The sequence below is a fragment of the Desulfosporosinus sp. FKB genome (genome assembly GCF_002196705.1).
GTDB lineage: Bacteria > Bacillota > Desulfitobacteriia > Desulfitobacteriales > Desulfitobacteriaceae > Desulfosporosinus.
Genome location: NZ_NADJ01000014.1, coordinates 57672 through 107105 on the forward strand (window position 1 = coordinate 57672; position 49434 = coordinate 107105).

Below are 49434 nucleotides of genomic sequence, written 5' to 3' on the forward strand. Positions count from 1 at the left end.
CGTTTTCCGAGTTTAAGAAATTCGTTAAAATTGTTCCAATTCCACCCGTATAAATATGACCGTAAACATGTCCGCCTACAAGTTGGAAGGCAGGGCAAACATTCAGACAAGATGCACAGCGAATACATTGGAAAGTCTTTTTAAACTTAGGATCGTTATACATTTTACGCCGTCCATTATCCATTAGGATAATATGAAACTCCTTATCCTTTACGGAACCATCTTCATAATAGGCAGGAGTTGGGCCGGTAACCATTGTTACATAGCTTGTTATCTGCTGGGCAGTCGCACTTCTGGGTAAGGCTTGCAAAATATGTGTAGCATCTTCAAAGTTAGGAACAAGTTTTTCGATTCCCACCAGAAAAACATGAACTCGAGGCAAAGTAGAGGTAAGTCGGGCGTTCCCTTCATTGGTAACGACCATCAAAGTGCCTGTTTCCGCAATGGCCATGTTCGCTCCCGAAATCCCCATGTCTGCTTCCAGGAATTTTTTGCGCAGTTCTGCACGAGCTGTTTTAACCAACTCTGTAATAACGGGTTGGCTCACTCTTTGCAGGTGTCCTGAAAAAATATCGGCAACTTCTTCCTTAGTCATATGGATCGCCGGCATAACCATATGCGATGGATGCTGTCCGGCGAGCTGAAGTATCCATTCACCCAAGTCTGTTTCTTGAACATCTATTCCTTCAGCCATTAAAGCTTTGTTGAGCAAAATTTCTTCTGAAGCCATTGATTTTGATTTGACAATACGCTTTACACCTTGCTGTTTTGCTAACTCACTAATATATTTTTTGGCGTCCTCTCCTGTAGCTGCCCGGAAAACTTTTGCTCCTCTGGCAGTAGCTGTTTTTTCAAATTGATCAATCATCTCATCCAAATGACTCGCTGCATAGGACTTAACTTTAACAATATTTTCACGAATCGAGGGAAAATCATAGCCTTCATAAGCCTTTTCCCGTGCTGCAATATAAGTATCTCCAAAGCGTCCTAGTGCACCACGTAATACGTCATTATCCAACGCGTCTGAAATTTTCTTTTTAAATTGTTTATCTGCCATTTAGGCCACTTCCTCTCCCTGTTAATCAACAAAGACAACAATAAGTTGTTTAGGACCATGGACTCCAATTGTTAAAACTCGTTCAATATCGGAAGTTCTGCTAGGTCCAGTGATAAAACCCACAAATCCAGGTATTCGAGGGAGTCGATGGATTGTTGACATCGTTTCTGCCAGATTCGGTAAGAGCGTTTCAGTCCTTACGACAGCAACGTGAATCGGAACGAGAGTTGAACATAACCGTTGGTCGACATTGGCATCATCATCAGCCTGGACTAAAGTACCTAATTCGGCAATAGCGTAAGAAACCTGTGTAATCCCGGCTTGAGCGTCTGGGGTAACTTTTCGAAAGTTATCACTCATCACGTCTATGTTCATGGATTTTAACTGTTGAGCAAAATTTCCTTTTTTCGCTACTTCTCCTTCTAAAAGAGCAACATTCTGAACACCTTTGTCCTTGAGAACTGTTCCTATCAATTTCCCGGCTTCCTCTTCAGTGTCCACTCGATAACATTCCCCTGATACGGCTTCCAGTTTTGCTTTAAATCTTTCATATAATTCAGCAGAACGAGCATTTGCCATAGAGGCATCCTCCTCAAAGTAATATTCTCATACGATATTCTGGCTAGCTTCCAAGATTATCAGGATATGCTGGTCAGACCATCATACCATTTAATTTTATTTTAAAATAGATTTCGCTAAAAAACAATACCTAGTTCGAAAATTTCAAATAATTATGATTAACTTCTTCAGAGTTAGGGTATGTATTTCTTCACTAAATAAATAAAGAGCGAGTATAGATTACATACTGTTGGTATTTTGCCCCTTAATGAAGAAATTCGCCTATAATGATCCTCAAATAACAAAATCTACAATAAATTACACATTGATTTTCGACAAAATATGCGTTATGTTAAGATGAGTAAGTCTAGTAGACTTCACTCTCTAGACCTTGCGCAAATGAGGGTTTCCGGACGCGGAAATCCTCTGAGCCATTTCAATTGAAGCTGACTATTTTACCTAAATTGCATCGTTAAACTACTTGCAATTTTATTTTTTTGGCATATAATTAAGTGTTGTTGGGGGTATAGCTCAGCTGGGAGAGCGCTAGATTCGCATTTTAGAGGCCAGCGGTTCGATCCCGCTTACCTCCACCATAAAATTATGCAAAAAAAAGATTCCGAGGTTATGTCCTCGGAATCTTTTTTTTTGCATAATTTTTTAAAAATCGGGGGTCTATTTGTCCACAATCCATCGTAGTATGTTATGGGGGGATGGAATGCAGGGAGTTCAAATTGATAGAGAAATACTATATGTACAAAAGATCTATTTCTTTATGTTTCTTGCAACGTTAACCTTATTTGTTTTTACTGCTGCGATAGGGATTTTCGGAGTTAACATTGGTCTAATAGTGCTGTCAAGCGGTCTGATTATATCCTACATTGCAATGGTTAAAAAAAGATACTTTTCTCCCCCTGAGAGAAAAGTCACAGCTCAACGTATGGCACATTCCATTGCCCAAGATACTAGTCCACTGTCCTTATCTCGTTTCGCCAGTCAGCTCTATTACTATTTTCATGAGCCAACTCAGGCAATCTCACTTTTAGAAAAATTTCTTAGTTCTCAGGACCCTCTATTATGTACTACTTTGTGCGATATTCTTCTTAAAGAAGGAAGACCTATTCCCGTCCTCTATATAATTCGAGATAACCCTAATGCGCTTTTCGACCCACTCTTGTTAGCTACTCAAGGCGTTGCCCTTCTCAAAATCGGCAAGATTCCCGAAGCGATTAAACTCTTTGAACGCAGTTTACACGCTGTCAGGACAAAAGGATTTCCCAATAACGGATCCCCTTGGCTGACACGAAAACTCCTATCCAAAGGCTATATCGCTGGTGTTCATCACAATTTGGGGGATTGCTATTTTATGCTAAAAAATCTTAAAAAGGCAAAATATCATTATAAAGCAGGGAATCTTTTATTATTTGATATTTCACTTTGGCGTTATTACCCGTCACAATCTGTTTATTCTACGCAAAACTGCAATATTTCTTGTTAGTTCTTCATTCTTTCTATTTTAATTCATTTACCCAACTCCCAATTACAACAGAATTTTTAATGATATTTGTTTATAATAAATTTGAATAAAAGGATTATGCAAATTGAGACAATACTACACTGTTTTCGAAATGGAGGGTGAAAAATGCTGTCAACTCACAGGGATGAGATTCTAGGATTTATACGAGAATTTGAATTATCTTCGCGCGAATATCTTCAAGCCAAAGGCTTAAGTGAATATGAAATGACTAATGCTTACCTAGATCTTCAGTGGGATTTTCTTCATACCATTCTCCAACAACGATCACGAGGTTGGTTCCAATCGTAATAATTTACGTTCTGCTATCAAGGAATAATGAGTTTACAAAAATCCATCGTTCAGTTGATACTGATGCGATGGATTTTTTACGTAATATGATAATTATAACGATTTAATTTAATATTCGTTACTTACAACTAAATTATTCGGCTTACAGCTATTTCATCACAATTTGGGAATTTTATACAATTTATGCATTCTCTCCAAACTTTTTGCGGCATCTGATCTTTACTTACCTCTTCATAACCACAAAATTTGAAGAATTCGGGTTGATATGTGAGAGCAAATAGCCTGGAACATCCCAGGTCGCGGGCTTCCTCCTCGATTGCCTTAACAATTTTTGTGCCTATTCCCTGTCTTCTGTGATTATCGTCAACTGCCAGGGCACGTATTTCGGCTAAATCACTCCATAAAATATGAAGTGAGGCAACTCCTACTAATTGCCCATCTTCTTCAGCCAACATAAATTCTCGAATATTCTCATAGAGCATATTCCTCGAGCGTGGAAGCATTAGTCCCTGCTCAGCATTATTATTAATCAATGACATCATCTCTTCCACATCGGCTATTTTCGCCTTACGCAATTTCATGGTCCTATCTCCTTTCTTATTGCATAATTATACAACATATGTTATATATTTTCACCTAAAAATTCTTTATCTCAAGCTCTCCTTTTTTTTACAATTTTCTACCTGAGCTTTGTGATACACTATTTCAGAGTTTATTGTTAATTCCGGAAGGAGTAATGTCTGTGTTTTCCCGTAAGTACCGTACACTCCATCGCCATGGTATCTTATTAATATTGTCCCTTTTTCTGATCGTTAACGTTTTAGTTATTTCTTTTACTCACCTCAACATTATCTTTGAACTAATACTTGTTCTTCTTCCCTACACAGTTATCATAATTTGGTTTGATCTTTTATCCAGTTCTTGGGGCAAAGCCTGGATCATAACCACAACTTTGCTTTTAGTTTTTTCATTAGGCTATAACAAATTTCCGTCAATTAAACTATATATTATTCATGTACTGTTTCTCATCTTATTACTGGTAACCCTGTTTTTCTTTGACCGAAGTCAGATCCGTCTCAAAACTCTCCACCAACGGCATATGAAAGCAATTCATGTTTTACTTCATCAAAAAACCTCCATCATCCCGACCATTGACTATACACGAGAAGCAATCATGATTCTTGATAATTCAGGAACAATTCTCGAATCGAATGACCTTTCCTGCCATCTTTTAATGTTACCGGAATCATCACTAATTGGCCGCAGAGTTGCCGAAATATTGGGAATTTCATCAAATATTAGGTCAATTAATTCTTCTGACTACGGGGAATTCACCTGGAAGGCCTCACAAGAAGGTATAAAATATTTGCGCTATCAAACACAACCATTGCTTGATAATCATAATAAGCCCTACGGAGTACTTCTAACACTTTACGACATCAGCGAAGAAAAGAAACGCTCGGAAGCATATGTTCAATTTGCCAAGCTTTCCGTAATCAATCAGGTATCCGCTGGATTAGCTCACGAAATCCGCAATCCACTGACAACGATCAAAGGATTTATGCAATTAATTAAACCCGAAGAATGGCCTGAATCCTTCCGCCCTTATCGAGAGCTATTCCTTGAAGAAATCCAGTCCATTGATCGGATTCTAAATAAATTTATTCTGGTTACAAACCCATCGGCTCCACAAATGAGACAAATTAATCTTACCGAAACACTCAGGGCTATATTAAAATTCATTGAACCTCGCAGCAAAGATAGAGGGATTTCAATTTTTTTTGATTTCAATGCAGACCCTGTCTATGTGTTGGGAGACCAAGAACAGCTCTCAGAAGCCTTCCTCTCGTTGTTAAACAATGCCATTGAAGCATCGTCCCAAGATGGAAGGGTGATCATTCGTCTGACTATTACCGACCAATACGTTCGAATCAGCTTTATCGATTATGGTCATGGTATTCCAGAAGATCTCCGTCAGCGCGTACTTGATCCCTTTTTCACAACTCAAATAGGCGGAACAGGCCTTGGCCTGACAATTGCTCAGAGAATAGTCCTTGCCCATCACGGTAAGCTGCACTTTAAAGATTCCTATCAACAGGCCGGAACAGAAGTAATGATTGATTTGCCTCGCTTGGAAAATTGTACGAATTCCTTAACAGCTTGACTCATTCGTTAAAAAGAGGCGCACGGTTATTTAGCTCATAAATCCCCTTTTCTTTCCAATTGTCCGGCAGCGTCCAGATAGGGAAGTCATCAATATTTTTTATCCAGCAATACCAACGTCTTAGTTCATCCTCCATTCCGGGCGTTGTTAACCAATGGATACGACCATCCCATACCAACAAATTGCCCAGTTCATCCCTGGCGTTTTCGAGTAAACTGCTGCAATCAAGTACACTGGACAAAATAACACTTTTAGAGGCTTTCATAAGCGGCTTTTCAAAAATTGGACAAACAACACTAAGCTGACCATTCCCTTGGAAGAAATACCATTGCTCTAATTCCAAGACTGAATTTTCACTGCGTTCTTTTGGCAACCAGGGCCAAGGCCAAGGACTTCCCCAGAGGGATTTCAAAACGCCGTCACCTTGGTGAAGCCAGAGTGAAAGCAGATCCTGTGATCGGAGTTTTCTCTTAGACTCAAGATTTTCCAAGTAATCCAGGATACTATAAATCGAGCCGCTGAATTCGCTGTTAAGAGTACCGGAGACGTCCACCCAGCCTTGCTTTTGCCATTTTAAGGATAGATCTTGATCTTTAAGCCATTTAACCCTACTGCTTAATTCGAATTTTTTACCGGTTCTTCGAACTTCAGCTATTTCATAATTCCCCCAGAGAAAAGCAATATGTTGCTGCTTAAATTCCGTACGGATTCTTCGACTGCTCAGCTCTGTGAAAAACTTATTGACAATCATTAATTGTTGTCGAGCTACAGGATTTAATCCCTGTCCCCATCGTTTCCAGTCCGGACGTTCTTCACCAATTGTACACCGCAACCGGATACTCTGCCGTTCTTCGGGAATCAAGTATAAACTCGGAGTGAGTTTTTCGCGCCAATAAACAGCCCGGGCGGAAATACTCCCGCCGATTTTAATAATACTCTTCAAAAAGGCCATAGAAAAATCAGGAGCAACAAAATATATAATTGTCTTCGCCCCATTACTCAATCTATTACCCCATAACACACCTGCAAGCAGAAACTCTTCTTCGCGTGAAATTGAAGAACAGGCAACAATTCCAACTCTAAGCGTCGTCTCCCCGCCCATAAAATAGGAATATTGGGCAGGAAGACGATTTGCTTTTTTTTTGTCTTCCGTACATTCCACCCAATTTTGTGCGATAAATACTTCTGGATGAGCTTCCCAAATCATATCCCAGGTGATTTTCACAATGAACCTCCCTTAGCTTTTCTCCTTTAGCATGTTTACGCACAAAAATTGAAATTCATGACAAATTTAATGCAATACTTAACTCTTAGGGAAAGGATTCCGGTTATGGTAACCACCTTTCCAAGCTTTGATAAGTTCAATCGTTTCCTCAAACGGAAGAGCTTGGCGCACATGTCCATCTCTGCCTTCCATAGTTTCCGCCAGAAATAAAGCATTCCAAATACTTTCTGCCGTTGCTTCAACAACCGCCCGAAAAAATTCATCGAGATCCCAATCCGATAGAAAATTGCGGACTTCAAAAGGAGCAGTGGAAACCATTAGACAAAAATCTCCGCTTCCTGTCATAGAAATGGACCCTGTCCGGGCCATTCCCAGACTTGCTCGGCGTGCAAGCTGCCTCAATTGCCATCTCGATAATGGGGCGTTAGTTAAACCTATAAGAATTAAAGATCCGGGTATATATCCCCTGGCTTGAATCGTCAACAGCCCTCCGATTGGTACACCTGAAATAATTAAATCTTTTAATTGCCCGAAATTCGCCAAAGCCAACATTCCAAGAGTATAAATTCTGCTTTTGCTTATGACTATACGGGATGAACTCCCTATTCCTCCTTTGAGTTGAAAGCAAGACATCCCTACGCCGGCTCCAATATTCCCCTGACCTATCGGCCCTCCCCTTGCATGCTGAAGCGCCAAAAGCCCGTCCCAGGGTCTGACATGTCGTCCGCGTATGTCATTCAAAAACGAATCGTCACATTCCATAACAACCACATTTGGAGTCCTGGCGTCGTTTCCAATCTCTGGATTTTGCTGCAGCATATATGTGATTACCCCATGAGCCACATCACTAACACTCAAGGTATTTGTCAGCATAATAGGGCAATTTAGATAGCCCATCTCTTGAATAAAGGGAACTCCCATTGATTTTCCATACCCGTTGATAACTTCAATTCCAGCCCAACAGGGATGAAGATATAGATTATCCGAACGTGGAATAATTGCTGTAACACCGGTCCTTACCGGACCCTTGCCGGATGGAAGCAGCGGGCCTTCTCCTTTGACAAGGGAAACGTTACCCACTTTTACTCCCGGAACGTCGGTAATATCATTAAACGACCCTACTGGCATCTGCCCGAGCCAGAGGCCAAGACTTCTGGGACTAAATCGTTTGCACATAAAAATCCCTCCGCTGTTACACTATGTGAAACAACGGAGGGATATGAAGAACCTCAAGCCTCTTTTTGCTCTTTTTCTAAGAGTCCATCTAAAAAAACGCTTAGGGCAGCATTGACTTCAGCATGTAAATTACCCGAACCTGAAACAAACCAACGCATGAAATGCTGAACTACCATTCCCTCAAGACTTTCTGCCAAGAAGGCCGGATCAAAATCGCGGTTTATCTCTCCATTCATTTGCCCCACATTGAGAATTGCCAGCAAAGCATAATGCAAGCTCATGTCATATTCTGCTCCGTCACGATTGCGGATCGTAACCCAAGTAATTTCGCGATCTCGCACCATAAAATCAGTCCAATCATGAAGAAGACTTTCTAAGCGTTGTCGTATATTCAGGCTAGGATTGTAACGGCCAATATCGATCAGGTTTTGGCAAGTACGCCTGGAAAATTCCAGTACAACTGCTTCTTTGGTCGGAAAATAGTTGTAGAACGTTCCTTTTCCAACATCCGCATGTTGAGTAATCTGTTCAATAGAGGTTGCTCCAAAGCCTTGTGATCGGAAAAGTTTCATGGCATTGGCATAAATCTTTTCACGCGTTTCCTTTTTCTTTCGTTCTCTGCGAGATAAATCAGCCACGATTATTCCCCCTTTCCTCCTTATATTCAGATGCGAACAGTACCTGATCGTTTATCTATTCGCCATATTCCAAATTTTTCCTTCTTCTGAAAGGCGGGATATCGGCTAAATATTTAATAATTTCCTTTTCCGGAAGCTGATTCTGCTCCAAGCTTCCAAACTGTTAAGATTCTCCAAACAGCCCTCTCTATTTGAACTTCTCCCTTGGAAAATGCTTCTTCTAAAGTCCCCGGGCCTTCTGAGACGCTGAAGCAACAATTTACTCCATAATCCCCAAGAAGATCGGGCTGACCTTCTACCGCACCTGAAACAACCAAGACAGGAACCTGATACTTAGCGGCTAAAGCTGCAACTCCGACAGGTACTTTACCATAGGCCGTCTGGAAATCAGTCATTCCTTCACCTGTTAAAACCAGATCCGCATGTCTAATTTTTTCCTCAGCCTTCGCCACATCTAGAATCATTTGTGAACCTGGGCGTAATTTGGCGCCCAAAAAGCCAACAAGCCCAGCGCCTAATCCTCCCGCGGCTCCGCCTCCCGGCAATTCCAAAAGGTTTATACCAGAGAGTTTGCTTAACTTCTCTCCAAAATTCAACAAAGCAGCATCCAAAATCCTAATGTCTTCAGGTTTTGCCCCTTTTTGAGGTCCATAAACCGCGCTTGCTCCTTCCGGCCCGCAAAGGGGATTTTGCACATCACAGGCAACCTCACATTGGACCTCAGCCAGACGTGAATCAAGTTCCGAGAGCTCTATGTCCTGAAGGTTTGCCAAAGCAGCCCCTCCCGGGGGAAGCTCTTCGCCTTGACCATTCAACAACTTAACACCCAAAGCAGCAGCTAGCCCTGCCCCGCCGTCATTTGTAGCGCTGCCGCCAATCCCCAGCAATATTTTTTTAACACCACGATCCAAGGCATCCCTAATTAATTGTCCTGTTCCTTGGGTAGAGGTAATACGGGGATTTCTTTCTTCTGCGCGCAAGAGCGGCAATCCCGAAGCTGCGGCCATTTCGATAATTGCTGTCTTATCATTTTCGATAAGACCATAAGATGCTGATATTCGACGTCCAATGGGGTCTTTAACACTGACCTCTACTTTTCTGCCTTTAACAGCACTTAAAACCGCTTCGACTGTTCCTTCTCCCCCATCCGCCATGGGAATCAGATCTATTTGTGCTTCCGGGAAAACCCTGCGTGCTCCTTTCTGCATTGCAAGGGCTGCATTTATAGCATTCAAACATCCTTTAAATGAATCGGGGGCAATAACAATTCTCATTATTCTCACTCCTCATAGTTATGATTGTGCACGTTTTCCGATAATCGCTCCAACTTTAACAACCATGATAAAACTGGCAAAATCCAGAATAACCATAGACCAATTTCCCAAAGGAATTCCATAACTATAGGCAACAACATATGATAAGGAATTAAAAATAAAGCCAGCAATATATGCCGCAGCAAGACTTTCTTGCTGCGGACGATATCCTACTAAAAAACCAAGGGGATAAAAGATGGCAAAATTTAGAGCTAATTGAGTCAGGATACCTCCTGAAACAAAAAACTCGCTCCAAAAAAGGTAGAGCAAGCCTAATAGGAGCATGTATCTCCAGAAAGCATTATTCATATATACCTCCGCTGCAACAGGAAAGGACTTTCCCCCCTCCCCCCCATTCTTAACTGTAATTTGGTGCTTCTTTTGTAATCGTAACATCGTGAGGATGACTTTCCCGTAATCCTGCGGCGGTTATTCGTACAAATTGAGTTTGGGTCCTAAGAGCTTCAATTGTCGCAGTTCCGCAATACCCCATCCCTGCGCGCAAACCTCCGATCATTTGGTAAATTGTTTCTGAAACAGGGCCTTTATAAGGAACTCGACCTTCAATCCCTTCCGGAACTAGTTTCTGATCTTTTTCTTGGAAATACCGATCGCGGCTTCCCTCTTTCATGGCTCCAATAGAGCCCATCCCTCGATATACTTTAAAGCTCCTGCCTTGATAGATTTCCATGTCTCCCGGGCTTTCTTCAGTCCCGGCGAAAAGACTTCCGATCATCACAATTCGAGCCCCAGCTGCTATGGCTTTAACGATATCGCCTGAGAACTTGATTCCGCCATCGGCGATTATTGGAATTCCATACTTGTCCGCTTCTTCTGCACAATTCATAACTGCCGTAATCTGGGGAACACCAATACCTGCCACCACACGAGTTGTACAAATTGATCCTGGTCCGATTCCAACTTTAACCGCATCGGCACCAGCCTTAATCAGCTCTCGGGTAGCCTCCGCTGTAGCAACGTTTCCGGCGATCAACTGGATTTCCGGAAAATGAACTTTCAAACGTTGGACTGTTTCAATAACCCCTTTGGAGTGTCCGTGAGCCGTATCGAGCACAAGAACATCGACTCCTGCCTTAACTAAAGCATCAGCTCGTTCTATAGTATCTGCAGTAACTCCTATCGCAGCTCCGACGCGCAAACGACCTCTTTCATCTTTTGTTGAGTTTGGATATTGTCTCGCCTTTTCGATATCTTTAATGGTTATTAGTCCTTTTAGAGTTCCTTCCGCGTCCACAAGCGGCAGTTTTTCTATCTTATGCTGAGCTAAAATTTCTTTCGCATGCTCCAGAGTTGTACCGACTGGTGCCGTCACCAAATTCATCTTTGTCATAACGTCACCTATAAGGCGATCATAATTTTTCTCAAAACGCAGGTCCCGATTCGTCAATATCCCGACTAATCTCCCGTCAACGGTAACCGGAACACCTGAGATCCGATAGCGTTCCATAAGTTTTAGAGCTTCCGCTATTTTATCATTTGGTTTCAAATGGATAGGATCTGTAATAACCCCATGCTCCGATCGTTTAACTTTATCGACTTCCAAGGCCTGCTGCTCGATGCTCATGTTTTTATGAATAATCCCAATACCACCTTCTCGAGCTATAGAAATCGCCATCCGCGAATCGGTCACCGTATCCATTCCTGCACTCATTAAGGGGATATTGAGTTTGATCTTTTTTGTAAGATAAGTACTGACATCAACGTCCCGCGGAAGGACGTCAGATTTTGCAGGAACAACTAGGACATCGTCAAAAGTTAGGGCTTCTTGAATAATACGATTGGACTGCATACTTAGTTTAGCTTCCTTTCTCCAACAGTTTCTAACTAGTATATCAGATATTCCTGGGATAACATAGTGTAACAATTATTTGAAGTCAATTGTCAATGTCATAGACCCATGCGACCCATTTTCATTCATCAAGGCTACCTCACAACGGTATGAGTGTCTAATTACTTCATAGGTTTCCCTAATTACTAGAAATTACTCTTGAATACTTGTCAGACCGGCTCCAGATCCTTATTATGAAGAAAGGAGGAAACAGGCATGTTTTATCGTATTCGTCAATTTGTTCAAGCATTTTTCCCTCTGATACATCCTGACGAGCTGCTTTGGGCGAGACAAATATTACCCCCCCAGGCAAACTCACTTTTTCTTCAGCAATCAAAGGCCGAACAACGTCACGCCCTGACAGTAGCCCAAAGTCTTTTGCCTTATCAAACTGCCCTTTCTTCTTCCGAGTTTCAGGATTTAATGACGGCAGCGCTTCTCCATGATTGTGGTAAATCTCTCGTCAAGGTCCGCTTATGGCAGCGCGTCTTCATTGTTTTAATGCAGCAAATGCCCGGATCTATCTGGAAATTTCTGAAGAAAGGGCCTTCTTTAATGGCTGCCCCTTTAAACATTGCTGACCATCACCCTCACTGGGGAAGCAGCTTAGGTCAAACCATTGGCTTAAATTCCCGAACATGTGAGCTGATCCATGAACACCATACCCCAACTACTAAGCTTGGACAATTATTATATAATGCTGACAATGAACACTAAAAAGCACGAGTAGTTATTATTTTACTCATGCTTTTTGCACCGAGGTTTCAACTTTTTCCTTCAGCTCAACAATCTCTTTGTTTTTGGAAAATATCCATTTGGCAAATCGTTTATTGTCCCTTTGCAAGCGAACATTCTCCTTCTCGAGATTATGTACGAGTGCAACCTTTTCACGCTCGACCTTTTCTAATAAGTTCATAAGAACACGCCGGCTAACTCTTAAATGTTCAACCCGCTGTTCCAACTCTCCCACGCGAGCCCGCAACAATTGTATTTCGTCCGCAGAATCCACTGGCACCCCCCCCCCGACTTGCTCTCTAACTATTCTATGCCGGAGAGTAGAATTTTAACCCTGATATTTACATGAAACGCTAATTACCTTTCGCTAAGACCAGTATTTGTTGAATTACCTCCTCTGGCGCTCCCCAATGCCCGAGCTTTACTCCAGGCTTCCGCTCCTCACCGTGAAAATCTGATCCGCCCGTCATGACCAAGTTATATTTTTCGGCTAACGAACGATATCGAAGTTCGTCTTCTTGATTATGTTCTGAATGAGATACTTCAATTCCCTGAAGGCCAGCCTCGATCCAAGGTTTGATTCCTTCTTCAAGGCGATTGATCCCTGGATGAGCAAGAACGGCAACTCCATGAGACTCTCTGATTAGTTTAATCCCCGCTTCAGGGGTTAGCTTATGAAGCGGGACATACGCCGGACCACCTTTTCCGATGTAACAGTCAAATGCTTCTTTAATACTATTGACATAACCTTGTTCTATAAGTGCCTGGGCAATATGAGGACGACCAATGGATTCACCTTTAGCAAACTTTTGAATTTCTTTAACTGCGATCGTAATCCCTAGATGTTGAAATCGATCCAGAATTTCAAGCATTCTTTTTTTCCGAGCATCTCTCAAGCTTTTTAACGTTTGATTTAAATAATTCGATGAGTCATCAAGTTCATATCCTAAAATATGAACTTCTTTCCCGTTCCAATCGGTATTTAACTCAATTCCTTTTAAAAGTTGAATTTGGCAGACGTCTGCTGCTTCTTCCGCCTCTCTCCAGCCCTGAATAGTATCATGGTCGGTAATGCCAATCCCTTTTAACCCTAATACTGCAGCAGAACGAACAAGTTCATTAGGTGTTAACAGTCCATCCGACGCCGTTGTATGGCAATGTAAATCAACCTCGCAGAGTCCCATTGCTTGGTCCAATACTTCTACTACCTCTTTTCCTAATAGTCTATAATTATTGTAGCACGTCTGATAATACTCGCAGAAAGTTCCGACCTGAGATCTGTTCGATTTCTTTTGCTGAGAAACCAGCTTTTGTTAGATCATCCAGGAGGTAAGAAAAGTCGCTTACGTTTTCCAGGCCATCTGGAGTTTCGTCAATGCCATCGAAATCTGATCCAAACCCAACCGTTTCAACTCCGGCTACTTCGGCGATATAGGATATATGCCGAACAACATCTTTGCGAGTGACAGGACCGCTCTCTTTTAAAAATCCAGGATAAAAATTCACTCCCACAATGCCTTTATTCTTTGCCAGAGCTCGTAACTGATCGTCCGTTAAATTTCGAGGATTAGGGCAAAGGGAATAGGCACAAGAGTGGGTTGCGGCTATAGGGTATTTTGATCGTTCTAAAACATGCCAAAACCCGTTTTCATTCAAATGAGAAACATCAATCAGCATTCCTAATTGATTCATTCGCTTAACAGCTTCCTGCCCCAGCTTCGTCAGCCTGCTTTTAGTTTCATGTTCCCAGACACCGTCCCCAAGAGCGTTTCGATGGTTCCAGGTTAGGCCAAGTGACCTGACCCCAAGCCGATAAATTATATCTAGCATAAATAAATTTTCACCAATTATTTCCCCGCCTTCAACACTTAACAAAACTCCTATCTTCGCTGGATCTGGAATCCGGCTCAAATCCGATTTTGTTTCAAGCAAAAACAGCTGATCGGAATTTTCTTCTACAAAATCGTGAATGGTTTCTATAAGTTCTAATCCACGTATCGTTGCCATAAACGGTTTAAACTTAGTTTCAATAAAGGCTGCCATGAACTGAAGAGAGATATCAGAGCTTTTTGCTCTTGGAATATCCCATTGTCCCCCCTCATTAGGTACAGACAACGTTCTCCCTTGGTTACTCAAGTAACCGATACTGTCGCAATGTCCGTCAACAATAAAACACTTATTCAATCTCAACACACCCCTTCAGATTAAAAATTTACATAAATAAACACCTGTTTGCTTGTACTCACAAACAGGTGCTTTCAATTAACCTAGCGTGGCTGAACAATCAACTTAATGGCTGTTCTTTCTTCCCCATCGATAACAACATCTGTAAAAGCTGGAATACAAACAAGATCGACTCCACCGGGTGCTACAAAACCACGTGCAATGGCCACAGCCTTTACCGCTTGGTTCAAAGCCCCTGCCCCAATGGCTTGCAGCTCAGCTCCGCCACTTTCGCGCAAAACCCCAGCAAGTGCCCCAGCTACGGCATTGGGACTTGATTTTGCTGAAACTTTTAATACATCCATAATTCATCCTCCTGCTCGAATTCTTTTTACAGGTATTACCACTACTTGAATATCTATTCGAGAAGGATCTGAGGAAATCCTCTTTTTTTAACTAAGTTTTCAGATTTTTATATTAAATTACTTAATGCTCATAGTATCGTTGAATAGCTTCGATTTTTAGAGCCTTTCCAGACTTCTCATCGATATCAATCACTACCGCATTAATTTGGATAGGACCTGTTGCTAATTCAAACTTGGCTGGAAGCTGAGTTAAAAATCGATTAATAATAATCTCCTTTTTAATGCCTAGTACCGAATCTCTTGGCCCCGTCATTCCAACATCCGTAATATAAGCAGTGCCTTGAGGAAGAACTCTGAAATCCGTGGTTTGAATATGAGTGTGAGTTCCAACAACCGCACTGACTTTTCCATCGAGAAACCATCCTAAGGCAACCTTTTCCGAAGTCGCCTCGGCATGAAAATCAACGAAAACAATAGGAGTCTCCTGCCTAAGCTGGTTAATCCAACGGATGGCTCCGCTAAAGGGATCGTCCAATGGTGTCATATACACCCGCCCTGACAAGTTTAAAACGCCAATTTTACAGCCATTAATTCGTATAAGGCCCGATCCCTGGCCAGGTGCACCAATAGGATAATTGGCAGGTCGGATCATCCTGGTCTCTTGATCTATAAAATTCAGAATATCCCGATTGTCCCAGACATGATTCCCCATTGTAAAAAATTGTATTCCATAATCAAAAAGTTCTTCGGCAATCTCTTTCGTTAATCCTTTTCCTGCTGCAGCATTCTCTGCATTTGCTATCGTGACATCAATAGTATATTCCTGCTGAAGCGGCTTTAAAAATCTCCTAATTGCTTCCCGCCCCGGCTTACCGACAATATCTCCGACAAAAAGTATACGCAACATTACACCTCCTGCGCTTCAATCCATAGAACTTTTCATCATATTCTTACCCTTTTTTCTTCACAATAAAACTAACACGAAAATTATTCTGTGTGAGTCATCAATCAAAATATAGCGTCTAGTTAAAAACTAAAACACGTCCCTCATCTCTCAAAGCTATAACATTTTTAGAAATATCCATATGTTTTATGGAAGAAAGCATCTGATTAATGACTTCTTCATGAATTTCCAGCTCTTCTTCAGGCAGGCTTGTCTCGTCATAGACCAGCTGTTTGGCAAACGCGCCCTTCAATAATTCAACTAACAATCCTACTTCCCCTTGACTGATGCTTTCTAAATCTCGGACTACTTTTAAGACGGAAACGTCTTCCTCACTGTGACAACTTATTTGAAAAACACGTATCGTTTGACGTTCAAGATGATGATACAGCTCCATAGCAGGCCGAAGCACAACCTGTACTGTTTCAAGCTCTAAGGGCTGTTTAAGCATAAATGTGAACTTAAGGGCATGTTCCTCACACCAATAATGAACTGCTCCTAATTCCGGATATCTTGTTAAAATTGAAGTTAGTAGATCTGCTCCCTCTGAAACCTGTTTTGAATCCTTGTGTATTTTATCTAACACCCTTGTCAATCCTCTCTATTGCTCTGATCTATCATGGAAATTATTCGTCATAAGAATCTAATCTCCTGCATTGTTCTTAATTTGCCTAGCAGATAAGAAACTTAGCTGCACTTAGCTGAAGGTAGGATTTAACGGAAGGTTATTATATATCTTAGAGATAAAAAATCAGACGACTCAACGTCGCCTGATCATAAAAAACTTGTTTATTTAGCAAAGTCAACTGCTCTCGTCTCACGGATAACAACGACTTTAATCTGCCCAGGATATTCAAGTTCTTCTTCAATACGCTTACTAATCTCACGCGCCACTCGTGGTGCGAGTACATCATCAATCTTGTCCGGCTTAACAATAATGCGTACTTCCCGACCCGCTTGAATAGCAAAGCATTTTTCAACTCCATCAAAGCTTTCAGCGATATCCTCAAGTTTTTGCAGACGCTTAATATAGGTTTCCAAAGTCTCACGTCGTGCACCCGGGCGGGCTGCCGAAACTGCATCAGCTGCCGCTACTAATACTGCGACAAGACTTTTAGGTTCTACATCGTTGTGGTGAGCTTCAATAGCATGTATAACATCAATGGACTCTTTGTATTTTCTGGCCAGATCAACACCAATTTGAACATGAGTTCCTTCTAGATCATGATCCACCGCTTTGCCAATATCATGCAAAAGTCCGGCTCGTTTTGCTAATTGAACATCCACTCCTAATTCGGCTGCCATTAATCCCGCAAGATGAGAAACTTCTGTGGAATGTTTTAACACATTCTGACCATAGCTGGTGCGGAATTTTAATCGGCCAAGCAACCGAACCAATTCCGGATGCAATCCATGAACCCCAGTCTCGAAAGTAGCTTGCTCTCCCTCTTCGCGAATCTTTTGATCCACTTCTTTTTGAGCTTTTTCAACCATCTCTTCAATGCGAGCAGGATGGATACGGCCATCAGCGATCAATTTCTCTAAAGCAATACGCGCTACCTCTCGGCGTATGGGGTCAAAACCAGATAAAATTACAGCTTCAGGTGTATCATCAATAATAAGATCGATCCCAGTTAATGTTTCCAACGTTCGAATATTGCGTCCCTCGCGGCCTATGATTCGCCCTTTCATTTCATCACTCGGCAGTGCCACTACAGATACGGTAGTCTCAGCCACATGATCCGCAGCACAGCGTTGAATGGCTAGTGAAATAACGTTTTTCGCCCGCTTTTCGGCTTCTTCTTTGGCGCGAGTCTCAATTTCTTTAATCATTATCGCTGACTCATAGCGAACCTCTTCTTCAACTCTTTTCAGAAGGAGCTGTTTTGCTTCTTCCGAGGTCATACCGGATAAACGTTCTAATTCGGCTTGTTCTTTGTCCACAAGCTGATTCAATTCTTCTTTAAGGGAATCTACTTCGCTTTCCTTACGATGTAAATTTTCCTCTTTCCGTTCAATTGACTCAATTTTACGATCTAAACTCTCTTCCTTTTGTAACAATCTCCGTTCTAAGCGTTGGAGTTCATTTCGACGTTCGCGTGTTTCCTTTTCAACCTCATTGTGAATATGCATGGCTTCTTCTTTTGCAGCAACAATTGCTTCACGTTTTTTGCTTTCTGCAGCAGAAAGTGCATTTTCAACAATCCGTTTTGCCTCTTCTTCGGCAGTACCAATAACTTTTTCGGCAGTATTTCTACGAATATGCCAGCCTACCAAGGCTCCTAGACCTAATCCAACTAAGATGGCAATTAAACCGGTTAAAAATATTCCAATCACATTTACACCTCCTTGTTTGTAAAAATTCAAAATTTAACAATCAAATAAAAAAAACTGGTTCAAAACCAGTCTCTTAAGCAACCTTTAATACGGGAGTTCTTCCACCTTCTCCCCCTTCCTACAACTCTCGTTAGTCAAAAACAATATTAAAAATGACTACCTCGAAATCTATAAGAAAACCATAAAGGTCAGATCTTAACAGAGACAGGTCTCTGTTAAGATTCTAATATCATTTGTAATTATTGTCAAGCTTGTCCTAAATGAGGCTATTCTATTCGCATTTTTGCCAGAACATTTTGTACTATATCTGACGGATATCCTCGTTGGATAAGTTTGCGGACAACCCTTTGCTGTACCCATAATTCGAGCGGCACCGACTTTTTATCTGATTCCTTTAGAGCCTTCTCTTCCCAGCGTTGTTCTTCTTGAACCCGCCACTTTTGTGCCAAAGCTAAGCAGAGATTTGCTTCTTCATCCCAAGAATATACTTCCTCCAAGACCTGCTCAATTAAATCAGCATTAATTCCGCGATTTCGCATATCCACGGTGACTCTTCGGCGTGAATATCGGTGGAGGCGACTCTTTGCATAGGTTAAAGCGAGTTCACGATCATTAAGATAGCCATAACCCAGCAATTTGTCGACAGCACTCTGAATTTCACTGCTCTCATACCCTTTATTGTTAAGACGAGTTTCAAGTTCACGCTTTGTCAGGGCTCTTCTGGATAAGCAGTCTAAAGCAGCTTCCCATGCACTTTTAGGGGATTTATTCTTCTTCAAAGGAATCATCTTCCATTGTCGTAGAAGGCGCTGAGCTCATATTTGAACGAATCAGCTGTTCAAGTTTCTGGGCCATGTCCGGGTGCAGTTTCAAGTATTCCTTGACATTCTCTCGTCCTTGTCCCAATCGTTCTCCATTGTAAGAGTACCAGGCACCTGATTTTGATATTATTTCCATCTCCGTTCCTATATCGACAATACTTCCTTCTTTAGAGATTCCTTCTCCGTACATAATATCAAAATCAGCAGATTTAAAAGGAGGAGCCACTTTATTCTTAACGACTTTCACGCGGGTTTTGTTGCCAATAATCTCTTGGCCTTGCTTAAGAGCTTCTTGGCGGCGAATATCGATGCGGATGGTGGCATAAAATTTCAAAGCCCGCCCACCGGTTGTCGTTTCCGGACTGCCAAACATAACACCAATTTTTTCACGAATTTGATTGATAAAAACAACACATGTGTTGCTTTTACTGATCGATCCCGTTAATTTACGCAGGGCTTGAGACATTAAGCGGGCATGCAGCCCGACATGATTGTCACCCATTTCTCCCTCAATCTCTGCTCTAGGTACCAAAGCGGCCACTGAATCAAGCACAATAACATCAACTGCGGCACTGCGCACTAAGGCTTCACATATTTCTAAACCTTGTTCCCCCGTATCTGGCTGAGAAACCAGCAAATCTTCAAGATTAACACCTAAAGCTTTGGCATATACCGGATCTAAGGCATGCTCAGCATCAATAAATGCCGCTACTCCTCCGAGTTTTTGCGCCTCGGCTATGATATGCAGAGCCACAGTAGTTTTGCCGGAAGACTCAGGCCCATATATTTCAATGATCCGCCCACGCGGCACTCCACCAACACCCAGAGCCAAATCTAAGGCCAAAGAACCTGTAGGAATAACATCAACTGACATCGTCGCCGATTCTCCCAGCTTCATAATGGAACCTTTGCCAAACTGCTTTTCAATCTGCGCTAAGGCTACATCCAGAGCCTTGAGCTTATTTGTTTCGGCCATCTTCCATCCTCCTCAACTCGGTTAAAAACACATTTTCGTATTAATAAAACACCTGTTCGCTTATCATTATAGGGGCGGACATCGTAACTGTCAATTGTTTATGCTTCAATGCAGCAGGACAACTATCGACACCATTATATAACAAAAACGATGATAATAATATAAAAAAGCTGAGCCCCTAAAGACTAGCTTTTTCATACCATTAGAAAGAATAACCTTCAGTTGCATGCTTTTTTCCAGCATAAGTGCAACCAACGGCTTCCCTTATGATAAGATAAGGCTCGGCGAAGCCGGGTTTTCCTTGTAGTATCGAATCTTAAGTGAAAATCAGGTGTTTTCACGTGCTTTTGCCGGTTCAACACTAACTCTTCGTCCTTTAATCATAGCCTGATGCATGCAGCTCAAAACCCTTGAGGCATATTCTTCAGGAACTTCAACAAAGGTGAATTTGTCGTAAATATTAATCATTCCAATAATATTTCCCGGGATTCCGCTTTCTTCAGCAATCCAGCGTATTATGTCCTGAGGACGAATTTGCTGGACTCTGCCTATATTCATAAAGAAACGCACCATACCCGACGCTGCTCCGGTATTTCCAAAGTGATTAACGTCCGGATCATTATCATCTAGGCGGTCTTCAGAATTAGCTCCCTCAACGGCAAACTTTAACGCCGCTGCCGCAACATCTGTTGAATCGTATTCTTCAAGCAGATCTCCGACAATGGCCCGATAATTTCCTAAGCGATCGCTTTGAATCAATTTAACCAATTGATTCTTCAGATTTTCCGCTTGTCGTTCGCTAATATCGGCTAAGGAAGGGAGTTCCCGGCGGCGTATTCTGGTTTTAATCAAATTTTCAATAAGACGAAGCTGACGATATTCCTTGGGAGAGATCAAGGTTATAGCCTGCCCGCGTCGGCCGACACGTCCTGTACGTCCAATTCTGTGCACATAGGACACAGGATCTTGAGGAATATCGAAGTTAATAACATGGGTCAAGTTGCTAATGTCAATGCCTCTGGCTGCAACATCAGTAGCAACTAACATTTCCGTTTTGCCGTCACGAAAACGCTTCATGACCCGATCCCGCTGCTGCTGGCTTAAATCTCCATGGAGAGCATCCGCAAAATATCCCCGTGCTTCAAGCGCTACGACGAGTTCATCAACTCCTCGTTTTGTTCGGCAAAAGGTAATTCCTTGTCCTATATCCTCCATATCGATAATCCGACACAAAGCATCAACTTTTTTACTTTCTCTCGTCTCATAAAAAACCTGTTCAATGAGGGGAACTGTTAATTCATCTCTGCTAACCGTCACGGATCGAGGATTCTTCATATAAGTCTGTGCTAACTTGCGAATCGCCTGAGGCATCGTTGCTGAAAAAAGCATAACTTGGCGGCCTTCTTCGGGCACTGCTTTTAAAAGTCCCTCGATATCCTCAACGAACCCCATATCGAGCATTTCATCCGCTTCATCTAAAACGACCATCTTAACATGCTGTAACCGCAGAGTACCTCGATTTAAATGGTCCAATAACCTCCCAGGGGTTCCAACAACAACTTGGTATCCCATCCGCAAAGCGCGAATTTGACGATCAATGGGCTGACCGCCATAAATCGGCAAAGGTTTAACATGTTTATACTTGCCTATTTTTGCCATCTCCTGAGCCACCTGAATAGCGAGTTCACGAGTCGGAGTCACTATAAGAGCCTGTACGGCTTGAAATTTTGCATTGATTTTTTCAGTAATCGGAATCCCAAAGGCAGCAGTTTTCCCTGTTCCTGTCTGAGCCTGCCCAATAATATCGGCATCTTCCAAAGCCACTGGAATTGCCTGTTGTTGAATTGGTGAAGGCTCTTCAAACCCCATTTCAGACAAACCTTGTAGTATTTGCTTGCTTAACTGAATATCACCAAACGATTGTAAACGTTCAACCATCACCTATGTGTAATCCCCTTTCCTTGTTCAACATCTGTTGCCTTATCTCATTGAGGGCTGCCTGGACAGTCAATTGACGCACAGACTCCCGTTCTCCATAAAACTGAAACTTTTTAGCATAAACTTTCTCCGCTGAAGCAAATCCAATATAAACCAACCCCACGGGTTTCAGGTCACTGCCTCCATCCGGGCCAGCAATACCGGTGGCTGAGATGGCAAGATCCGATCCCGATTTTCGCCGAATTCCTTCGGCCATTTCTCTGGCAGTTTCTTCGCTTACTGCCCCGAATTCCTGAAGAGTCTTTTCATTGACTCCCAATAGTTGTTGTTTTAAGGAATTCGAATAGCTCACAACCCCTCCCAAGTAGAACTCAGAACTACCTGGTTCTTGAGTTAAGGCCGCACCAAGTAAGCCCCCAGTGCAAGACTCGGCAGTAGAAATGGTCAAATGATTCTTTTTTAAAGTTTGCCCTACAATCCCTATCATGGTTTCCTGATCGCGGCCAAATACCTTGTCACCGAGACGCTTTCGAATTTCATCCTCGGCTTGATTTAAAGAGTCCAGCGCCTCCTGTGATGTTGCTTCCGTACCTCTGGTGACTAAACGAATATGCATCTCCGCCCGCTTAGCTAGTAAAGCCATCGACAGCTTAGGAAGATGCATGAGATCACTCAGCACTTCCTCTATGGCAGATTCTCCGATACCAAAAACTTTTAAAACACGTTCATTCATCCGTTCAGAATCTGGCCCGATAATTCGCTGTAATTCAGGTAAAGCATAATGTTCAAACATTGGCTGCATTTCAAAAGGAGGTCCAGGTAATATAATAACCGTCTTTCCGTCTTTTTCAATGATTGCTCCGGGTGCTGTTCCGATAGGATTGGGCAATATCTTTGAGCCTTTGGGGAAATAGGCTTGTTTCTCATTACTAGAAGGCATTGGAGCTTTTCGTCGGCCAAAGAACTCCTTGATGTTGTTAAAACTACTTTGGTCGAACTCCATTTCTAAATTCAAGACCTTAGCAACAAGCTCCTTCGTCAAATCATCCGCTGTGGGTCCCAGACCGCCGGTGGTAACAAGAAGGTCTGAGCGGTCAATTGCCTGACGCAAAACTTGCTCTAATCGCTGTGAATTATCTCCAACCGTCGTATGATAGTCTACCTCGATGCCTAATGAGGAAAGTTTTCCTGTTAAGTAGTGAGCACTTGTATTTAGAGTCTCTCCAAGTAACAACTCCGTCCCAGTAGCTACAATTTCAGCTTTCATACTATTCTATCACTCTCCTATTATCAACGCAAATATACGCGCTATCTCATGCTTGCTTAGTTATTTCTCACCTTGCATTTGCTTATCCTTCCTAAGCAAAAAAAAGGAACCTCAAGTGAGGTTCAATTAACTAGGCGACGTTTTGCAAATACGTTCTCAACGTATCCCCGCTTAGACTTTCTTCTTCCTGCAAAATATCGGAAAGCTGCATCAAAATATCCTTTTTTTGGAGAATAATCTGTTTTGTTCGATTTTCGAGTTCGGCGAGAATATCTTTGGTAACAGGTTGTCGTTGTTCGGCGCTCAATAGAGAAACGTCCGTTACTCCCAAAGGAGACATACCGGCTTGGAGCATTTTTTCCACGAGATTCAAGGCTTGTTCATAATCCCCGGCAGCTCCTGTACTCCGATTCCCCAGGCATTCCTCTTCAGCCAAAGCGCCGGCCAAAGCGACCATAATCTGTTCTTCCAGCATAGCCTGTGTATAGAGATAGAGATCATCCTTTGGATAATGACGAACATACCCCAAAGCGTTTCCTCTTGAACGTATTGATACCTGAGAAACTGAATTTGGCCGAACTGATTCAGCCAGCATAGCATGTCCGCTTTCATGAATTGCAATGCGGCGCAGTTCTTCAGCCGTTGGTTTCCGGTCGAGCTTCTCACCGAGCATGACCTTTTCAACAGCCTCATGAAAATGTCGGGCTGTAATTTCCTTTGCCTGATCCCGCAGAGCAAAAATAGCAGCTTCATTGGTGACACTTTCCAAATGTGCCCCCGAAAAGCCAAAGGTTTCATGGGCAATCGCTTCCAAATCGACATCAGGAGCCAGAGGTTTGTTCTTGGTGTGAATTTCCAGAATCGCCACTCTTCCTTCTTTGTCAGGAAGATCGACTTTTACTTGACGGTCAAAACGTCCTGGCCGAAGTATTGCCGGATCTAATGCTTCCGGGCGATTCGTTGCCGCCATCACCAAAATATTTGGTCCCTGCTCAGTCTTTAAACCATCCATTTCAATAAGCAACTGATTTAACGTTTGATCATATTCATGATGAGAAACATTACTTCCTCGCTTAGCACCTAAAATATCCATTTCGTCAATGAAAATAATAGCGCTGGACTTTTTCTCACGTTTTACCATTTCTCTGGCCCGCCGAAATAGACTTCGTACCCTTTCCGCTCCGACACCTGCGTACATTTCCACAAACTCGCTGCCAGAAACCGATAGAAATGAAGAATCTGTATATTTAGCTGCGGCTTTCGCTAATAAGGTTTTTCCTGTCCCAGTTGGCCCTGATAATAAAATTCCTTTCAAAGGACGAATTCCTAAAGCTTTCATTCGGTCGGAGTAACGAAGAAAATCCAAAGCCTCCTGGAGTTCCTTTTTGGCAATTGCTTGTCCGCCAATATCTTCAAAGTTAACCGAAGTGGAAGTAATACTCTCACCATTGCCGGTTTTCAGAACTTGACGTGAAATCACAAAGGTCCATAAAAAATAAGCCGCCAGACATAACATAGCAATGGGCAAGACGTTATAGCCCATAACCAGTAAAAAGGCAAAAATACCCAATCCCAAACCAATAAGGATATCTCGTTTCACACAGTCCCCTCCTCATGAAGATAATGCTTGCTTTAATAATTCATAAATTCACATCTAAGGCCATAAATGGGTTAACTTAACTCCTTGCTTGGCAGAAACTGCCCTTGACCATTTCGTTCAATCACTTCAATCAGTTGGGCATTTCCTTGATCTAACACGATATAAATAGCATCACTGTCCATTTGCAATTGGACTTGAACACCCGCTTTTTGAGCCAATGTTTGAATTCTTTGTTCCATCTCGGTAAAATTCCCACGGGTAATTCCTTCTTGAATTGCAAATTGCATTTGCTCAAATAACGTTGTCAAGGAAGCATTTCTATGATCAATAAAGCGAATAGGTTCTTTACCCACAATATTTTCTATAGCCAAGCTTACTTGACGCAAATCTGATATATGGTTAGTCTCAACATCTAACTCTGCTTGACCATTGACCTGGACAGTTTTAACTGACGTTATTCCGGATATTTTTTGACTTTGAGCTAAGACCGATGAATCTACCCATTGTTTTTGGTAAAGAACTTTTCCACCTAAGAGCAAGCCGAATATTATAACTCCAACAAGGCTAATCACTAATACTCGCTGTTTTGTCATACACGCATCGTCCTCCATATGCAATACTATTTGCTATATCATCATTATAGCATGCAGTATATCATATAGAAATTAAAGATTTATCCTAGCAAGGTAATTTGTGTTAAAATTCCCAATTGCTAAGGGAGAGCTTTCTGGCATTGAAAGCTCTCCCTTAGCAATTTTTAATTAAATCTTCAAAACAGGATATAATTATTTATGTAACAACTTACGAGATTTTAATAAATAATCGAGACCCGAAATCACCGTAAAAAACACAGCGATATAGAGCAATGGCTGACCGATGTGTAATCCTATGAGTGAAAATGGCCAATCATGGAGCAACATAGCGGAAATAGCAACAACTTGAGTGATCGTTTTAATTTTACCAAGTTTACTGGCACTTATTACAACTCTATCCACTGCGGCGATAGCACGGAGACCTGTAACAGCAAACTCCCTGGCTAAAACAATCCAAGCCACCCAAGCATTAACCTGACCAAGTTCAACCAAAGAAACCAAGGCAGCAGATACGAGTAGTTTATCAGCCAACGGGTCCATAAATTTCCCCAGATTCGTAACCTGGTGACGTTTACGTGCAATATGGCCATCTAAACCGTCCGTGGCAGAAGCTAAAATAAAAATAATTGCAGCCACCACTTCTTGATGAGGAAAAAGAGTCTGACCTTTAGGCACTTGGAGAAGCAGAAAGGCCATGAACACCGGTATTAAAATAATGCGTGCTAATGTTAATCGATTGGGTAAATTCATGAAGCAACCTCTCCTATTAAATCATAACTATCTGCCTCAAGAATGCGAACTTTAATCATGTCCCCTACCTGAAGTGAAGTTTCCTTAGTCGTTCTGTTAATATAGACCTGGCCGTCAATTTCCGGAGCATCGCCTTCCGTTCTGCCCAGCCAACGTCCGTCAGAAAGTTTCTGCTCCAGCAATACAGTCACAATCTTGTTAACCCATCGCTGTTGTCTCTGCCAGGATATCTTTTGTTGGATCTGCATCAGTTGATCACGGCGTTGCTCGCGGACTTCTGGAGGAATTTGGTCCTCCCTCTGTCCAGCAGGCGTATTTTCTTCCTGAGAATAGGCAAATACACCTAATCGATCAAACTGTACTCGTTGAATGAATTCAGCCAGAGCTGCAAATTCTTCTTCAGTTTCTCCTGGAAATCCAGTAATCATCGTTGTCCGAAGCGTAAGATCGGGCACAGCCGACCGTAGTTTCCTAATTAAGGCTTCGGCCTGTTCAATGGTTCCTTGTCGATTCATTTCTTTGAGGATTTTATTATTGGCATGCTGCAAAGGCAAATCAATATATTTACATAGTTTCGCCTCCTGACTCATGGTTTCAATGAGTTCATCGGTGAAGCGTTCGGGGTAACAATACATTAGCCGAATCCATTCTATGCCTTCAATTTGAGCGAGTTGGCGAAGCAGTCGCGGAAGGATTAATTTCCCCACTAAGTCATGTCCATAACGTGTTGTATCCTGGGCCATGACCATTATTTCTTTAACACCCTGAGCAGCCATCCCTTGAACTTCACGAATTATTGATTCTTCTGATCGGCTGCGAAAGCGACCGCGTACATGGGGAATAACACAATACGTACAGTAATTATCACAGCCTTCAGCAATTTTAACATAGGCTAAATAATCAGGAGTGGAACGTTTTCTTGGCATTAAGTCATTATAGAGGAAGTCAGGAGTTTCTTGTTTTACGAGATTGATTCGTTTTTCTTCAGCCGCCTGAACAAGCGCCGTGATTTCATCAACATTTCCGGTTCCTAATACTCCATCAAGTTCTGGAATTTCCTGCATTAATTCGGGACCGTATCGTTGAGCCAAGCAACCGGCAGCTATTAAGGTATGACAATGAGCCGAATTCTTATAATTTGCCATTTCAAATATTGTTTCAATCGATTCTTCCTTAGCCGATTCGATAAACGTACATGTATTAACGACTATGATATCTGCCGTTTGGGGATCATCTGTCAGTGTATAATTTTGGGCTAAAAAGCCTGTCATGATTTCACTGTCAACTTGATTTTTTGGGCAGCCCAAAGTAACAACTGCAACTTTCTTTGTCAAGGTTACACCTCATATCACTGTTTTACCTTTCTTAGTATAAACCAACACTTCGACAAGGTCAAAAATTATTATCCATAATAACTTCTCTTGGTTTCCAATCAAAAAAGGGGCCTTAGCCAATTCTTAACTAAAGCCCCTTTAGTATATTTAATTACTAAATATGGGATTATTTAGTAATTCAAATCTTTGCGCTCGGCAGTCGCTATATAAATAACATTTTCTCCAATGTTTGTAGCATGATCGGCAATTCGCTCTAAATATCGAGCGACGAACGTTAAGTGCATTCCCTGATCCAGGTTATTGGGCTCCTGGGTCATAATAATTACTAAATCCCGGACTACTTGATTATAGAGATGATCGACTGCATCATCAAGTTCAGCAAGATTTTGAGCTAGGACCATATCTTCACGACTATAAGCCTCCAAACCCTGGCGCATCATTTTCAGTGCTTCTTCGGCCATACGGGGTATGTCAACAAGTGGTTTACACAAAGGTCCTTCGATTCTGCGCACGATTTTAGCGATATCAATAGCTAAGTCTGCTATTCGTTCAAGATCCGTCGATATTTTCATCGCTGAAATGATTTTCCGTAAATCCTTGGCCACAGGCTGCTGCGTAGCAATCAAGAGTACGCACTCGTCATCCACCTGACGCTCATAGTCATTGACTTTCTGGTCCTCTGAGATCCAATATTCTGCTTGTGTTCGGTCAAGAGAATATAGGGCCTTCATACTCCCTTGCAATATTCTAGTGACTTCCTCACCCATTTCTTTAAGTAAGGTGGTCAGAACCTGCTGACCTTCATTAAGTGTCTGACGCATTAATTTTCCTCCTCATCATCCGAAACGCCCAGTAATATAATCTTCTGTCCGTTTGTCACGCGGATTGGTGAATATTTCTGAAGTTGGTCCATGCTCTACAAGTTCTCCGTTAAGAAAGAAGGCAGTTGTATCGGCAATCCGTGCGGCCTGTTGCATATTATGCGTTACTATGACAATGGTATACTCGGATTTGAGTTGACCAACTAACTCTTCGATACGCATGGTGGCAATAGGATCAAGGGCAGAAGCGGGTTCGTCCATAAGCAATACTGATGGTTCAACAGCTAAAGCCCGCGCAATACAAAGGCGCTGCTGTTGTCCGCCCGACAAACTCATGCCTGAATAATTAAGACGATCTTTTACTTCATCCCATAAGGCAGCCATACGCAGGCTTTTTTCGGCAATAGCTTGCAAATTCTGTTTATTTCTCATTCCATTGAGTTTTACACCTGCTACAACATTTTCAAAGATGGTCATAGAAGGAAACGGATTAGGCTTTTGAAAAACCATCCCTACCGTTTTTCGTAAAGAAACCGGATCTTGACCATAGATACTCTCTCCGTTGAGAATAATTTCCCCTTTAACTTTTGAACCTGGCAATGTCTCATGCATACGGTTGATACAGCGAACGAACGTTGATTTGCCGCATCCGGATGGTCCGATAATCGCGGTAACCTGATTGGCTGCGATTTCCATGTTAATTCCCTTAAGGGTTTGATTTGTTCCATACCAAGCTTCAAGCTGACGAATACTTAAACTCTGACCCATTTCTAACCCCTCCTAGTTACTCCTCGATCGAAAGGCAAAGCGTGCAATCAAATTCAGACAAAGTATAATGGCAATTAAGACAAGAGACCCTGCCCAAGCTTGCCTGTGCCATTCATCATAGGGTGATGTGGCATAGGTATAAATTTGAACAGGTAATGAAGCAATAGGATCCTTAAAGAGAGAATGAGTCCAATATTGATTGCCTAAAGCCGTAAAAAGCAGCGGCGCTGTCTCTCCGGAAACACGAGCAACTGCCAGCATTGCACCAGTTATAATACCTTTAGCCGCTGTCGGTAACACAATATTCAGGATGATCCGCCGTTGAGAAATACCCAAGGCATAACCTGCTTCACGTATAGCATGCGGCACCAACTTTAGCATTTCTTCCGTTGAGCGGATGACCAAGGGAATCATAATAACTGCTAAGGCAACTCCCCCGGCAAAGGCAGAGAAATGCTTTGTTTTAGAAACTATTGCCATACTGACAACAATCCCAATAATAATTGAAGGTATCCCAGTTAAGACATCAGTGGTAAAACGTACTGTTGTGCTCAACCAACTATAGCGATCGTATTCAGTCAAATAAATGGCAACTAAAATTCCTATCGGAATGCCAATAATACTCGCTATGGCAATTAAAATCAAGGTTCCTTCTATGGCATTGGCCATTCCTCCACCCGTCATCCCCATGACTGCGGGCAGTTTAATGAAGAAATCAAGATTTAAGGAGGTAATTCCATTTTTGATGACGTACCCCAGCAAAGCAAATAAGGGTACAAGTGCCAGAAAAGTTGCTGCCGCAAAGATCCCTAACATCAATTTATTGACAAAATTCCGTCTGACGTTAATCATACTAAATGCCCTCCCTTCGGTCCACGGGCAACTGACCATACTAAGAGACGAGCAAAAATATTAAGGAGCAGTGTTATGCCGAAGAGAATAAGTCCAATCTCGATGCAAGAGCTTAGATATAAGCTATAAGTTGCTTCCGTAAATTCATTAGCAATTACGGCTGCCATGGAGTAGGCCGACGAGAACAATGACGATGATATTTTAGGCATATTTCCAATAACCATAGTCACAGCCATAGTCTCCCCAAGGGCACGGCCCAAACCCAACATAATGCTTCCCAAAATCCCTGACTTAGAATAGGAAAGCACCGATATGCGAATCATCTCCCATTTCGTTGCGCCTAAGGCCAAGGCGGCTTCTCTATGGGCAATAGGAACCGCCGCCATAACTTCTCGAGAAATGGAAGTAATTGTTGGCAAAATCATGATTGCTAGAATTATTCCTCCGCCGAACATATCAAACCCTACCGGAGCACCTTTAAACCACGGTATAAAGCCAAACCATTTCGTCAACCAGGGTTCTACCGATTGTCTCAGCACCGGCGCAAGAACAAAAATACCCCATAACCCATAGACAACGCTTGGAATTGCCGCCAAGAGTTCAACTAAAAAAGCGACTACTTTGCGAATAGTTGAAGGAGCCATTTCATTTAAGAAAATTGCCACGCTGATACCAATAGGAGCGGCGATAATTAGAGCAACGACCGAAGTCACTATAGTTCCATAGATAAAAGGCAAAGCACCAAAAACGTGATGAACCGGGTCCCACACTCTGCTTGTAATAAAGGCCCAACCGAAATGCTGAATGCTCTCTTGCGACGAGGAAAACATTTGCCATCCTATCCAAACCATCAAAATCACGACCAGGATAGCCATCAGCAAGGTGACATAACGTAGGGTTTTGTCTCCCATCGATTCATATAAGCGATTATTATCTGTACTCACTGCCCGCATCCTTCCATCATTTTATCTAACAGTGGAAATAGCCCAGCGTCATGCTGAGCTTTTCCTCTTAATATCTAGTAGTTTGGCATTCTATTTCTAATGATTTCTTAAAAGTTTTCATCATCTTCATCATTACTTGAAATTATTTCAAGAGAGGTTGTCCGCCAGAAGTAACCGTTTTCAGCATTGCAGTTTCACGTGCAGTCAAGTTGTCTGGCAGTGGTACATAAGAAAGGCTGGGAGCAAGTTTTTGCCCATCGTGTAAAGCCCAGTTAAGGAAATTAACCATGGCAGTTCCTTTAGCTTTGTCTGTTTGATTTTGGTAGATAAGGGCCCAGGAGAATCCGGAGATTGGGTAAGCTGCAGCGCCAGGACCATTGACAATATTCACGCGCATATCATCCGGAACTTGGAAAGAAGCAGCATCTGCAGAGGCACCTTCTAAAGAAGGCAATACCCATTTACCGTCTTTGTTAAGCATATAAGCGTAGGGAATTTTGTTTTGCAGTGCATAGGCTAATTCAATGTATCCAATGGCACCCGAAGTGCTTTTTACCGCTCCAGCAACACCAGGATTTCCTTTAGCACCAAGAGCTTTCCCTGTTGGATTCGGCCAATTGACGGATGTTCCGCTGCCAACTTGACTATTCCAATCCGGGCTGATAGCACTTAAATAATGCGTAAAAATTGAAGTTGTTCCGCTGCCTTCAGAACGGTGAATCGGGATGATGGCTAGATCTGGGAATTTCACATCCGGGTTGTCCTTAGCAAGAGCAGGATCATTCCAGTTTTTAATTTTACCAAAATAGATATTGGCTAAATTTTCAGGACTAATTTTAATATGTTCAGGGATCCCCGGAACATTATAAGAAAGTGTTACAGCGCCTAAAGCAACTGGTAACTGAAGAACTTTACCACCTTGAGCTTTACTCAGTTGATCGTCTGTCATAAAGGCATCCGTTGCTCCAAAGTCAATTGTTTGGTCTGACAGATGTTGGATTCCAAAGCCGCTTCCACCACCTTGATAGTTGATAGTCACGTTAGAGTGGCTTTTTTGATATTCAGCAACTTGTTGCAGCAAAAGAGGCTGTACGAAAGTACTTCCGGCGCCTGTTAGTGTAACTGCTGCGTCAGATGTTTGTTGGGTTCCTGATGAGGATTGTGTTTGATTTTGGCTGCCGCACCCCACTAAAGAAATTGCCAGAACTCCTGTCAAAACTGCCGTTAGAATTCTACCTGTCTTACGAATCACTAACTTTTCCTCCTTTTTATTATTTGAATATATCTTAATATATCCAAAAACTTGATTATCCCTCCGAACTGGTTTGATTATAACAAACGATTGTAATGTTAAAACGAATAGAACGTTAAGTTAATGTTAACTTTTTAACGGAATATCATTCAGGCAAGATCTTAGTGACGTTAACTATTCCTAATCTGCCTGCGAAATTACTCTTTGTTTCGATATTAGTTTGCCCTACAGCTTAGCTAATATAAGACAAAATTAGATTAACACGATGGGCTTAGGGGTTCTTGTTAAGGTTCTTGTTAAGGTTCTTGTTAAGGTTCTTGTTAAGGTTCTTGTTAAGGTTCTTGTTAAGGTTCTTGTTAAGGTTCTTGTTAAGGTTCTTGTTAACCTTTTATAAATAGTATGGTAATATATGATAATAATTAGCATTGATAATTATCGCCTGGTTATATTCCATACAATTCAAGAAGAGGTGTACAGCGTGTTTAATCAAACCCTTAATCCAATCGACACCTGTGGCTGTGGGGATACGGGATATTTAACAACCCGAAAAATTCCAATTGACTTAGCCCATGGTGTTGGATACATAGACAATGTTCCTGTCTACCGTTGTCGTTCCAACTCTTGTTCTGAGTTTGCGCTGCCCCCTGAAGTTTCCAGACGTCTCGAAGATATTGCCGAACAAATGGAAGCAGACCATTCCACTCAAGTGGTTTATACATGGAGAACCAATCAAGAAGAAAACGATCCCCCCATTCAAGAAGCCTATCAACAAATGCAAGTGGAGTCATTTACCCTTCAATTTATTGGGCGAGAGTATTCAGACGCTCGGGTTGCCTTTGTCGTACCTGGCCAGGCCATCTTTTTTCAAAGCACGCTCGAAGACACTGAATATTTTCTTTTACGCTACGACGCCAAACCATCTTCCGAAGACATATGGTTTGACTTTTTGAAATTTTATTATGATGAACAACCGAACCTTACTTATGAAGCATTTTTAACCTGGTCTGAAGAGGGATACTTAAAAGAACTGGGTAGTATCACTCTTGTCGAAGTGGAGGATACTCTTCTGGATGAATTTGGAGAATTAACCTAAAAAGCGGTGTGAGCAACTTGCTCACACCGCTTTTGTCTGGGCACCCTAGAATTTTCTCGTTCTCAATTAATGCTTATCGTTCTTTGACCTCTCTCCTTTGGCGGAACGCTTACCTGCTTTTGACTTCGTCAGACTTTTATGACTAAGCTCTTTGCTTTGCTTGGGTTTCATACCGGACCGCCTCGTAGGTTTCCTGCCAGGTCTTTCAGATTTTCCCAAGCCTGTATGCGATTCCTTATGGGGCTTAATAAGACATTGCGGACCGTATCCAATGAGATCTTCACGATGTGCTTGCCGTAGGGCTTCTTCTACTAAGTCATAATTTTTCGGATTCCTATACTGAATTAAAGCCCTTTGCATCGCTTTCTCATGCATGCTGCGAGGCACATACACCTTTTCCATCGTACGGGGATCTATTCCCGTATAATACATACACGTTGAAAGTGTTCCCGGCGTCGGAATAAAGTCCTGGACCTGTTCAGGATTGACACCCATATCCCTTACATATTCCGCTAATTCTATAGCCTCTTGCAAAGTACTGCCTGGATGAGAAGACATTAGGTAAGGAACAAGGTATTGCTTTTTTCCTAAGAGTTTGTTTTCTTCTTTGAATCGCTGAACGAATTTCTCAAAAACCTTTTTACCCGGTTTTCCCATATAACGCAGAACTTCGTCACTAACATGCTCAGGGGCAACCTTCAATTGACCGGAAACATGATGTTCGCAAAGCTCGCGTATAAATTCGGTATTTTTATCCGCTAATACCGCATCATAGCGAATACCTGATCGGACAAACACTTTCTTAACTCTGGGGAGATTTCGCAAACGCCGCAGTAGACTTAAATATTCCGCATGATCAATTTCGAGATTCTTACAAGGTGAAGGAAATAGACATTGTTTATGAGAACAAGTACCCTTAGTCAGCTGCATTTGGCAGGATGGACGCCGAAAATTAGCCGTTGGCCCGCCTACATCATGAATATATCCTTTAAAGCGGCTGCTCCAAGTCATCTGTTCAGCCTCCCGAAGAATAGATTCAGGACTTCTGCTTTGAATGATTCGTCCTTGATGGAAGGTCAAAGCGCAAAAGGAACAAGCCCCATAACAACCACGTACACTTGTCAGGCTAAATTCTACTTCTTCAATGGCCGGAACTCCGCCTTTTTCTTCATAAGACGGATGAAAGGTTCCCATAAAAGGCAGAGCATAAACCGCATCCATTTCAGCCTGGCTTAAAGGCAGTGAGGGCTGATTTTGCAGAACAGCTTTACGATTATGAACTTGCAGCATCGGTTTGCCTCGAAAAGGATCATGTTGATTATACTGAACCCAAAATGCTTCTGCATATTTTTTCTTATCAGCAAGTACCTCTTCATAGCTTGGAAGTACCAAAACATCTTTGCTGGTATTCTCAGGACTGTAAGGCACCATGGTGCCCCTGACATCCGTGATTTGTGTGATTAGCTCTCCGCCCTTGAGTCGTTCAGCAACCTCAATAATCGGTTTTTCTCCCATACCGAAGACTAATAGATCAGCTTGACTATCAATAAGGATTGAACGTCGAACTTCATTGCTCCAATAATCGTAATGAGCAAAACGCCTCAGTGAAGCTTCGATTCCCCCGATGATCACCGGGACACCCGGAAGCGCTTCCCGCACTCTATTCGAATATACAATCGTGGCGTGATCCGGCCGCAGCCCCTCCTCCCCCCCAGGAGAATAGACATCCTTATGCCGTTTCTTCTTAGCGGCTGTATAGTGGTTAACCATAGAATCAAGGTTTCCGCCTGTAACCAGACAAGCTAAACGGGGTTTCCCCATTACCCGAAAGGCTTGAAGATCTTTCCAATCGGGCTGGGCCAAGATCCCAATACGGAAACCTTGATTTTCCAAAACACGAGCAATAACGGCAATTCCAAAACTAGGATGATCTACATAGGCATCTCCGGTAATAAATAAGAAATCAAGTTCAGTCCAACCACGAGCTTCCATGTCTGATCGATTTAGGGGCAAAAAATTTCTCGAGCGCATATTCTCACCTTTCTTGAAAAAAGAAAAGAGGGGCCGCCGGGCCGCCCCCTCTATCTATCTTATCTATCTGTAATTGACAAATTGCAGCTCGATTCCAAAGTCCTCTTTTTTAAGAAGAACGATGGCTGCTTGCAGGTCGTCTTTGTTTTTCCCGATACTCTGATTTCATCACCTTGAATAGAACTTACCACCTTAATCTTACTATCTTTAAGAACTTTATTGATCTCCTTAGCCTTATCCTGCGCAATTCCCTGTACCATCTTAACTTCTTGCCGAAGGGTATTCCCGGCAGCTGGTTGAGGTTTTCCGTAGTCTAAAGCTTTTAATGAGATCCCCCGTTTAACAAGCTTACTTTCCAGAATGTCCACTACATTTTTTAATTTAAAATCATCATCAGACACTAGAGTGATTTTTTCTTCTTCCAAGGTAATGGATGATTTACTGTTCTTAAAGTCAAACCTTTGGGAAAGTTCCCTCTGAGCCTGCTGAACAGCATTGGACACTTCGGGTAAATTCACCTTTGAAACAATATCGAATGACGAATCTTTAGCCAACCTGACGTCTCCTCCCAATCCTTAAAGTGTTTTCAAAGTTTCTGGAGTAAAGATCACATTACGAATAACTTGACCGGAACTCCCTAGACTCGGCAACGCTTTTCCGTTTAAGGTTACATTTAATCCCCCGGCATTTCCGACTGTAACAAGTTCGATTTTATTACTTCCTTTGACAACCTTCGTAGTCCCCGCAGCAAAAGTTCCCTGAAACACGGGTTGACCATCAGCTTGCACAACAACCCAACAAGACTGTTTAAACTCCAATTGCGCGGTTAAGCCATCTTGGGTTGCCGCTAAAACGGAAGGGGGAGTACTTGACGCCTGAGAATTATTCTGGTCATTTTTAGTATTATTTTGGGTATTATTTTTACTATTACTTTGAGCGTTATTCTGCTTAGACGCTGCTGCCTCAGCTTGGGAAGGTGCGCTGGGAAGCGCCGACGGGGAATAAGCAGAATTGGAAGGCTTTTCAGGAGTATTATGACTCCATTCAGCAACCCCAACTACGATGCCGATAGCTAGAATAGCCATAATCCCCGCTGCTAAAGGTCTTACCCAGTTAGGGCTTTTCTTTAGAGGGATATGATCGGGAGTTTCAAGAATCTTTACCGTTTCTTTTACATCTGGACTATTATTGTAGAGTTGTATAATCTCATCCGGGTTTAAACCTAAGTGCTTTGCATAGGTACGTAAATATCCTTTAACATAAGTCGTCCCTGGAAGTATCCCATAATTTTCTTCCTCAAGCGCCTGGATATAACGGACTCGAATTTTAGTGGTGTCTTCGGTAAATCTTAGACTCCATTGTTTCTCCTCACGTGCGGCTCGGAGCATTTGTCCTTCTCCTGCCATTGAGACCCCCCCTTATTATGTTAGCTTAAATCGAAGGCAGAAAAGCTCATTGCTATATCCTCGCATCGAATGTCGTCATCTTCATGATGACGTATTTCAATGATAAAATCAAAGTCAATCTTCAAACGGCCATCTCTCAGCAGAACATCTGGGTGTTCGATAATTTTCACTGTCGGCATTTCCAAAACATTTTTAAGTAAGGACCAATGAGCATCGTTTCCTCGCGTGGTGCTCGTAATCCCATCGATGAGAAATATGCTATTTGTTGACTCGCCAAGTAATAACTCTGTGCGTATGGTTTGCCGAATGATTGTTGAGGATAATAAAATCCATCGTTTGTTGGCATAAACACAGGCAGCTATGGCTGCTTCAGTTTTTCCTACCCTCGGCATTCCCCGAATTCCAATGATTCGATTTCCGCCCTCAAGTAAAGTATCTCCTAAAAAGTCAACCAGCACTCCTAATTCTTCACGAACAAACCGATATGTCGGAGGATTAAGTTCAGCCATGTCTAATCTTTTACCATGGCGTAAAGCTATCCGATCCAATAAGGTAGGTCTTCGGAATGCTGTCACTTTGATAGCCGCAACTTGCAGCAAGGCTTCCTGCAAGGTCCTTATTTTAGTATCCGAATGAGCTTCCAAAAGAAGTCCTCGTCGGGTTTGGCCAATACTTGTGACCGCCAGAATATTAAGATCCAACATACCAATCAGGGTGGTTACAGCTCCTAATAATCCCGGCTTATTTTGCTGAATGTCGTATTCCAGATACAGTAGACTCTCGATCCGTGTCGGCCACCTTTTCATCAAGATAGCGTTCCAACTCCCTTAACGCTTTAGTAGGATCACTATGATCTATAAAATAATTATACTCTGCGTTTGGTTGATTGGGATACGCATAAAGTTTGTCATAATACTCAACTAAAAGACGTTCAGTGAAAATTTCCAAATGGTTTGCTTCTAAAAGGGAACGCAATTCCCGCACTTTAACATGACCAAGAGTTTTTACCAATCTCTCTAAAGCGGCACCGATCTCTTCAAGGGCACTCGGCACTGATGTATACTCCCGTATTAATCGTTGAACACGATTTGGCAAACTGTCATACTGTAATAATTGAGTCCCCTGCTGCATTGCCGAGAAAAACGTGGTTGGTATAGTTACCCTCCCAATACGTTTACTTTCACATTCTACAATGACATAAGGGAAACTCCTCAATAAATTTAGTTCTTCATAAAGCAGCCCTTCAAATCTTTTCTGAGAGGGTGAATTTCCTAAACCCAAGGCACCAAAAACAGAACCTCGGTTATTCGCTAATTTCTCGAGGTCAATCGCTGGATATCCTTCTGAACGCAACTTTCCCAGAAGCTCTGTTTTACCAACGCCCGTATTGCCACGGAGCACGACAACCTTAACAGGAAGTGGATTATTAAAGTATTCAACCACTAGATTACGGTAAGCTTTAAAACCCCCTTGCAATCGGTAAATCGGAATACCCATTAATTCAGAGACGGCAGCAACCGCCTTACTTCGCATGCCTCCACGCCAGCAAAAAAGCACCACGGGACCTGACTTAGACAGTTCCTCAACTTTTTTGACAAGTTCAGGCAATTTTGGACTAGCGATATTTAAGCCAAGCTCTCGAGCTATAGCTGGTGATGACTGAGTATAAATTGTCCCAATTTCAGCACGTTCCTTATTGTTAAAAAGTGGAAGATTTACAGAACCCGGGATCGTTGCTTCTTCAAATTCTCCCTCCGAGCGTACATCAATTAAAACAGGATGATCTAAAGATTTTATTTCACTAACATGTATCTCTTTTAGCATAAGTATTCCTTTACTATCTTATCAAATATCATTTTACATCTTATCATAAGGCTTAACAAAATTTTATGCAACTAATATACAATTTCGTTTTTTAAACAATTTCATTATTCAAAGGACCGTACTTTAACTCAAATTGTCCTCTGGTCATCAATACCTCGCGAGGTTTAGAACCTTCATAACCTCCAACAACCCCTTTTCCCTCCAATAGATCCATAAGGCGTGCCGCACGAGTGTAGCCAATTCGTAAGCGTCGCTGCAATAGAGAAACTGAAGCAGTTCCGCTTTCGATAAAGAGTTGAGCTGCCTGATAAAAGAGTTCGTCTTCCATGTCATCCTTTGTTGTACTCCCAATATCCACATTAGGGATATCCTGATATTCAGGTTTGGCTTGATTTTGCAGGAACTCCACAACATTTTCCACTTCTTTGTCACCTAAATAACAGCCCTGGACACGTATGGGTTTACTCGCACCCATTGGATAGTATAACATATCACCGCGCCCCATAAGTTTCTCCGCTCCATTCAAATCCAAGATTGTTCTCGAATCTGTTTGCGAAGAAACCGAAAAGGCAATTCGCGAAGGGATATTTGCTTTAATAAGTCCCGTAATAACATCCACTGAAGGTCTTTGGGTTGCCACAATCAAATGAATTCCGGCCGCACGAGCCATTTGAGCCAGTCGGCAAATAGCGTCCTCAACATCTCCCGGTGCCACCATCATCAAATCTGCCAGTTCGTCGATAATGACGACAACATAAGGTAAAGGCGGATGTTCATTATTTTTTTCTTGTGCGCGTAAAAAATTATAGCGAACAATGTCTCTCACACCCGACGCAGCAAACAACTCATAGCGAGTTTCCATTTCAGTCACGATCCATTTCAATGCTCCTGCGGCTTTACGAGAATCCGTGACAACTGGGGCAATTAAATGAGGAATGCCATTATAGTTAGCCAGTTCGACCATTTTCGGATCAACGAGTAAAAACTTTACTTCATCTGGACGAGCTTTAAAAAGAATACTGTGAATCAAAGTATTAATACACACGGACTTACCGGAGCCCGTTGCCCCGGCAATCAAGAGGTGCGGCATCTTAGTCAAATCTGCTATTACCGGTGCCCCGGTTATATCTTTACCCAAGCATAAGATCAGCTTATTGCTTAACCCCTGAAATTCAGGAGTTTCCAAGACTTCACGAAAATGTACCATAGCAATTTCTTTATTGGGCACTTCTATCCCCACCACTGATTTGCCGGGGATAGGAGCCTCAATACGAACGTCAGCCGAGGCCAAACTTAAAGCGATATCATCCGCTAAGTTGGTTATTTTGCTGACTTTCACTCCTGGAGCAGGCTGAGCTTCATAACGCGTAATAGCAGGACCTTGAGTCACTTGGGTTACTTTGACCTTTACTCCAAAATTAGCAAGGGTCTCCTCAAGTATTCGGACATTATCCGTTAAATCTTTATTTAACCTAGGGTTTTTAACTTTTAAGGATTTATGCAGCAAGGAAACTTGCGGAAGTTGAAAATTTCCGTCTTCACGAGTCTGCCGTGAGATAGGCGTGCTGGTCACCTTGCCCGGTGCCGGCGGTTCGGAAGTTACTCCGCTTAGTGTTTTCTCAAAACCTAATTGCCCTTTGGGAAGAGACTCAGAAGGACTCTCAGTTATCCCTTCGCGGAGATTTTGGCTGGTATTTTCATTAGGATCATCAAGAGTTTTGATAACCAAAGGCCGTTCAACAATATCCGGATCCAGGACAGGCGGTCGTGAAGATGAAGATTTCTTGAGGATTTTAGGTGCCTTATGAACATCTGGATCCCTTTCTTCACTTGTTTCAGCCTCTTTGTCAACGTCAGGATTTTTCAATACTTCCTTAAAATCCTCCATGTGTTGTTTCATCCATACTCCGGATTCTTTCCCCATCTGACCAATTTCTTGTACTCCTTTTATGAGCGAGCGATTTGTGATTAGCAACGCTCCAATAATTGCAAACATAATTATAACAACGTAACTTCCAGGAATTCCGACTGTCTCCTTTAATAAAAAGGCTATTACCGCACCAATAAGGCCCCCGCCATGTCCAAGCTGGCCCTCATGAAAAATATCAGATCGGGAAAAAGCTTCAATTCCCGGCAGCTGAAGGTGAAGAATACCGATAAATACAAGCCAAAGGAGAATCATTCCTTCCATTTTAGAACCTAGACGCGGAGTTTGTTTGTTCATGAAAGAAATACCCCAAATTCCTAACATGACTGGGATGCCGATTCGTCCTCCTCCAGCTAACATGGTCAAAAAATAACTAATTTCTCCGCCAACAACACCGCTTCTCTTCGAATAGAGAGCTACAAGCCCTAAACAAGCCATGCCAACCACGATAACTCCAATGACTTCTCTGCGAATCGTCTCTGCCATCGTGACAGCCCTCATATCGACCTTTTTATTTAATTTGCGGCGTCCTCTTTTTTTCGCCACACACCAATCCCCCAAACTTTTAAAATAATTTTTTTAACCCACATTAAATTCCACATACTTAAGGCGTTTTCCTTTTTTGAATCAATTGACATTTATCTACCCCCACCGAAGCAGGGTATGGGAACCGCTCCCACTTGTAGAAGTGGGGGTCTTACGATTGACTTAAAAAGCCAGTAACATTCTCACCATTACGTTAATTCGATGAGTATTACTGGCCCAGCCTGAATCAAACTATCTAAAGTTTAAGGCAGCTTTAATACTATAGCGGCTACTCTGAGGAACTTATCAAATCATTCAGTTCTTTGAAAGCCTCCCGAACCCCTCCAACCGCTTGAATCAACCCCGCTTTGACAGCTTCTTCACCAATTAATATTGTTCCGATATCCTGAGCTAACTCTCCTGTTTGAAACATAAGCTGCTCTAATTTTTCTTTACTAATATTTGAATGCGAATATATGAACTGATCTATTCTCTCTTGCATTTTTTTTAAATAGTCAAACTGCTGGTGACCATTTATTACTAAACCCGTATAGCGAATAGGATGAACGGTCATCGTGCCTGTCGGTGCTATTAGGCTCTTGGTACAACTTACAGCGATAGGAATACCAATACTGTGACCACCGCCAAGGACTAAAGAAACAGACGGCTTGCTTAAACTAGATAACATTTCGGCAATTGCTAACCCAGCCTCCACATCACCGCCGGCGGTATTGAGAATAACTAATATACCCTCAATTTTAGGGTTTTGCTCAACTGCCAGAAGCTGAGGAATAATATGTTCATATTTTGTCGTCTTAGATTGTGCTGGCAATATTTGATGACCTTCAATTTGACCAATAATGGGCAAACAAAAAATTCTTTCGGAAACTTCAGGAATTTCAACCTGTCCTAACTCTTTAATAGAGCTTGTTGACTCGTCTACCTTAATGTCTTCTTCTTCAGATTCAGATAAAGATAGTTTATTAGAAAACACTGATTGTTTTACCCCCTTACTTTCGAAAACCTCAACTAGCTGCTGATACATCAAGTTAATCAATCGTTGCCAGGTTCTCTTTTAGTATGGAGGATTCAAGCATAAATAATACTAATGTTGGTTAGCAAAGGCTTAGTTAATTAGAAGGTTGATTCTCTTGCTTAAATTTTCACGATATACGGACAGACATTCACTGTTCTTACTTTGATCATATTTTGCAGCCTAAGCCGAAAAAATTTTGAATTTCAGTCTTGGCGGGAAGGGTAATTTACTTGAATGCAGAATATATTTGTATTAATACTATATGCATGTTGCAAATAGTTGAGGTGAGTATATATGGATAACGAGAAGGTAAAGGAGCTTGAATTCTCACTATCTATGGAACGTTTCATTCAAGCGGAATTACTTCTTCTTTTAAAGCAAAAACCTTCTCATGGGTACGAATTAATTCAACGCCTAAATGACAGTGAATTTAAGAGTGCTGAAGTTGACGCAGCTACAGTTTATAGAAATTTAAGACGTATGGACAAGGAGGGAATGATAAAATCTCAATGGGAAGTCGGCGAATCTGGTCCAGGCAGGAGACTTTATAAGCTAACAGCACAGGGAGAAGAGCATTTAATTGTCTGGGCACAGTACATTGTTCAGCAAAAGATAAAGTTAGAGAATTTCTTAGCGGCATATCTTCGATTTAATCAGTGATAGGTGGTGGCAACAAACGTGGTTCAAAAGACTCTTAAAATTATTCATGCGGGTGCTTTACAGATGGTTATGGAAAAGTGTCAAGAACATTTCTTACCAAACTACCCAGATCTCCAGATTGAGCTGACAGGAGTTGGTTCAAGAGAAGGAGCAAAACGTTTACTCACTGGAGAGAAATACGACATCATCGCACTTGCAGATCAAGCCTTATTTGCAGAATTACTTGTGCCCAACCTCGTAAATAATTACTTTATATTTGCGTCGGATCAAATTGTTATAGGCTGCCACGAAGAATCAAAAGGAAACAAAGAAATTACTCCTGAAAATTGGACCGAAGTGTTACTGAAACCCCAAGTCAGTTTTGCTCGTTCAGACCATCGTCTTGACCCATGTGGTTATCGAACTCTCATGGTATGGCAATTAGCTGAGAGATTCTATGACAGACCCGGCTTATATTCAACTTTAGAAGCTTCATGTATCCCTTATTCAATCTATCCTAAATCAATTGACCTGTCTCAGGCCTTATTAAATGGTCAAGTAGACTACGCATTTCTTTATTCCTCGGAGGTTAGACAATTGGATCTTCCGTTTATTCCTCTGACGCCAAAAATTAATTTATCGAATCCTGCTTATGCCAAACTTTATGACCAAGCCTCAGTCAGCCTTGAGAGTAAGATCCCTGGCACAAATATTATAATCCACGGCAGCCCTATAGAATTTGCCATTGGCATAGCAAAGGATAGTTCCCAGCCTGACATTGCTCAATCGTTTGTTGATTTTCTTACGGGAGAGGAGGGCGCAGCGATTCTCGAGGAATGTGGGTTAACTCCATGCTAAACCGATTAACCCCTGGAATAACTCAATAACCATCTTTTGATGTTCTCGAAACGAGAAAATTTATTACTTTAAAGTACTTTAAATTCCTTTCTAATTATTTATTGATTATGGTAATTAGGAGGTAAAGCCATGGAAACAAGAAGAGAAAATGAGATAAACCAGTCATTAGAAACGCCCAAAGTTGTAAGTCTTTATGAAATCGCAAAAACTTTTCTTCACATAGGTCTTGTATCTTATAGTCTGGCGGCTTTGGGTGAAGCGAAGAAAGCTTTAGTCGATAAAAAGTATTGGCTGACTGATGAGGAATACTTGAATGGTTTAGCTCTGTCGCAACTTTTACCTGGAGCACCTACCGTAAACCTCAACACTTACATTGGTTACTTCATTAGGGGTTTTCCCGGTGCCTTAACAGCTAGTATCTTCTTTGTAATCCCTTGTTTTGTTTCAATGGTACTTCTTGCCCACCTGTATTTAAACTATAACAATGTTCCCTTGGTATCCTCGTTGTTTAAAGGAGTAGGTGCTTTAGTTGTAGGTCTTGTCTTAAACACTATCCTCGATTTATGGAAAAAAGGGGTAAATACCCCTCAATTAACGATCCTAGCTGTTGGCGGTTTTACTTTGGTGTGTTTTTTAAAGGTAAATATTATTACCCTTCTCATAGTTGCTGGTATAGTAAGTCTGATTTTTACGTTTTTAACAGTTAAGTATTCTAGCTGGAAAACTGTAATGGATAAAAAATTCTGGGTCCCTAAGAAATCTTCACCAAAAGCAGTTTCGGCGATTAAATTTGAATTCAGCAGGAAAAAGTACCTGGTAACGCTAATTATGCTTGGCATACTGATGTTTATCAATTTTGCTATTAATTTTAGCAATCCTCTCTATAAAAATCTGGGAAATTCCTTATTTGGAATCGGAGGACTGACCTTCGGAAGCGGCTACGCAATGTTACCCTTTATTCAAAATACCATGGTTAATCAATATCACTTTGTGACTGACAAAGAATTCGGAGTAGCTTTAGCCCTGAGTTTACTAACGCCTGGACCGGTAACCATAATTTCCGCCTTTATCGGATATAAAGCAGCAGGCATCTTTGGGGCGGCGCTCGCCATGGCAAACATGTATCTGCCTTCGTTCGCTGTAGTAAATATTATTTCCGACCTCTATAACCGAGCTGGTCAAGTTGACCAGGTAAAAATGATCATCAGCGGCGTTGTAGCAGCGTTCATTGGGACGCTATGGGCAACCATTTACAAATTAACTGGCAGTTCACTGGTCGATTTACCTACTTGTGCGCTGGCTTTAGCAGCTTTTGGCGTACAGCGATTTACCAAGATTGATACACTATGGATAATTATTCCTGGGGCATTACTCTCCATAGTAATCTTCTAATATCAACTCTTTCAACAACAGCCCCCCTCATTTAGTGTGTGAATGAGGGGGGCTAAGCTTTCTCATCTTTAAATCAGTCACATCTTATAAACTAAAAAGCTGTTAGAGTAGATTATTATTTTCAGTAAGATTCATCTTAAAGAAATTCAGAAACCTCGAAGCAGCATAGGATATGTACCGTCCTCTTTTCCATGTTAATGCCAATTCAAGATACAGTTGTGAATCTGTTAGTGGCCGGGATATAACAATCTCCGGATCAAGATCTTGACATATTTTACTGGGTAACAAGGCGACACCTAGCCCAGCAGTCACCATTTGGATCATGAGTTCACGCTGCGAAGTTTCAAAAGCTACTTGAGGTATAAAACCGGACAGTTTACACCTGTCCAGAATGATATCATGAAGCTTATAGTCGCTATTGTAAATAATAAGTTGCTCCCCTTGGAGATTTTCATAGTCAATCATATTATGACACGTTAACCAATGGGTTGGGTTCATAACCACACTGTGAGGATCTCGCTCAAACCAAATCCATTCAAAGAGATCACTATCTTCAGGCGTAAAAATACCGAAGTCCAGCAAACCTTCTTGCAGCGATGCTTCAATCTTTTTGGGTCCATATTCATAAAGTTGGATTTCAATTCTAGGGTAATGCCGTTTAAATGCACCCAAAACATGAGAAAACGTTGTAACAGCAGTGATATGGGGCAAACCAATGTGGACTTTTCCTATTTCTTGTTTTTCAAGGCCTTCAAGCTGAACATGTATATTTCTAAAAGAGGCCACAATTTGTTGCGCTTGCTCGAGAATCGCTTTCCCAGCATCGGTCAGTTCAACATATTTCGTACTTCGATAGAACAACGTTTTTCCCAGCTCAGTTTCTAAATCCTTTATTGCCTTACTGATTGTGGGCTGAGAAATATGAGTTATTTCAGCGGCTTTACTGAAACTCTTATGCCTGGAAACCTCCAGAAAATATTCTAAATGTCTTATCTCCATCGTTACACCTAACATTTATTCTAAAATTCGATACACTCTATGCCAAATGAGTATTTTACGAATGGGCCAATACATTTTATAACTAATAGTAAAGATTCAAGTATTAAAGGTTAAATTTAAATTAAGGAGTTTTCAATGTGCAAGAACAACATTCCATCAAGCATCTGGCCCCCTCCTGGTTTGCTGTAATCATGGGTACCGGTGGATTAGCTAACATCCTCTTCCAATGGCAAAACGCTTTTCCTATAGGAAACCTTCTAGGTATACTTTTTGCTATTGTTGCAGACCTTCTCTATTTCGTAGTTTTAGTCCCGTGGGTTATTCGTTGGATATGTTTTTTTGATTATGCTTACCGCGACCTAAATCACCTTCACACCGGCAATTTCTTCGTAACCATGCCAGTAGCGACAACCATTCTGGGAACGAATATTTACCTTATTTGGAGCCATTATCTTAATCAAACTATAGTTTATCATCTTATTCTCGGCTTGTGGATTATTTCGATGATTGGTGTAAGCTTTTTTACCTTTTATTCGACGTTTTTGATTATACGGCTTAAAGATACTCCAAGTCCAGACGTCATTAACTTTTCTTGGATTATGGCACCCATTGCTAATATGGCTGTTTTATTGATCGGGAACCCGGTTCTCGAACTGACAATTAAAATTCGACCGACATGGAGTCTATCCTTCCTGATCATTAATACAGCCCTATTTGGTATTGGTTTTTTCCTTTTCATATTTATTAGCGCCATAGTTTTTGTCCGACTAGCTCATCATCCACTCCCCCCAGCGGATAAAATCCCATCCTTCGGCATTTTCATCAGTGCAATCGGACTAGCCGTAAGTGCAATTATTGATATTACGAAAAATGCTCACTCATTAGGTTTATTAGCATCAACAGATTTTTCAAATCTGATCTCTGTTGCCGTCTGGGGATTCGGAATCTGGATTGTTGGCATCATTGTGATGATTAGTATTTATCAAATTAGAAATGGAGGAATTCCCTTTAGCATGGGATGGTGGGCCTTCATCTTTCCATTAGCTTCTTATACAATCGCTAGTCAAAAAGTAGCAAGGATATTTATATCCCCTCTCACGGTTGGCTATTCCGAATTCCTAACCATCCTCTTAATCCTTCTTTGGGTGTATACCTTCAGTAATACCGTTAGAGGAGTATTAAGCGGGAGAGTTTTCACCGGGCCTAGAATGCAATCAAAAGTCTATTGAATTTTGTAATTTAAACTAATTTCTTTAAGCATCGTGGTTTTCCATCCAATAGTTTAGGTACATTTGAATAACAATTATAAGCTCAAGACTTCTAAGCTTGAGCTTATTACATTTTAGAAATGGGAATTAAGCATATACTTAATCATATTTTATAAAATATGATTAAATTACTTAAATAGCCTAATGAGTAAAAAAGAGGTATATTCGGCATCTCGTCGAACTAGTTTCAAGATATTAATAAAGAATTACTGGTTAAACAAGTTCGTAATTCGGATTAACTTATTACTACAGATAATTCATAAAGTTCGCCCGCTTTATACTACTAGAAATTTGATGATAACGTGGTTTATAGGAGTAGTTTCAGACTATTTATGGAGGAAGATTATTAATGAGAAAAGTTGGTTTTTTATTGGTTTGATCGTTTTATTCGGCTTCATTGTAGCCCTGAATAGTTCAATTTTTGCTGACAATCCAACCGGAGACACAATTGTCGATGCAATTGAAAAAACTGGACGAAACGTTACAAAGATTGTGTATTTGGAAGAAGTGAAAGGTGGAGTTGTTGTTTTCTACAAAAAAAGTATTGGCAAAGGAGGAGAATCGGTAGCTTCAGGTTACGTCAAAAAAACATTGTGGGGATGGCAGTGGAGCTTTGGCGGAGAACATAGCGATGGAGTCTCAAAGGGTTTTAGTGCTCAATATTTTCCTTATACTAAAGGTACTCCATTTCCATTACTATTTGGCGAAATAAAGGATAAACAAATAAAGCACATAAAGGTAGTGGAGAAAAATGGCACCAATGTTAAAGAAGCTAAGATAGTCGGAGAAGATACAGATTTGTTATGGTTTACTTTCTTAAATAAATCGGAAGGACCTAATTTCACAATTACGGGAACATCAGGTGAAGGAACAACTCTCTATTCCCAAGATATCAACACCGACGGTAACAGTTCAGCTCAAACCGTACCCGCTAACACTTAACTAACAAGAAAAGATATAATTTGTTCAAAAAATGTTAAGGGGGTTAGGATATGGGAGTTTTCTTTCCGTTATTTATAACACCAACATTGGCCATTATGATATATATACCATTTTTAGCAATTCCAATAGCCCTGGTCATTTGGTTTATGAGTAAATTTAACAATATCGAAGAATCTCTTCGCAACATTTTAGCAAAACTTGAAGAAAAATAACTATATTTAACTGTAACGTATTTAATATAAAGTGTGGAAGTTACCACTTAAAAATACTTTCACTTCTTTCATGAAAACACAGATAGACTGCCTTATTAGGCAGTCTATCGCTTGTTACCTGGCGATGACCTACTAAGGGCAATGCCCCAAGTATTATTGGCCCTGGAACGAAAGGCGAATGAGCCTTTCGCCACACTGCGTCCCGTTACGCAAACTCCTGCAGTGTGGATCCTTTACTTCCGTGTTCGATATACGAAAAGCACGAAAGCCTCCGGTGGAGGGTTTCGCCGAGCCACCAACCCCAGAGAATCACTTCGTGGCGAAGTACGAGCTTTTCGCCACGCTGCGTCCCGTTACGCATTCTCCTGCAGCGTGGATCGAACGGGTGGAGCCCCGGACTTCTTCCCTCAATGCTTATTATTTTTACTTTAACTTAACCTTTACTTTCATGAAACACAGATAGACTGCCATATTTGGCAGTCTATCGTTTGTTTACCTGGCGATGACCTACTTTCCCAGGGGCAATGCCCCAAGTATTCTCGGCCCTGGAGGTCTTAACTTCCGTGTTCGATATACGAAAAGCGGACGAGCTTTTCGCCACGCTGCGTCCCGATACGCATTCTCCTGCAGCGTGGATCGAACGGGTGGGACCCCGGTAAGTATCTTTCATTTCTTTCATGAAACACAGACAGACTGCCTATCGGCAGTCTNGACCCCGGTAAGTATCTTTCATTTCTTTCATGAAACACAGACAGACTGCCTATCGGCAGTCTATCGTTTGTTTACCTGGCGATGACCTACTTTCCCAGGGGCAATGCCCCAAGTATTCTCGGCCCTGGAGGTCTTAACTTCCGTGTTCGATATGGGAACGGGTGGAACCCCTCCGGCATAATCACCAGATCTCTGAGATTCAGTTGTCCTTTTCGAACTCTGTTCTCTCAAAACTACATAGAGTCTTTTTCTAGCTTCGTCGTCTCGGAAACATTTGAGCCACGTTCCCTTTTCTTCCTGTCTTTTT

The 49434-nt window shown here is 41.7% G+C and carries 48 protein-coding genes, 1 tRNA gene, 1 rRNA gene and 1 pseudogene (1 of these 51 cut by a window edge); 12 read left to right on the forward strand and 39 right to left on the reverse strand.

Annotation, left to right across the window (positions count from 1 at the left end; genetic code table 11):
* Together ldhH and B5Y67_RS04485 are read right to left on the reverse strand one after the other, a co-directional pair.
* Positions 1-1057, reverse strand: partial view of an L-lactate dehydrogenase (quinone) large subunit LdhH gene (ldhH, locus tag B5Y67_RS04480; RefSeq protein ID WP_088225338.1) — the beginning only. The gene continues 1106 nt to the left of window position 1, outside the view; the window shows 1057 of its 2163 coding nt (coding positions 1-1057); it begins with the start codon at positions 1055-1057; its stop codon lies beyond the left edge, outside the window.
* A 21-nt stretch (positions 1058-1078) separates the two neighbouring features.
* Complete coding sequence (locus B5Y67_RS04485) at positions 1079-1636, reverse strand: lactate utilization protein (protein ID WP_088225339.1); 558 nt, start codon at positions 1634-1636, stop codon at positions 1079-1081.
* A 499-nt stretch (positions 1637-2135) separates the two neighbouring features.
* On the opposite strand from B5Y67_RS04485, the gene B5Y67_RS04490 reads away from it, so the two are divergent.
* The 3 genes from B5Y67_RS04490 to B5Y67_RS04500 all read left to right on the forward strand — a co-directional run bounded on the left by B5Y67_RS04490 (position 2136) and on the right by B5Y67_RS04500 (position 3440).
* A tRNA-Ala gene (locus B5Y67_RS04490) sits at positions 2136-2211 on the forward strand.
* A 122-nt stretch (positions 2212-2333) separates the two neighbouring features.
* Positions 2334-3113 (forward strand): tetratricopeptide repeat protein, encoded by a 780-nt coding sequence (locus B5Y67_RS04495; RefSeq protein ID WP_088225340.1) that lies wholly within the window; start codon positions 2334-2336, stop codon positions 3111-3113.
* Positions 3114-3257: 144 nt separating this feature from the next.
* A complete protein-coding gene (locus B5Y67_RS04500; RefSeq protein WP_088225341.1) occupies positions 3258-3440 on the forward strand; it encodes a hypothetical protein in 183 nt (60 codons plus the stop codon).
* A gap of 128 nt (positions 3441-3568) precedes the next feature.
* Here the strand turns inward: B5Y67_RS04500 and B5Y67_RS04505 are convergent, their stop codons facing one another.
* Positions 3569-4021, reverse strand: a complete 453-nt coding sequence (locus B5Y67_RS04505) for an N-acetyltransferase (protein ID WP_088225342.1) — start codon at positions 4019-4021, stop codon at positions 3569-3571.
* Between the two features lie 155 nt (positions 4022-4176).
* On the opposite strand from B5Y67_RS04505, the gene B5Y67_RS04510 reads away from it, so the two are divergent.
* Positions 4177-5604, forward strand: coding sequence for an ATP-binding protein (locus tag B5Y67_RS04510; protein ID WP_242975852.1), 1428 nt, complete (start codon positions 4177-4179; stop codon positions 5602-5604).
* Between the two features lies 1 nt (position 5605).
* On the opposite strand, the gene B5Y67_RS04515 is transcribed toward B5Y67_RS04510, so the two are convergent.
* The 6 genes from B5Y67_RS04515 to guaB all read right to left on the reverse strand — a co-directional run bounded on the left by B5Y67_RS04515 (position 5606) and on the right by guaB (position 11766).
* Positions 5606-6829 carry a hypothetical protein gene (locus B5Y67_RS04515; protein ID WP_170932583.1) on the reverse strand — a complete coding sequence of 408 codons (1224 nt, stop codon included), beginning with the start codon at positions 6827-6829 and terminating at the stop codon, positions 5606-5608.
* Between the two features lie 78 nt (positions 6830-6907).
* The gene (locus B5Y67_RS04520) at positions 6908-8005 is read right to left on the reverse strand and encodes a P1 family peptidase (RefSeq protein WP_088225344.1); all 1098 of its coding nucleotides are present in this window, start codon (positions 8003-8005) and stop codon (positions 6908-6910) included.
* Positions 8006-8058: 53 nt separating this feature from the next.
* Positions 8059-8643 (reverse strand): TetR/AcrR family transcriptional regulator, encoded by a 585-nt coding sequence (locus B5Y67_RS04525; RefSeq protein ID WP_088225345.1) that lies wholly within the window; start codon positions 8641-8643, stop codon positions 8059-8061.
* A gap of 113 nt (positions 8644-8756) precedes the next feature.
* Positions 8757-9917 carry a glycerate kinase gene (locus tag B5Y67_RS04530; protein WP_088225346.1) on the reverse strand — a complete coding sequence of 387 codons (1161 nt, stop codon included), beginning with the start codon at positions 9915-9917 and terminating at the stop codon, positions 8757-8759.
* Between the two features lie 18 nt (positions 9918-9935).
* Positions 9936-10265, reverse strand: coding sequence for a hypothetical protein (locus B5Y67_RS04535; protein ID WP_088225381.1), 330 nt, complete (start codon positions 10263-10265; stop codon positions 9936-9938).
* A 49-nt stretch (positions 10266-10314) separates the two neighbouring features.
* Positions 10315-11766: an IMP dehydrogenase gene (gene guaB, locus B5Y67_RS04540; protein ID WP_088225347.1), complete on the reverse strand. Its 1452-nt coding sequence runs from the start codon at positions 11764-11766 to the stop codon at positions 10315-10317.
* Positions 11767-12021: 255 nt separating this feature from the next.
* Between guaB and B5Y67_RS04545 the strand changes: the two genes are divergently transcribed.
* On the forward strand, positions 12022-12522 hold the full coding sequence (locus B5Y67_RS04545) for a phosphohydrolase (RefSeq protein ID WP_088225348.1): 501 nt from the start codon (positions 12022-12024) through the stop codon (positions 12520-12522).
* A 25-nt stretch (positions 12523-12547) separates the two neighbouring features.
* Here B5Y67_RS04545 and B5Y67_RS04550 read toward each other — a convergent pair whose 3' ends face one another.
* The 20 genes from B5Y67_RS04550 to pstS form a co-directional block, all read right to left on the reverse strand.
* A complete protein-coding gene (locus B5Y67_RS04550; RefSeq protein WP_088225349.1) occupies positions 12548-12814 on the reverse strand; it encodes a translation initiation factor 2 in 267 nt (88 codons plus the stop codon).
* A 79-nt stretch (positions 12815-12893) separates the two neighbouring features.
* The gene (locus B5Y67_RS04555; RefSeq protein ID WP_088225382.1) at positions 12894-13724 is read right to left on the reverse strand and encodes a PHP domain-containing protein; all 831 of its coding nucleotides are present in this window, start codon (positions 13722-13724) and stop codon (positions 12894-12896) included.
* Between the two features lie 46 nt (positions 13725-13770).
* Complete coding sequence (locus B5Y67_RS04560; RefSeq protein WP_088225350.1) at positions 13771-14724, reverse strand: dipeptidase; 954 nt, start codon at positions 14722-14724, stop codon at positions 13771-13773.
* An 83-nt stretch (positions 14725-14807) separates the two neighbouring features.
* Positions 14808-15068, reverse strand: a complete 261-nt coding sequence (locus tag B5Y67_RS04565) for a stage V sporulation protein S (RefSeq protein ID WP_047808313.1) — start codon at positions 15066-15068, stop codon at positions 14808-14810.
* A 121-nt stretch (positions 15069-15189) separates the two neighbouring features.
* Positions 15190-15972 carry a TIGR00282 family metallophosphoesterase gene (locus tag B5Y67_RS04570; RefSeq protein WP_088225383.1) on the reverse strand — a complete coding sequence of 261 codons (783 nt, stop codon included), beginning with the start codon at positions 15970-15972 and terminating at the stop codon, positions 15190-15192.
* Positions 15973-16090: 118 nt separating this feature from the next.
* Positions 16091-16597 (reverse strand): hypothetical protein, encoded by a 507-nt coding sequence (locus tag B5Y67_RS04575; protein ID WP_242975853.1) that lies wholly within the window; start codon positions 16595-16597, stop codon positions 16091-16093.
* Between the two features lie 203 nt (positions 16598-16800).
* Positions 16801-18348, reverse strand: coding sequence for a ribonuclease Y (rny, locus tag B5Y67_RS04580; protein ID WP_088225351.1), 1548 nt, complete (start codon positions 18346-18348; stop codon positions 16801-16803).
* A 266-nt stretch (positions 18349-18614) separates the two neighbouring features.
* Positions 18615-19136 carry a regulatory protein RecX gene (locus B5Y67_RS04585; protein ID WP_088225352.1) on the reverse strand — a complete coding sequence of 174 codons (522 nt, stop codon included), beginning with the start codon at positions 19134-19136 and terminating at the stop codon, positions 18615-18617.
* Positions 19114-20145, reverse strand: a complete 1032-nt coding sequence (recA, locus tag B5Y67_RS04590) for a recombinase RecA (protein WP_088225353.1) — start codon at positions 20143-20145, stop codon at positions 19114-19116. Before recA ends, B5Y67_RS04585 begins: the two co-directional genes overlap by 23 nt.
* 327 nt (positions 20146-20472) lie before the next feature.
* Positions 20473-22086: a DEAD/DEAH box helicase gene (locus tag B5Y67_RS04595; RefSeq protein ID WP_088225354.1), complete on the reverse strand. Its 1614-nt coding sequence runs from the start codon at positions 22084-22086 to the stop codon at positions 20473-20475.
* Positions 22076-23350, reverse strand: coding sequence for a competence/damage-inducible protein A (locus B5Y67_RS04600; RefSeq protein ID WP_088225355.1), 1275 nt, complete (start codon positions 23348-23350; stop codon positions 22076-22078). The genes B5Y67_RS04595 and B5Y67_RS04600 overlap by 11 nt, the downstream gene beginning before the upstream one ends.
* Positions 23351-23480: 130 nt before the next feature.
* Positions 23481-24950, reverse strand: a complete 1470-nt coding sequence (locus B5Y67_RS04605) for an AAA family ATPase (RefSeq protein WP_088225356.1) — start codon at positions 24948-24950, stop codon at positions 23481-23483.
* A 71-nt stretch (positions 24951-25021) separates the two neighbouring features.
* The gene (locus B5Y67_RS04610) at positions 25022-25543 is read right to left on the reverse strand and encodes a hypothetical protein (RefSeq protein WP_088225357.1); all 522 of its coding nucleotides are present in this window, start codon (positions 25541-25543) and stop codon (positions 25022-25024) included.
* Positions 25544-25735: 192 nt separating this feature from the next.
* Entirely contained in the window at positions 25736-26293 is a 558-nt protein-coding gene (pgsA, locus tag B5Y67_RS04615) for a CDP-diacylglycerol--glycerol-3-phosphate 3-phosphatidyltransferase (protein ID WP_088225358.1), read from the reverse strand.
* Complete coding sequence (gene rimO / locus B5Y67_RS04620; protein ID WP_088225359.1) at positions 26290-27627, reverse strand: 30S ribosomal protein S12 methylthiotransferase RimO; 1338 nt, start codon at positions 27625-27627, stop codon at positions 26290-26292. Before rimO ends, pgsA begins: the two co-directional genes overlap by 4 nt.
* A gap of 170 nt (positions 27628-27797) precedes the next feature.
* Positions 27798-28448 carry a phosphate signaling complex protein PhoU gene (gene phoU, locus B5Y67_RS04625; RefSeq protein WP_088225360.1) on the reverse strand — a complete coding sequence of 217 codons (651 nt, stop codon included), beginning with the start codon at positions 28446-28448 and terminating at the stop codon, positions 27798-27800.
* 15 nt (positions 28449-28463) lie between these two features.
* Positions 28464-29216, reverse strand: a complete 753-nt coding sequence (pstB, locus tag B5Y67_RS04630; RefSeq protein ID WP_088225361.1) for a phosphate ABC transporter ATP-binding protein PstB — start codon at positions 29214-29216, stop codon at positions 28464-28466.
* Positions 29217-29228: 12 nt separating this feature from the next.
* Entirely contained in the window at positions 29229-30068 is an 840-nt protein-coding gene (pstA, locus tag B5Y67_RS04635) for a phosphate ABC transporter permease PstA (RefSeq protein WP_088225362.1), read from the reverse strand.
* Positions 30065-31012, reverse strand: coding sequence for a phosphate ABC transporter permease subunit PstC (gene pstC, locus B5Y67_RS04640; protein WP_088225363.1), 948 nt, complete (start codon positions 31010-31012; stop codon positions 30065-30067). Before pstC ends, pstA begins: the two co-directional genes overlap by 4 nt.
* 142 nt (positions 31013-31154) lie before the next feature.
* The gene (gene pstS / locus B5Y67_RS04645; protein ID WP_088225364.1) at positions 31155-32264 is read right to left on the reverse strand and encodes a phosphate ABC transporter substrate-binding protein PstS; all 1110 of its coding nucleotides are present in this window, start codon (positions 32262-32264) and stop codon (positions 31155-31157) included.
* A 478-nt stretch (positions 32265-32742) separates the two neighbouring features.
* Between pstS and B5Y67_RS04650 the strand changes: the two genes are divergently transcribed.
* Positions 32743-33357: a hypothetical protein gene (locus B5Y67_RS04650; RefSeq protein ID WP_088225365.1), complete on the forward strand. Its 615-nt coding sequence runs from the start codon at positions 32743-32745 to the stop codon at positions 33355-33357.
* 66 nt (positions 33358-33423) lie between these two features.
* Here the strand turns inward: B5Y67_RS04650 and B5Y67_RS04655 are convergent, their stop codons facing one another.
* The 8 genes and pseudogenes from B5Y67_RS04655 to B5Y67_RS04685 all read right to left on the reverse strand — a co-directional run bounded on the left by B5Y67_RS04655 (position 33424) and on the right by B5Y67_RS04685 (position 42064).
* Positions 33424-35388 (reverse strand): YgiQ family radical SAM protein, encoded by a 1965-nt coding sequence (locus tag B5Y67_RS04655; protein ID WP_088225366.1) that lies wholly within the window; start codon positions 35386-35388, stop codon positions 33424-33426.
* A gap of 63 nt (positions 35389-35451) precedes the next feature.
* A pseudogene (locus B5Y67_RS04660) lies at positions 35452-35942 on the reverse strand (YajQ family cyclic di-GMP-binding protein).
* 21 nt (positions 35943-35963) lie between these two features.
* The gene (locus B5Y67_RS04665) at positions 35964-36794 is read right to left on the reverse strand and encodes a RodZ domain-containing protein (protein WP_088225367.1); all 831 of its coding nucleotides are present in this window, start codon (positions 36792-36794) and stop codon (positions 35964-35966) included.
* A gap of 20 nt (positions 36795-36814) precedes the next feature.
* Positions 36815-37600: a DUF3388 domain-containing protein gene (locus B5Y67_RS04670; protein ID WP_088225368.1), complete on the reverse strand. Its 786-nt coding sequence runs from the start codon at positions 37598-37600 to the stop codon at positions 36815-36817.
* A complete protein-coding gene (gene mnmH / locus B5Y67_RS04675; RefSeq protein WP_088225369.1) occupies positions 37536-38618 on the reverse strand; it encodes a tRNA 2-selenouridine(34) synthase MnmH in 1083 nt (360 codons plus the stop codon). The genes B5Y67_RS04670 and mnmH overlap by 65 nt, the downstream gene beginning before the upstream one ends.
* A 91-nt stretch (positions 38619-38709) precedes the next feature.
* Complete coding sequence (locus B5Y67_RS04680; protein WP_170932585.1) at positions 38710-41091, reverse strand: DNA translocase FtsK; 2382 nt, start codon at positions 41089-41091, stop codon at positions 38710-38712.
* Positions 41061-41183 (reverse strand): hypothetical protein, encoded by a 123-nt coding sequence (locus tag B5Y67_RS26140; protein WP_282432754.1) that lies wholly within the window; start codon positions 41181-41183, stop codon positions 41061-41063. Before B5Y67_RS26140 ends, B5Y67_RS04680 begins: the two co-directional genes overlap by 31 nt.
* Positions 41184-41359: 176 nt before the next feature.
* On the reverse strand, positions 41360-42064 hold the full coding sequence (locus tag B5Y67_RS04685) for an ATP-dependent Clp protease proteolytic subunit (protein WP_242975855.1): 705 nt from the start codon (positions 42062-42064) through the stop codon (positions 41360-41362).
* 336 nt (positions 42065-42400) lie between these two features.
* Here B5Y67_RS04685 and B5Y67_RS04690 point away from each other — a divergent pair, with 336 nt between their 5' ends.
* The 3 genes from B5Y67_RS04690 (at position 42401) to chrA (ending at position 44995) form a co-directional block, all read left to right on the forward strand.
* Entirely contained in the window at positions 42401-42766 is a 366-nt protein-coding gene (locus tag B5Y67_RS04690; RefSeq protein WP_088225370.1) for a helix-turn-helix transcriptional regulator, read from the forward strand.
* A gap of 18 nt (positions 42767-42784) precedes the next feature.
* The gene (locus tag B5Y67_RS04695; RefSeq protein WP_088225371.1) at positions 42785-43603 is read left to right on the forward strand and encodes an extracellular solute-binding protein; all 819 of its coding nucleotides are present in this window, start codon (positions 42785-42787) and stop codon (positions 43601-43603) included.
* A gap of 129 nt (positions 43604-43732) precedes the next feature.
* Positions 43733-44995: a chromate efflux transporter gene (gene chrA / locus B5Y67_RS04700; protein WP_088225372.1), complete on the forward strand. Its 1263-nt coding sequence runs from the start codon at positions 43733-43735 to the stop codon at positions 44993-44995.
* Positions 44996-45097: 102 nt separating this feature from the next.
* Here chrA and B5Y67_RS04705 read toward each other — a convergent pair whose 3' ends face one another.
* Positions 45098-45994 (reverse strand): LysR family transcriptional regulator, encoded by an 897-nt coding sequence (locus tag B5Y67_RS04705; RefSeq protein ID WP_088225373.1) that lies wholly within the window; start codon positions 45992-45994, stop codon positions 45098-45100.
* A gap of 137 nt (positions 45995-46131) precedes the next feature.
* Between B5Y67_RS04705 and B5Y67_RS04710 the strand changes: the two genes are divergently transcribed.
* From B5Y67_RS04710 to B5Y67_RS25180, 3 genes are all read left to right on the forward strand, one after another.
* On the forward strand, positions 46132-47223 hold the full coding sequence (locus B5Y67_RS04710) for a C4-dicarboxylate ABC transporter (RefSeq protein WP_088225374.1): 1092 nt from the start codon (positions 46132-46134) through the stop codon (positions 47221-47223).
* 333 nt (positions 47224-47556) lie between these two features.
* Entirely contained in the window at positions 47557-48204 is a 648-nt protein-coding gene (locus B5Y67_RS04715; protein WP_088225375.1) for a hypothetical protein, read from the forward strand.
* Between the two features lie 50 nt (positions 48205-48254).
* Positions 48255-48416, forward strand: coding sequence for a hypothetical protein (locus tag B5Y67_RS25180; RefSeq protein WP_170932586.1), 162 nt, complete (start codon positions 48255-48257; stop codon positions 48414-48416).
* A 784-nt stretch (positions 48417-49200) separates the two neighbouring features.
* On the opposite strand, the gene rrf is transcribed toward B5Y67_RS25180, so the two are convergent.
* Positions 49201-49316 (reverse strand): 5S ribosomal RNA (rrf, locus tag B5Y67_RS04720).
* Positions 49317-49434 lie beyond the last annotated feature (118 nt).

What these genes read in the sequence shown, in the direction of transcription:
- B5Y67_RS04485 (WP_088225339.1), bottom strand. Translation starts at nt 1,636, where the DNA reads ATGGCAAATGCTCGTTCTGCTGAATTATATGAAAGATTTAAAGCAAAA.
- B5Y67_RS04495 (WP_088225340.1), top strand. Translation starts at nt 2,334, where the DNA reads ATGCAGGGAGTTCAAATTGATAGAGAAATACTATATGTACAAAAGATC.
- B5Y67_RS04500 (WP_088225341.1), top strand. Translation starts at nt 3,258, where the DNA reads ATGCTGTCAACTCACAGGGATGAGATTCTAGGATTTATACGAGAATTT.
- B5Y67_RS04505 (WP_088225342.1), bottom strand. Translation starts at nt 4,021, where the DNA reads ATGAAATTGCGTAAGGCGAAAATAGCCGATGTGGAAGAGATGATGTCA.
- B5Y67_RS04510 (WP_242975852.1), top strand. Translation starts at nt 4,177, where the DNA reads ATGTCTGTGTTTTCCCGTAAGTACCGTACACTCCATCGCCATGGTATC.
- B5Y67_RS04520 (WP_088225344.1), bottom strand. Translation starts at nt 8,005, where the DNA reads ATGTGCAAACGATTTAGTCCCAGAAGTCTTGGCCTCTGGCTCGGGCAG.
- B5Y67_RS04530 (WP_088225346.1), bottom strand. Translation starts at nt 9,917, where the DNA reads ATGAGAATTGTTATTGCCCCCGATTCATTTAAAGGATGTTTGAATGCT.
- B5Y67_RS04535 (WP_088225381.1), bottom strand. Translation starts at nt 10,265, where the DNA reads ATGAATAATGCTTTCTGGAGATACATGCTCCTATTAGGCTTGCTCTAC.
- guaB (WP_088225347.1), bottom strand. Translation starts at nt 11,766, where the DNA reads ATGCAGTCCAATCGTATTATTCAAGAAGCCCTAACTTTTGACGATGTC.
- B5Y67_RS04545 (WP_088225348.1), top strand. Translation starts at nt 12,022, where the DNA reads ATGTTTTATCGTATTCGTCAATTTGTTCAAGCATTTTTCCCTCTGATA.
- B5Y67_RS04555 (WP_088225382.1), bottom strand. Translation starts at nt 13,724, where the DNA reads ATGGGACTCTGCGAGGTTGATTTACATTGCCATACAACGGCGTCGGAT.
- B5Y67_RS04565 (WP_047808313.1), bottom strand. Translation starts at nt 15,068, where the DNA reads ATGGATGTATTAAAAGTTTCAGCAAAATCAAGTCCCAATGCCGTAGCT.
- B5Y67_RS04585 (WP_088225352.1), bottom strand. Translation starts at nt 19,136, where the DNA reads ATGATTCCTTTGAAGAAGAATAAATCCCCTAAAAGTGCATGGGAAGCT.
- recA (WP_088225353.1), bottom strand. Translation starts at nt 20,145, where the DNA reads ATGGCCGAAACAAATAAGCTCAAGGCTCTGGATGTAGCCTTAGCGCAG.
- B5Y67_RS04600 (WP_088225355.1), bottom strand. Translation starts at nt 23,350, where the DNA reads ATGAAAGCTGAAATTGTAGCTACTGGGACGGAGTTGTTACTTGGAGAG.
- B5Y67_RS04610 (WP_088225357.1), bottom strand. Translation starts at nt 25,543, where the DNA reads ATGACAAAACAGCGAGTATTAGTGATTAGCCTTGTTGGAGTTATAATA.
- pgsA (WP_088225358.1), bottom strand. Translation starts at nt 26,293, where the DNA reads ATGAATTTACCCAATCGATTAACATTAGCACGCATTATTTTAATACCG.
- phoU (WP_088225360.1), bottom strand. Translation starts at nt 28,448, where the DNA reads ATGCGTCAGACACTTAATGAAGGTCAGCAGGTTCTGACCACCTTACTT.
- pstB (WP_088225361.1), bottom strand. Translation starts at nt 29,216, where the DNA reads ATGGGTCAGAGTTTAAGTATTCGTCAGCTTGAAGCTTGGTATGGAACA.
- pstA (WP_088225362.1), bottom strand. Translation starts at nt 30,068, where the DNA reads ATGATTAACGTCAGACGGAATTTTGTCAATAAATTGATGTTAGGGATC.
- B5Y67_RS04655 (WP_088225366.1), bottom strand. Translation starts at nt 35,388, where the DNA reads ATGCGCTCGAGAAATTTTTTGCCCCTAAATCGATCAGACATGGAAGCT.
- B5Y67_RS04665 (WP_088225367.1), bottom strand. Translation starts at nt 36,794, where the DNA reads ATGGCAGGAGAAGGACAAATGCTCCGAGCCGCACGTGAGGAGAAACAA.
- B5Y67_RS04670 (WP_088225368.1), bottom strand. Translation starts at nt 37,600, where the DNA reads ATGAAAAGGTGGCCGACACGGATCGAGAGTCTACTGTATCTGGAATAC.
- mnmH (WP_088225369.1), bottom strand. Translation starts at nt 38,618, where the DNA reads ATGCTAAAAGAGATACATGTTAGTGAAATAAAATCTTTAGATCATCCT.
- B5Y67_RS26140 (WP_282432754.1), bottom strand. Translation starts at nt 41,183, where the DNA reads ATGTCAATTGATTCAAAAAAGGAAAACGCCTTAAGTATGTGGAATTTA.
- B5Y67_RS04690 (WP_088225370.1), top strand. Translation starts at nt 42,401, where the DNA reads ATGGATAACGAGAAGGTAAAGGAGCTTGAATTCTCACTATCTATGGAA.
- chrA (WP_088225372.1), top strand. Translation starts at nt 43,733, where the DNA reads ATGGAAACAAGAAGAGAAAATGAGATAAACCAGTCATTAGAAACGCCC.
- B5Y67_RS04705 (WP_088225373.1), bottom strand. Translation starts at nt 45,994, where the DNA reads ATGGAGATAAGACATTTAGAATATTTTCTGGAGGTTTCCAGGCATAAG.
- B5Y67_RS04715 (WP_088225375.1), top strand. Translation starts at nt 47,557, where the DNA reads ATGATAACGTGGTTTATAGGAGTAGTTTCAGACTATTTATGGAGGAAG.
- B5Y67_RS25180 (WP_170932586.1), top strand. Translation starts at nt 48,255, where the DNA reads ATGGGAGTTTTCTTTCCGTTATTTATAACACCAACATTGGCCATTATG.